At 35.2% G+C, this 57,671-nt stretch carries 58 protein-coding genes and 3 pseudogenes (1 of these 61 running past the window's edge); 14 read left to right on the top strand and 47 right to left on the bottom strand.

Features of this window, described 5'->3' with window-relative positions; genetic code table 11:
- The 3 genes from ACR65M_RS02745 to ACR65M_RS02735 all read right to left on the bottom strand — a co-directional run.
- Nucleotides 1–122 carry the start of a GyrI-like domain-containing protein gene (locus ACR65M_RS02745; protein ID WP_341331252.1) on the bottom strand. Its footprint begins 325 nt before the window's first position, so the window shows 122 of its 447 coding nt (coding positions 1–122); the start codon lies at nt 120–122; its stop codon lies beyond the left edge, outside the window.
- A gap of 440 nt (nt 123–562) precedes the next feature.
- Nucleotides 563–2,677 carry a glycoside hydrolase family 3 protein gene (locus ACR65M_RS02740; RefSeq protein WP_341331251.1) on the bottom strand — a complete coding sequence of 705 codons (2,115 nt, stop codon included), beginning with the start codon at nt 2,675–2,677 and terminating at the stop codon, nt 563–565.
- 37 nt (nt 2,678–2,714) lie between these two features.
- Complete coding sequence (locus ACR65M_RS02735) at nt 2,715–4,313, bottom strand: glucose PTS transporter subunit IIA (RefSeq protein WP_341331250.1); 1,599 nt, start codon at nt 4,311–4,313, stop codon at nt 2,715–2,717.
- Nucleotides 4,314–4,609: 296 nt separating this feature from the next.
- Between ACR65M_RS02735 and ACR65M_RS02730 the strand changes: the two genes are divergently transcribed.
- Nucleotides 4,610–5,518, top strand: coding sequence for a helix-turn-helix domain-containing protein (locus ACR65M_RS02730; RefSeq protein ID WP_440272489.1), 909 nt, complete (start codon nt 4,610–4,612; stop codon nt 5,516–5,518).
- A gap of 163 nt (nt 5,519–5,681) precedes the next feature.
- Entirely contained in the window at nt 5,682–5,852 is a 171-nt protein-coding gene (locus ACR65M_RS02725; RefSeq protein WP_341331248.1) for a hypothetical protein, read from the top strand.
- A gap of 611 nt (nt 5,853–6,463) precedes the next feature.
- Here ACR65M_RS02725 and ACR65M_RS02720 read toward each other — a convergent pair.
- Nucleotides 6,464–6,769: a DUF5634 family protein gene (locus ACR65M_RS02720; RefSeq protein WP_341331247.1), complete on the bottom strand. Its 306-nt coding sequence runs from the start codon at nt 6,767–6,769 to the stop codon at nt 6,464–6,466.
- 199 nt (nt 6,770–6,968) lie between these two features.
- Nucleotides 6,969–7,985 (bottom strand): DUF3231 family protein, encoded by a 1,017-nt coding sequence (locus ACR65M_RS02715; RefSeq protein ID WP_440272488.1) that lies wholly within the window; start codon nt 7,983–7,985, stop codon nt 6,969–6,971.
- A gap of 863 nt (nt 7,986–8,848) precedes the next feature.
- On the opposite strand from ACR65M_RS02715, the gene ACR65M_RS02710 reads away from it, so the two are divergent.
- Nucleotides 8,849–9,142, top strand: a complete 294-nt coding sequence (locus tag ACR65M_RS02710; protein ID WP_440272503.1) for an EthD family reductase — start codon at nt 8,849–8,851, stop codon at nt 9,140–9,142.
- Between the two features lie 224 nt (nt 9,143–9,366).
- Here the strand turns inward: ACR65M_RS02710 and ACR65M_RS02705 are convergent, their stop codons facing one another.
- Nucleotides 9,367–9,861 (bottom strand): GNAT family N-acetyltransferase, encoded by a 495-nt coding sequence (locus ACR65M_RS02705; protein ID WP_440272487.1) that lies wholly within the window; start codon nt 9,859–9,861, stop codon nt 9,367–9,369.
- Between the two features lie 178 nt (nt 9,862–10,039).
- Between ACR65M_RS02705 and ACR65M_RS02700 the strand changes: the two genes are divergently transcribed.
- The gene (locus tag ACR65M_RS02700; RefSeq protein ID WP_440272486.1) at nt 10,040–10,819 is read left to right on the top strand and encodes an SDR family NAD(P)-dependent oxidoreductase; all 780 of its coding nucleotides are present in this window, start codon (nt 10,040–10,042) and stop codon (nt 10,817–10,819) included.
- 61 nt (nt 10,820–10,880) lie between these two features.
- On the opposite strand, the gene ACR65M_RS02695 is transcribed toward ACR65M_RS02700, so the two are convergent.
- The 3 genes and pseudogenes from ACR65M_RS02695 to ACR65M_RS02685 all read right to left on the bottom strand — a co-directional run.
- Entirely contained in the window at nt 10,881–11,480 is a 600-nt protein-coding gene (locus tag ACR65M_RS02695; protein ID WP_440272485.1) for a CBO0543 family protein, read from the bottom strand.
- Between the two features lie 158 nt (nt 11,481–11,638).
- On the bottom strand, nt 11,639–12,235 hold the full coding sequence (locus tag ACR65M_RS02690) for a class I SAM-dependent methyltransferase (protein WP_440272484.1): 597 nt from the start codon (nt 12,233–12,235) through the stop codon (nt 11,639–11,641).
- 225 nt (nt 12,236–12,460) lie between these two features.
- Nucleotides 12,461–12,529 (bottom strand): annotated as a pseudogene (locus ACR65M_RS02685) (ABC transporter permease); the annotation flags it as partial.
- A 9-nt stretch (nt 12,530–12,538) separates the two neighbouring features.
- On the opposite strand from ACR65M_RS02685, the pseudogene ACR65M_RS02680 reads away from it, so the two are divergent.
- Nucleotides 12,539–12,801 (top strand): annotated as a pseudogene (locus tag ACR65M_RS02680) (ABC transporter permease); the annotation flags it as partial.
- A gap of 109 nt (nt 12,802–12,910) precedes the next feature.
- Here ACR65M_RS02680 and ACR65M_RS02675 read toward each other — a convergent pair.
- The 12 genes from ACR65M_RS02675 to ACR65M_RS02620 all read right to left on the bottom strand — a co-directional run bounded on the left by ACR65M_RS02675 (nt 12,911) and on the right by ACR65M_RS02620 (nt 20,396).
- Nucleotides 12,911–13,780: a putative RNA methyltransferase gene (locus ACR65M_RS02675; RefSeq protein ID WP_440272483.1), complete on the bottom strand. Its 870-nt coding sequence runs from the start codon at nt 13,778–13,780 to the stop codon at nt 12,911–12,913.
- Nucleotides 13,781–14,124: 344 nt separating this feature from the next.
- A complete protein-coding gene (locus ACR65M_RS02670; RefSeq protein ID WP_121448126.1) occupies nt 14,125–14,169 on the bottom strand; it encodes an erythromycin resistance leader peptide in 45 nt (14 codons plus the stop codon).
- Nucleotides 14,170–14,389: 220 nt separating this feature from the next.
- Nucleotides 14,390–14,662, bottom strand: coding sequence for a hypothetical protein (locus ACR65M_RS02665; protein WP_121448068.1), 273 nt, complete (start codon nt 14,660–14,662; stop codon nt 14,390–14,392).
- Between the two features lie 81 nt (nt 14,663–14,743).
- Nucleotides 14,744–15,154: an RND transporter gene (locus ACR65M_RS02660; protein ID WP_440272482.1), complete on the bottom strand. Its 411-nt coding sequence runs from the start codon at nt 15,152–15,154 to the stop codon at nt 14,744–14,746.
- Between the two features lie 640 nt (nt 15,155–15,794).
- A complete protein-coding gene (locus tag ACR65M_RS02655) occupies nt 15,795–16,271 on the bottom strand; it encodes a CarD family transcriptional regulator (RefSeq protein WP_341331239.1) in 477 nt (158 codons plus the stop codon).
- Between the two features lie 272 nt (nt 16,272–16,543).
- Nucleotides 16,544–16,900, bottom strand: coding sequence for a cupin domain-containing protein (locus ACR65M_RS02650; RefSeq protein ID WP_341331238.1), 357 nt, complete (start codon nt 16,898–16,900; stop codon nt 16,544–16,546).
- 106 nt (nt 16,901–17,006) lie between these two features.
- A complete protein-coding gene (locus ACR65M_RS02645) occupies nt 17,007–17,468 on the bottom strand; it encodes an NUDIX hydrolase (protein WP_440272481.1) in 462 nt (153 codons plus the stop codon).
- A gap of 28 nt (nt 17,469–17,496) precedes the next feature.
- Nucleotides 17,497–17,856, bottom strand: coding sequence for a VOC family protein (locus ACR65M_RS02640; RefSeq protein ID WP_341331236.1), 360 nt, complete (start codon nt 17,854–17,856; stop codon nt 17,497–17,499).
- 238 nt (nt 17,857–18,094) lie between these two features.
- Nucleotides 18,095–18,877, bottom strand: a complete 783-nt coding sequence (locus ACR65M_RS02635) for an alpha/beta fold hydrolase (RefSeq protein ID WP_440272480.1) — start codon at nt 18,875–18,877, stop codon at nt 18,095–18,097.
- Nucleotides 18,878–19,057: 180 nt separating this feature from the next.
- Nucleotides 19,058–19,240 (bottom strand): DUF2187 family protein, encoded by a 183-nt coding sequence (locus ACR65M_RS02630; protein WP_121448074.1) that lies wholly within the window; start codon nt 19,238–19,240, stop codon nt 19,058–19,060.
- A gap of 110 nt (nt 19,241–19,350) precedes the next feature.
- On the bottom strand, nt 19,351–19,674 hold the full coding sequence (locus tag ACR65M_RS02625; protein WP_121448075.1) for an AzlD domain-containing protein: 324 nt from the start codon (nt 19,672–19,674) through the stop codon (nt 19,351–19,353).
- Complete coding sequence (locus ACR65M_RS02620; RefSeq protein WP_121448076.1) at nt 19,671–20,396, bottom strand: AzlC family ABC transporter permease; 726 nt, start codon at nt 20,394–20,396, stop codon at nt 19,671–19,673. Before ACR65M_RS02620 ends, ACR65M_RS02625 begins: the two co-directional genes overlap by 4 nt.
- 98 nt (nt 20,397–20,494) lie before the next feature.
- Here ACR65M_RS02620 and ACR65M_RS02615 point away from each other — a divergent pair, with 98 nt between their 5' ends.
- A complete protein-coding gene (locus ACR65M_RS02615; protein WP_121448077.1) occupies nt 20,495–21,046 on the top strand; it encodes a helix-turn-helix domain-containing protein in 552 nt (183 codons plus the stop codon).
- Nucleotides 21,047–21,945: 899 nt separating this feature from the next.
- On the opposite strand, the pseudogene ACR65M_RS02610 reads toward ACR65M_RS02615, so the two are convergent.
- Both ACR65M_RS02610 and ACR65M_RS02605 read right to left on the bottom strand, forming a co-directional pair.
- Nucleotides 21,946–22,604 (bottom strand): annotated as a pseudogene (locus ACR65M_RS02610) (HAD family hydrolase).
- A 378-nt stretch (nt 22,605–22,982) separates the two neighbouring features.
- Nucleotides 22,983–24,668: an MFS transporter gene (locus ACR65M_RS02605; RefSeq protein ID WP_440272479.1), complete on the bottom strand. Its 1,686-nt coding sequence runs from the start codon at nt 24,666–24,668 to the stop codon at nt 22,983–22,985.
- A 617-nt stretch (nt 24,669–25,285) separates the two neighbouring features.
- Between ACR65M_RS02605 and ACR65M_RS02600 the strand changes: the two genes are divergently transcribed.
- The 3 genes from ACR65M_RS02600 (at nt 25,286) to ACR65M_RS02590 (ending at nt 26,373) form a co-directional block, all read left to right on the top strand.
- Nucleotides 25,286–25,480, top strand: a complete 195-nt coding sequence (locus tag ACR65M_RS02600; protein ID WP_440272478.1) for a hypothetical protein — start codon at nt 25,286–25,288, stop codon at nt 25,478–25,480.
- A gap of 87 nt (nt 25,481–25,567) precedes the next feature.
- Nucleotides 25,568–25,849: a hypothetical protein gene (locus ACR65M_RS02595; RefSeq protein WP_341331231.1), complete on the top strand. Its 282-nt coding sequence runs from the start codon at nt 25,568–25,570 to the stop codon at nt 25,847–25,849.
- Between the two features lie 11 nt (nt 25,850–25,860).
- Nucleotides 25,861–26,373 (top strand): DUF3189 family protein, encoded by a 513-nt coding sequence (locus tag ACR65M_RS02590; protein ID WP_341331230.1) that lies wholly within the window; start codon nt 25,861–25,863, stop codon nt 26,371–26,373.
- Between the two features lie 70 nt (nt 26,374–26,443).
- On the opposite strand, the gene ACR65M_RS02585 is transcribed toward ACR65M_RS02590, so the two are convergent.
- The 12 genes from ACR65M_RS02585 to ACR65M_RS02530 form a co-directional block, all read right to left on the bottom strand.
- Nucleotides 26,444–27,556, bottom strand: coding sequence for a diguanylate cyclase domain-containing protein (locus tag ACR65M_RS02585; RefSeq protein WP_440272477.1), 1,113 nt, complete (start codon nt 27,554–27,556; stop codon nt 26,444–26,446).
- 506 nt (nt 27,557–28,062) lie between these two features.
- Nucleotides 28,063–30,666: a phosphoenolpyruvate synthase gene (gene ppsA, locus ACR65M_RS02580; protein WP_440272476.1), complete on the bottom strand. Its 2,604-nt coding sequence runs from the start codon at nt 30,664–30,666 to the stop codon at nt 28,063–28,065.
- A 347-nt stretch (nt 30,667–31,013) separates the two neighbouring features.
- Entirely contained in the window at nt 31,014–31,295 is a 282-nt protein-coding gene (locus ACR65M_RS02575) for a toxin-antitoxin system YwqK family antitoxin (RefSeq protein ID WP_440272475.1), read from the bottom strand.
- Nucleotides 31,296–31,539: 244 nt separating this feature from the next.
- Nucleotides 31,540–31,950 carry a GNAT family N-acetyltransferase gene (locus tag ACR65M_RS02570; RefSeq protein ID WP_440272474.1) on the bottom strand — a complete coding sequence of 137 codons (411 nt, stop codon included), beginning with the start codon at nt 31,948–31,950 and terminating at the stop codon, nt 31,540–31,542.
- Between the two features lie 188 nt (nt 31,951–32,138).
- Nucleotides 32,139–32,537 (bottom strand): VOC family protein, encoded by a 399-nt coding sequence (locus ACR65M_RS02565; protein WP_440272473.1) that lies wholly within the window; start codon nt 32,535–32,537, stop codon nt 32,139–32,141.
- A gap of 33 nt (nt 32,538–32,570) precedes the next feature.
- Nucleotides 32,571–33,476: a hypothetical protein gene (locus ACR65M_RS02560; RefSeq protein WP_440272472.1), complete on the bottom strand. Its 906-nt coding sequence runs from the start codon at nt 33,474–33,476 to the stop codon at nt 32,571–32,573.
- 308 nt (nt 33,477–33,784) lie between these two features.
- Nucleotides 33,785–34,402: an alpha/beta hydrolase gene (locus ACR65M_RS02555; RefSeq protein ID WP_440272502.1), complete on the bottom strand. Its 618-nt coding sequence runs from the start codon at nt 34,400–34,402 to the stop codon at nt 33,785–33,787.
- A gap of 79 nt (nt 34,403–34,481) precedes the next feature.
- Nucleotides 34,482–35,000, bottom strand: coding sequence for a spermidine/spermine N(1)-acetyltransferase (gene paiA, locus ACR65M_RS02550; protein WP_440272471.1), 519 nt, complete (start codon nt 34,998–35,000; stop codon nt 34,482–34,484).
- 178 nt (nt 35,001–35,178) lie between these two features.
- Nucleotides 35,179–36,348 carry an MFS transporter gene (locus ACR65M_RS02545; RefSeq protein WP_440272470.1) on the bottom strand — a complete coding sequence of 390 codons (1,170 nt, stop codon included), beginning with the start codon at nt 36,346–36,348 and terminating at the stop codon, nt 35,179–35,181.
- 787 nt (nt 36,349–37,135) lie between these two features.
- A complete protein-coding gene (locus ACR65M_RS02540) occupies nt 37,136–38,572 on the bottom strand; it encodes a serine hydrolase domain-containing protein (protein WP_440272469.1) in 1,437 nt (478 codons plus the stop codon).
- A 219-nt stretch (nt 38,573–38,791) separates the two neighbouring features.
- Nucleotides 38,792–39,361: a dihydrofolate reductase family protein gene (locus ACR65M_RS02535; RefSeq protein WP_440272468.1), complete on the bottom strand. Its 570-nt coding sequence runs from the start codon at nt 39,359–39,361 to the stop codon at nt 38,792–38,794.
- A gap of 44 nt (nt 39,362–39,405) precedes the next feature.
- Nucleotides 39,406–40,494 carry a DUF3626 domain-containing protein gene (locus ACR65M_RS02530; protein ID WP_440272467.1) on the bottom strand — a complete coding sequence of 363 codons (1,089 nt, stop codon included), beginning with the start codon at nt 40,492–40,494 and terminating at the stop codon, nt 39,406–39,408.
- 155 nt (nt 40,495–40,649) lie between these two features.
- Here ACR65M_RS02530 and ACR65M_RS02525 point away from each other — a divergent pair, with 155 nt between their 5' ends.
- Together ACR65M_RS02525 and ACR65M_RS02520 are read left to right on the top strand one after the other, a co-directional pair.
- Entirely contained in the window at nt 40,650–41,075 is a 426-nt protein-coding gene (locus ACR65M_RS02525) for a hypothetical protein (RefSeq protein ID WP_440272466.1), read from the top strand.
- A 67-nt stretch (nt 41,076–41,142) separates the two neighbouring features.
- Nucleotides 41,143–42,147: a DUF3231 family protein gene (locus tag ACR65M_RS02520; RefSeq protein WP_440272465.1), complete on the top strand. Its 1,005-nt coding sequence runs from the start codon at nt 41,143–41,145 to the stop codon at nt 42,145–42,147.
- An 846-nt stretch (nt 42,148–42,993) separates the two neighbouring features.
- Here ACR65M_RS02520 and ACR65M_RS02515 read toward each other — a convergent pair.
- On the bottom strand, nt 42,994–43,809 hold the full coding sequence (locus ACR65M_RS02515) for an undecaprenyl-diphosphate phosphatase (RefSeq protein ID WP_440272464.1): 816 nt from the start codon (nt 43,807–43,809) through the stop codon (nt 42,994–42,996).
- A gap of 341 nt (nt 43,810–44,150) precedes the next feature.
- Here ACR65M_RS02515 and ACR65M_RS02510 point away from each other — a divergent pair, with 341 nt between their 5' ends.
- A complete protein-coding gene (locus tag ACR65M_RS02510) occupies nt 44,151–44,324 on the top strand; it encodes an aspartyl-phosphate phosphatase Spo0E family protein (protein ID WP_341331216.1) in 174 nt (57 codons plus the stop codon).
- A 248-nt stretch (nt 44,325–44,572) separates the two neighbouring features.
- Here the strand turns inward: ACR65M_RS02510 and ehuA are convergent, their stop codons facing one another.
- The 4 genes from ehuA to ehuB form a co-directional block, all read right to left on the bottom strand.
- Nucleotides 44,573–45,343 carry an ectoine/hydroxyectoine ABC transporter ATP-binding protein EhuA gene (ehuA, locus tag ACR65M_RS02505; protein ID WP_121448097.1) on the bottom strand — a complete coding sequence of 257 codons (771 nt, stop codon included), beginning with the start codon at nt 45,341–45,343 and terminating at the stop codon, nt 44,573–44,575.
- Nucleotides 45,336–46,040 (bottom strand): ectoine/hydroxyectoine ABC transporter permease subunit EhuD, encoded by a 705-nt coding sequence (gene ehuD, locus ACR65M_RS02500; RefSeq protein WP_440272463.1) that lies wholly within the window; start codon nt 46,038–46,040, stop codon nt 45,336–45,338. The genes ehuA and ehuD overlap by 8 nt, the downstream gene beginning before the upstream one ends.
- Nucleotides 46,041–46,054: 14 nt before the next feature.
- Nucleotides 46,055–46,717 carry an amino acid ABC transporter permease gene (locus ACR65M_RS02495; protein WP_440272501.1) on the bottom strand — a complete coding sequence of 221 codons (663 nt, stop codon included), beginning with the start codon at nt 46,715–46,717 and terminating at the stop codon, nt 46,055–46,057.
- Between the two features lie 222 nt (nt 46,718–46,939).
- On the bottom strand, nt 46,940–47,848 hold the full coding sequence (gene ehuB / locus ACR65M_RS02490; protein ID WP_341331213.1) for an ectoine/hydroxyectoine ABC transporter substrate-binding protein EhuB: 909 nt from the start codon (nt 47,846–47,848) through the stop codon (nt 46,940–46,942).
- Nucleotides 47,849–48,410: 562 nt separating this feature from the next.
- Here ehuB and ACR65M_RS02485 point away from each other — a divergent pair.
- Complete coding sequence (locus ACR65M_RS02485) at nt 48,411–49,481, top strand: metal ABC transporter solute-binding protein, Zn/Mn family (RefSeq protein WP_440272462.1); 1,071 nt, start codon at nt 48,411–48,413, stop codon at nt 49,479–49,481.
- 42 nt (nt 49,482–49,523) lie between these two features.
- Here ACR65M_RS02485 and ACR65M_RS02480 read toward each other — a convergent pair whose 3' ends face one another.
- From ACR65M_RS02480 to ACR65M_RS02450, 7 genes are all read right to left on the bottom strand, one after another.
- Entirely contained in the window at nt 49,524–49,991 is a 468-nt protein-coding gene (locus tag ACR65M_RS02480; protein WP_440272461.1) for a CBO0543 family protein, read from the bottom strand.
- 943 nt (nt 49,992–50,934) lie between these two features.
- Nucleotides 50,935–52,311 (bottom strand): D-serine ammonia-lyase, encoded by a 1,377-nt coding sequence (gene dsdA / locus ACR65M_RS02475; RefSeq protein WP_440272460.1) that lies wholly within the window; start codon nt 52,309–52,311, stop codon nt 50,935–50,937.
- A 151-nt stretch (nt 52,312–52,462) separates the two neighbouring features.
- A complete protein-coding gene (locus ACR65M_RS02470; RefSeq protein ID WP_440272459.1) occupies nt 52,463–53,329 on the bottom strand; it encodes an ABC transporter permease subunit in 867 nt (288 codons plus the stop codon).
- Nucleotides 53,313–54,248, bottom strand: a complete 936-nt coding sequence (locus ACR65M_RS02465; RefSeq protein WP_440272458.1) for an ABC transporter ATP-binding protein — start codon at nt 54,246–54,248, stop codon at nt 53,313–53,315. The genes ACR65M_RS02470 and ACR65M_RS02465 overlap by 17 nt, the downstream gene beginning before the upstream one ends.
- Nucleotides 54,249–54,318: 70 nt before the next feature.
- Complete coding sequence (locus tag ACR65M_RS02460) at nt 54,319–55,167, bottom strand: hypothetical protein (RefSeq protein ID WP_440272457.1); 849 nt, start codon at nt 55,165–55,167, stop codon at nt 54,319–54,321.
- Between the two features lie 201 nt (nt 55,168–55,368).
- Nucleotides 55,369–55,767, bottom strand: coding sequence for a methylglyoxalase (gene glxB / locus ACR65M_RS02455; RefSeq protein ID WP_440272456.1), 399 nt, complete (start codon nt 55,765–55,767; stop codon nt 55,369–55,371).
- Nucleotides 55,768–55,955: 188 nt separating this feature from the next.
- Entirely contained in the window at nt 55,956–57,110 is a 1,155-nt protein-coding gene (locus ACR65M_RS02450) for a sensor histidine kinase (RefSeq protein ID WP_440272455.1), read from the bottom strand.
- Nucleotides 57,111–57,256: 146 nt separating this feature from the next.
- Here ACR65M_RS02450 and ACR65M_RS02445 point away from each other — a divergent pair, with 146 nt between their 5' ends.
- Nucleotides 57,257–57,544 (top strand): transposase, encoded by a 288-nt coding sequence (locus ACR65M_RS02445; protein ID WP_440272454.1) that lies wholly within the window; start codon nt 57,257–57,259, stop codon nt 57,542–57,544.
- The last annotated feature ends 127 nt before the right edge of the window (nt 57,545–57,671 follow it).

The raw sequence follows: 57,671 nt of genomic DNA, 5'->3' as shown, positions 1-57,671 counted from the left end.
TCGTTTGAGCGATTTAATAGTTTTTTTGCAAGTAAAGGTACTTCGTTTCCAAAGTTAATAAACTCCCCACAACCTTTTAATCCAACAAGCTTAAATTCCTTCCTAACCATCGTAAACGACATTGTAATCTCTCCTATCCCTGGTTAAATTCCAGATTATCCTAATTTTACATATTCAATAAAAACTCCTTACTTCCTGCATTGAAGTAAGGAGTTTATACTGATTTATATCACTTGTCTGATTCTTGGAAGGTCGGGGATATTGCACGCGCTTTGGAATAACATCACTTGGCTGTTATTAGTTGGTTGGGGGTACTCCAGATGCTTTGGAATTACACCACTTTCTTGATATTAGGAGGTTGATAGTACTCCAGGCGCTTTGGAACATCTACACTTTCCTGTTTTCAGGAGATTGTTGATACTCCAGGCTATTCCTCGTACTTTGAAAAATCAACACTAACCAGTAACTGTGCTTTTCACGTTTTCATTGTAACCATCACTCTAATCCACTCAACAAAAAAAATCACAGGCTTCCATCTCACCTGTGATGTTCAATCTAAAAATTAATACTTCAACCCATGCCCTAGCTTGTAAACATTACCGTCACTGTCTTTATATGCGTAAGTCATTCCGGCTGGCATGTATTTGTCTTTGTCATATCCTGGTACGTCATTAGGGGAAACACATTCGCCATTTTGGTAAACAGCAATGACTTCCTCACTTGCCGGTAACGTTAATGGTAAGATACCAGATGGCTTATGATTGCCTGCAATCACTTCAAGTTGTGCATTGTAGAATGTATCGTATCCAGCAACTAGTGCGTCTGCCATTGGTTCTACATTTCCTAAAATCCAAGGAAGAATAATATTTACGCTCATCACTACTTTACCGCCGCGGCGATGCACACTGTCAACTACTTCTTTTAGATGGTCTAATCCACTTAAAGTAGTTTCCTGATATAATGTACCATCAATCGCAGAGTTTACTTTATCCTCACATATCTCAAGCTCTAGTAAGCCAGGTGTTGCATTAAAATAGGAACCGGATTTTGGTTGTAAGAACAGAATGGCTGTGTCAGCTTCTTCATAGCTGTTTGTTAGCGTAAATAGTCCAAAATCATTCGCTTCTTTTCTCGCTTTTTCGGTATAAGAAGTTGCTCTTTCTTGCTCTTTATGGAACACTTCAATATACACTTTTTTACCTTCCAGCTTGTCCGTTGTGAGTGGCAAGGTTTCGTTAGAATTTTTCAGTACGGTTACTGATTTTTTATGCGCTTCGTATGCAGTATCCCAATGTGCTTTTGTGCTGACAACCTTAGTTGCAATTGCTGGGTCATTGTATGTGCGGTCATCAAATAGACCTAAAGCAAACATTTCTGTTAAGAGACGTTCATTTGACTCATTGATTCGTTTTTCACTGATCCAACCCTTACTAATCGCTAATTTCAGATTTTCAATATCGTTCGTATCAGCAATCAAATCGGTACCTGCATTGATCGCTTTAGCAAAGCGCTCTCCTTCACTGCTCTTTTCCATTCCCCAACTCATGTTATTAATAATTCCACTATCACTATTCACATAGCCCTTAAATCCAAGCTTTCCACGAAGGATATGGTCAATGAAATAACGATTAAACGTAAATCCAACTTCTTCGAATGGGATTTCCTCCCCTTCAAACTCCTGAACCACACTCTTCTTTATACTCGGAATCGAGTAATACGGCATAATGGATGATGTTCCATGTTCTGCTGCTGCTCTAAATGGCGGAAGATGGTATTTTTCTAAACTGCCCGGAGTTGGGTATAGATTCCATTTCCCTTCCTCATAGTGAGGGTCAAAGCCATTTTCTCTCGCTCCCCCGCCAGGGAAATGCTTAGTTGTCATTGCTATACTATCTTTTCCTAACGTTTCTCCTTGGAACTCGTCAAGGATACGCCCAATTACATCAGCAATAAACTCTGGATCTTCTCCAAACGTTCCATACGTACGTTGCCATCTCGGATCGGTCACCACATCTGCCATATACATATAGCCTTTTCTTAAGCCAGTGGCATTCCATTCTTTTCGGGCTATACTCGCAAATTCACTAATAAGGGAAGCATCTCCACCATTTTCAATATCGCCCTTTGCGGCTGCTGCCAATCCTAATGTTCCGGGCCATGTAGAAAAGATACCAATCGCATCATTCATACCGAAGACGGCTTCACCATTCTCATTTCTTGAGTTCGATGCAACAAGTACAGGAATCCCTAAGCGTGTTCCTTCTGCTACTTCATTCATCGAGTTAACCCATTCTGCCATTTCTGCTGGACTGAAGTTATCTCTTAAAATGAAATGTCTTAGATGTCTGTTTTCGATCGTATGAGTCGTTCCGTATACCTTGCTCGTAGCGAAAATCGTTTCTCCTCTTTCGATAATACTTTCATCTAGAACGCCATCATGACTAGTCTTGCTTTTATCCTCCTGGGCAAGTCCCATTTTCCTAGAATTGATCAGCATCATACCGATTTTTTCATCGATGTTCATCAACGAAACAAGATTTTCCGCACGCTCTTTAGGGGTTAAACGCCAATCTTCATATGGATCAAGCTTGCCATTATTATTTAAATCTTTAAATTTCAAACCCTCATGTTCAATTAGTTTCTTCGTTCTAACTTGTAATTCAGGTTGTTTTTGCATGTAAATTCCTCCTCATAGGGGTCAATCGATTTTTTTGCTATGCATCTAGTTTCATAACAGCATCATCATTTGCCTCAACATTCCCCGTTTTGATTGGTTTCACTTCTACATACTCCTGTGTGTTGGTAATCACGATAGGTGTTTTCAAATCATATCCAGCTGCTTTGATCTGTTCGATGTCAAATTCAATAAGTATGTCTCCTTTTTTCACTTCATCCCACTGCTTTACATGGGAAGTAAAATACTTGCCTTTCAGCTGGACCGTATTTACACCAATATAGATTAAGATCTCAGCCCCATCATTCGATGTAATTCCAATCGCATGTTTGCTTGCGAATAATGTGGTTACAACTCCATCCACTGGAGAAATGATTGCCCCTTTTGTTGGTTCAATGGCAATCCCTTTTCCTACAACTTCTGTTGAAAAAAGTGGATCCGCTAATTGATTTAATGGAACGATTCTACCTGTTAATGGACTTGCAATGATTTCTTTTTTTACATCGCTTAGTCCAAATACTTTATTTGTCTTTTCAGCAACTGCTAAGTCATGCTTGCCTTCATAACCAAATACAAGAGTTAGCATCATTGCGATCAATAAGGAAGCGAACACACCTATTGTGAAAATCCCGATTGGCGAAAATACAGGAATGGATAAAAAACTTGGGAGTGCAAATGCCGTTGCAGATACGCCTAGTGCTCCGTTGATTGCCCCACCAACTGCCCCAGCTATCCCAACGTATAACATGGTTCGTTTATAACGGACGAGAATGCCATATGTGATAATTTCTGTTGTCCCTGCTAAAGCACTTGGCAAAAGCCCTGACCCAGCAAGTGTTTTCAATTTTTTATCTTTCGTTTTAAAGAATACGCCAAGCCCCATACCGATTTGGGCAAATGGTGCCGCTGCTGCCATCGCGATAATTGGATCAAGACCTGATGCACCAAGATTAGCAATGGCAATTGGAATCACTGCCCAATGAAGCCCCAATATCGTAAGGAAAGACCATGCTGCTCCTAACACAGCTCCTGTAACTAATCCACTTTGACCACTTAAAAATTGAATAATGAATGCTAAGCCCTGACCAACATATGTCCCAAATGGACCAAAAATAAGGATCGTTAATGGTACGATAATCAGTAAAGAAATCATCGGATTGATAAACATCTGTAAGTCTTTATAAATCACTTCTTTCAAAAGCTTATCTAAAAACGCATATATCGATGCAGCGATTAAAATGGGAAACACGGTTGAAGAATAACTGGCCAATAAAACCGGAATCCCTAAAAATGAAACATCCTGTGCCTGTGAAGTGACTAAACTCACATAATTGGGTTCCAATAATGCTGCCCCAATTGCTGCTCCCACAAATCCATTCGCCCCGAGTTTGTTTGCCATTGTAAATCCGAGGAATATAGGAAAAAAGTAAAAAACAGCATGTCCAGCAGCAGAAAGAATTGCGTAGGTACCGCTTTCAGCGGAAACCCAACCTAATGACTTTAAAATAGACAATAAAGCCGAGATTAAACCCGAACCGGCTAGCACACCTAAAATGGGTGCAAAACTTCCACTTATTGCCCCTAATAGTTTATTCACAACTGTTTCCTTACTCTCTGCAGTAGTATCATTGTTTTTCAAGGTTATGTCCTCCTAGTGTGATTTCATTACTGGGTAGTACTTTGATTTAAAATTCATCATAGAGGAAAAAAAGACGTAGATTCAGACTAACTTCATAAGATGTCAAATACCCCTATTAAAATCTCCAAAGACAGGGCTTTCATTTACAAAAATTTTGTGCTTAGATAAGGCTTTCATTTCCTCTAAGACTTCTTGTTTCTTAGATTATAGTGATATAATATCAAGGAATTATATGAAATAAATTGGTTATTTTGCTGATAATATTGTATATCTTGCTGTTATAAAAGGAGCAAATTATGAGAGAATCGACATTTATGCCAGTATTGAATGAGAATTTTGAGGTTTATTATTGGAGTAAAAAATATAAATCCCATGATTGGGGGAGAAAGCCTGATAAGTCATTAGAGAATTATTCTGAAATAGAACCTTTATTCCGCTTGCATAGTCATGACTCCATGGAGATTCTTGTTTTCTTAGGTGGTGAATGTAAATTTTTTTGTGAAGGACAAACTTATTCACTAACCAAAGGGGATGTTGTCATCATTCCCCCTTACGCTGTGCATAAAGCAGAAGTAAGTGATTTCGACAACTATGAAAGAATTGTATCGACCATCAGCAAATCATTATTGGCTGATTTCTTATCGGTTTCTCCTTTCATGAGTGATAGCATTATCCATCATAAAACGCAGGGTTCTTATGTTGTCCATTTCCACACCAAAAGTTTGAAGGAAATACTCTCGCTTTTCCAAGAGATTAGTGATCGTATAAAACACAATCGTGAATCTTATTCATTTGCATCACATTATTTATTATTCCGAGCGATGGAAATTATCTTAAATCCAGCTAGTAGTAAGCCTACGAATAGTTTAGACGGTGGTGAGGATCAACGTATAACCTCCATAATTAAATACATAGAGGAACATTTGACGGATACAGAACTGAATTTAGACAACGTCTCAAGTCATTTTCATTTAAACAAGTATTATTTTTCCCATTATTTTAAAGAAAACATGAAAGTACCGTTTTATCGTTATGTATTATTGAAACGACTTGCTACCGCTGTTGCCTTAATTAAACAAAATGAGCTCTCAATCGAAGAAATTGCTACCAAATGCGGTTTTCAAGACTACTCTAGCTTTTATCGACTTTTTAAAAAGGAATATAATGTATCACCAAAAAACTTACAAAAGGAGTTTAGGAAGTAGTTGTATTTCACTTTAGGTTTGAACGCTATTTAGGAAATGAGAAACCCTCAAAAGTCTGAGCATTTTTTGCAGAGGCTTAATTTAATGAGTTTCTTACCGATTATTACATGAAAAATAAAAAGCTTGGCATGATAATAATGCATTTGAAATGGAGGTGTAAATGATGACAAAGCGTGTTAATAAAGGTAGTCAAAATCAAAATTCACCGAGAAACGGTGGGAATTTAGACACAGAATTTGGTCAAGATATGGCTAGCGGAGACAATAATAAAGGAACTGAATATAACTCCAAACGTGGAAGTAAATCTCAACTTAAAAACCCAAATAATCATTAAATTTTAAAGGAACCACGCTGGTTCCTTTTTTCTCCTTTTTAGTCTTTTACCTTGGTTGTTTTCGCAAACTTTGTTGTTTTTTATATCGTTGACTTCCGCTTCAGGTGGACGCTTTCCGCGGGCCTGGCTTGAGCCTCCTCAACGAAATGTGGAGGCGGCTTGCACAGAAACGAGAAAATTTGGCCACTCCGACAAAGAGGCGTAATTTGCCTCTGAAGGAGGAGTTGAAATTTCTCGAGTTTCTAGCCGCTGAAACTGGAAAAGTCGCTGCCGCTCCTGCGGGGTCTCAAGTCTCACGCTTTTCCCGCTGGACATTGAATTTGCTTTATTGAAATAACCCACGCACGAAGAAAATGTGAATACATTTTCGAGGAGTCGCCACCTTACTCTCCAATCAACTAGTTTTGCCTTTATTATCAGAAAGCGACAATCTTTTAGAAAAGAGGCTTTACCTTTGAAGGCTTATTAGTTTTAAATATGGACCACATCTTGAAAAAAAAGCGTCCTTCAATTTTGAAGAAACGCTTGCTTAGCTGGAATATTTACGAATCAGCTAATCCTAGAGTCACTTTATTATTCTCAAATTTTCTAGATTGAGAAATCAGTTTTCGTTAATAAAGTTCACTGAATACATGATCAAGATTGTTAAATTCTTTAAGATCTGATTCTTGTGGATTGTCTGATTCTACCGTCCACTTATTATCTACTGGAGCTAACTCACCCTCATTATTTTTTTGAAAAGGCAGGTGAACATGATAGGTTTTACCAGCTTTTCGAGTTGTATATCCAAGATAGTAGCGATTATCTTGTCCTTCTTCTTCGAAAATACCTATATTTTCAATTTCATACTTATCTAAATATGGTTGGAAGGATTGCTGTAATTCGTTTATTATTTTTTCACGAGATAGATAATCCACTTAATTTCTCCCTTTCAACTGTTTTTTCCGTAATGTCACACACTTTCTCTCATGTAATTGCTCTATGACTTATTCTTTTTTGATAAATGAAGTGATTTTGTATTTTTCACCTATGCTTTCATAGTTAACACATGGACCAACTAATTCAATGATATAAAAAATGTCCTTATGCCTCTTGGGACTTTAAATGTTTTTATCATTATTTCTTTCTTCTTATTAATTCATCTCTATCTGAAGCCATTGGGGGCTGTTCTAACCATCCATTTTTAATCATGATATTAGCTCCATCCTCAGCATATAATTGAACTTCTAAGGAAAGCCTGTTATACATGGTGCTAAGATCACCTCTAGGGCTTTGACTTATAGCTGTACCGTAATAGCCTACACTCAAAGTAATTAATCCGGATGTTAAAAACATCATTAATTTATCAGAAAATGTATGTGCAGTACTATTTGTTATTTCTGAATCCCATCCCATTGGTGCAGGAAGCTTACTTTCCTCTAACTTACTTCTAAATAATTTAATATGTTTATTCCCAATTTCTAATCCTTTTAGGAAGAATTGTTTGACGTCCTTATTTTCTGCAACCTGACTAAATCCAGTAAGTGTCGCAACTCCCAAAGCGTTTCTTTGGAGATTTGAGAATAAATTGGCTACTTCAGCAGCGGTTAATGGTCTTTTTTCGCCAACCACATCTAACATAAACCATTGCTTTTTCACAAATTCAACCTTCTCTAAATTAGGCAAACTCGGAGGCCTGACCAACAAACCTTTTGACAATAATAAATCGGTTGACAATTTATATAATTGCATCGTTTCACTCAGGCATTCCATGTAATAGGCTTTAATGTCATCTCTTACAGATGCTGCCAAACTACCAGCATAGGATGTAAGTCCAACCTTAGACATTTGGTTTATAAAATTAAGTACAAAACTGTCTGAATAAAGTCTAGGAGCACTTACATCTACATCTTCTTTTAAACTAAAACCACATGGAACAACATTTTTTTCCTCTGATAATATGGCGGTGATTTTTTGAATATGTGCTTGTGATAACTCTAAAGAAAATTTAATGATTGGTCTAATCTCATCATCTTCCGCTTTTTCTAAAAAATGCGAAAGGACACACACGCTTGCGCTATCATTTAAATACTGAATCCAAAGTTGAGCAATTTCACCTGCTGTTAGCCTGATCTGACTTCCCTTTCCCTCCATAAGTAACCTCCAAAAAAGTTATACTAAACACTAACTTCCCCATAAATTACTAGTCGTATGTATACATCCTACATATAAAAAAAACACTGGATGATTGATTTTAACCATTAGTCCAGTGTTTTTTCTAAACGCTATAAATAATATCCTACAACACTAAATACATTCAGTTTTCCATTGTAATCTATTATTTAACCGATACATTTTCTAATTTACAAATTAACTTATAATATCCCAATAAAACAAGGATTAGTATAGGAACAACAATGGAATCATACCACAACTTCCACCATCCAAGATGGAAATATCCCCAAGGTTCCGGAAGTAGTGTAAGTCCTTCGTAAATGAGAACACCTATTGTCCAACAAGTTATATAAATAACCTTTTTGAAAAGATTAGAGTTAAATGGAAACCAACTTAGAAGCAATATGTTTATTGGAGGAATTAATACAATATGAGGAAGAACTCCTAACCAATCTACACCTTTATCAAAATACCAGTACCCTTAGTACTTAAATTCAATAATCACATCAAAGGTAACCTGAAAGGCAATTGTAAATGACCATATACTAATACTTCGGTGCAACGGAATTTTATTTTTTTTATAGGCAACATAATTAAAGGTGAGAATCGAAATAAAAAGTAAAAACATACATTTTTTCCTTTTTTATTTTTTATTAGATTATCCAGTACAAACTTATATATACATATCCGACTCCTACTCAACTATTTTCCTATTATCCAATGAAATGCCTACAAATGATTGTGTTGGATACTGTAATTAATCACTTTAGGTCGTATGGTATATAAGAATGTAAAAATGAATATAGTCTACTAGAATGGAGGAGTGATGAATTGTGGCAAAGATGATCATTATGTATGAGGAACCAAAGGATAAAGAGAAATTTGATAAGCATTATTTTGATGTTCATGTTCCATTAGGCAGGAAAATACCAAATATCATTAAAGATTCCGTGCATCGTGTAATGAATTCACAAGGAAGTGATTTAAATCTCTATCTGGTTACCATACTAGAATTCGAAAACATGGAAAAATTAATGGAAGCCTTTAACAGCCCAGAAGCAAAAAAAGCCGAACAAGACGGTGCAAACTTCTTCCAATACCTACACAAACCACCCATCATCACTATCGTGGAATAGGGTCGCAGGGACAGATCCCTCGTCCCAGTCCGACGGTCAATCGATGGTAGAGGTTCATTATTTTTAATACAAATTTGAGCCCACCGTAGGAAAAATTCAATCTGTGGGCTCAACATTGATTGTTTTTTCATTTCTTAAATCATTTCATACCAATATAATACCTTGTCCTTGGTTCCTCCTAAATGTTCAAGAATATTTTTCTAACATGAGACCTAGTACAAGTTCTAAGCGTCCTTGCTTAATTTCAACATGTTATACCAGTTCACTCCACCATGTTTTGATTCGGACAAGCCATGGTTAACAAGTCCTAGTTTTTCATAAAACGAAACTAATTCCTGTTTACAGGTCAAAGTAATACCTTCTCTTTCGTTCTTTTTTACTAACTCTTGCATTTTTTCTAGTAAACTCTTTGCAATTCCTTGATTTCTATTCTTTCTGGATACTGCTAATCCGAGAACACTCTGATATCCTCCACTTTCTGGGTTCGGCCTGATTTCGGTAAAAAGATCATCAGTTATATACGGTTGGTCAATAACAGGTCCATTAATATAGCCAAGTATCTCTCCTTCCTGTTCTGCCACAATAAAGCTATCCGCTATCAACCGAATTCTCTCTATAAATGCTTCTCTTGTTGCTGCCTCCTCAACCGAAAAGCCTTCATTCTCAATATGTAACAACTGTTCTAAATCTGTAGCCTGCACATTTCTCATAGTAAACATCTTGTTTGTTTCCCCTCTCCTCCATTGAAGATTCTTACATTTATTGTATACCATTCTTGAAATTTTTCATTAACCACCCAAGTAAACTATCCAAATTATTATTGTTTCACTTTGTCATTAAGAATTGCAATCTACATATGATATGGAGTGTTTATTTTTATACGAAGGGGGTTTTTAGATGAAAGTATCTGATAAGGTCATTGTTGTTACAGGTGCAGGGGGTGGGATTGGACGTGAGCTTGTTCGCCAGCTGTTAGAAAAAGGCGCAAATATCGCAGCAATCATCCACAGAAATGGGCTCGAGAAAATGCAGGCATATAAGGATATGTATGGAGACAGAATTTCAATTCACACAGCAAATATCGCAAACAGAGAGGATGTACAAAAGCTTCTCGATGAAGTCATTGCAAGTCACGGTTGCGTAGACGCGATAATTAATAATGCAGGCATCATTCAACCATTCATGAGTGTGCATGATCTTGAGTATGAACAAATCCAATGGGTAATGGATGTCAATTTTTATGGAACGCTCTATATGTGTAAATCGTTTTTACCACATCTGTTAACTAGGCCCGAAGCCCATATTGCAAATGTAGCGAGTATGGGTGGATCCCTACCGATTCCGCAACAAACAATCTATTGCGCTTCAAAAGCAGCTGTTAAGATGTTAACCGAATCCCTTCACTCGGAGCTTCGTAAAACCAATGTTGGTGTGACCCTTGTGATTCCTGGCGCGGTTGATACAGACCTCGTGGAAAAAGCCAAAGTGGAAAAAGAAGGTGCCGAAAGTTCTACCTATAAACTACTAAGCCCCATCGTCGCAGCTGCCGTCATTATTGAAGGAATGGAAACTAGAAAATACCGTGTTTTAGCCGGAAACGATTCGAAAATCATGGACATTTTATACCGCCTTAATCCGAAAAAAGCAACTGAATTGATTGCTAAAAAGATTTTATAACATAACTTCACACTAGTGTTAGTTAGCATAAGCCACTTCAACTTACTCTAAAATTTTTTTGTTACATCCTTGTTTTTCTATGCAAGAGGCTCCATTTATTTGATTTACTTAAAAATAAAAATACATCTGTTATCCATTTTGAGATAAGCCCAACGGCTATATATAGAATAAATAATAGGAAAAAATTCTCCTTTCCACCAAAACGAAACAAACCAATCCCCTGTAAGATAGGTTTTATGAAAAATCCAAATACAAGACAAAGAAGAAGTAGCCAAATATAATAATTTTTATTTTTATTAAGCGTATATTGGTACAGTAGGATATACGATACTGGTACGAAAGATGCATCTAGAGCAAAGTTTGCCGGAAGCCCAGGTAATAATTTATATGGGTAGATCCACCACCCTCTTGATACTCCAATTACATCCGTGAATGCAAAAAAGATATGTACCCCATATCCGTAAAAACCTAGTTGAAAGATTTTTCTTCGGTCTATAAAAAGAAGTAAAGCAATGAGTGGAATAATTAACATTGCCAAAACAACCCAAAACTGCCAAGTATGAAAATTGGAGTAATCGTTCCAATAATTGACCCATCTTTCACTTTGTTGAACTTCTGCTTTTCTTATTTTCTCTATCAATTCAAATTGGTTTTTGTTCACAAAAAGGCCTCCTGTTTTTGATAGTATTTTTCTATTTATATTCGTTTATTCCACCTCTAATTTAATATATTGGTGCATTTTTTCAAAGAACATACAAAACACCCGTCATCCTCTACAAGAAATGACGGGTGTAAATATTGTATTCAGATCTGTGACCCTTACTTTATACTACTAGTAATAAACATTGAGGCGTCTTGCCTCATAAAAATACGATGTCCGTGATAGAATGTCTTCATTTCGGTTGAAGTAAATCCAACTTCGGATAATAATCTTTTCAGTTCATCATGCAAAAAGCCGTTATGTACTTTTGGGTGAGATATCTGATCGTTTTTGTCAAAATCGATGATAATGAGCTTGCCGCCCTTGTTTAAAATAGTGAACAATTCTTGTAAGATTTTTTTCGTATCAGGAATATGAAGAAGAACTAGTGACATCAACACGATGTCCGCCTTAAGTTCAGGCGTTTCTTGAGTTAAATCCGCATACAATACTTTTGCATTCGATAGACCACGCTTAGCTATTTTAACTTCAGCCACGTCCAACATTTGTTTTGATGAATCTACCAACAATATCGATTCCACTAATTCTGATAGTTCTAAGCTAACTAGCCCCGTCCCGCTTCCATAGTCAATTAGTGATTTATCTTGAGCACCTAGTAATTGCGGTATTACTTCCTTCACAATTACTTTCGCTAATTCCATTCTTTCCTCTGTATCATATCTTTTTGCCATTTCTTCAAAAACGTTATTTTCCATATTCGACTCCTCTATTATAAAGTGCTAGCTACTTAGTGGCATTATAGCAAAATCAACAACTAAAGGCTCGTTTCCAACTTCGCTCGTTCAAAAAGGAACTGCTGTAGTAGTTCTTCCGTTTGTCCAAACTCATCCCCAATTCATTCAACACCCTTTACTTGTCCATTTTGAATATAAATAGAATTTTTGTTTGTCTTCCTCTAAATCCGCATAAAGTCTGAATTAGAGGAAACTTCCAGCCGAAATAAAGAACACAATCCCAATAAACGATCCTACAAACAAGATGAGCCCAGATTATTTATTAAATTCAAATCGATTGCAAAAATAGGCTTAACCGTGAAAGATTTGAAAGAGGTACTAACGAGACAAACTGCCCTTCTATTCTTCACACCGATTTTTGTGGCACTTATTCACGGAGCCGTAGCTCTAACCGCATTGTCTCACCTTTTCTTTTATGACTTAACCATCGTATCCCTAACGGTATTGGTGTATTTTTATTCATCCAATTCCTGTACTTTTCAATCGTCCGCTTTTTCTACGCAAAGCAGATCAAAACTGTTCTTTAAGCTAAACATTATAGTTGATTACACGAATTAAGTCCCCACAACCTTTGGTGAGGACTCTTTCATTTTCCTAAATAAAATAGGGTCCTATTAGATATGAATTAACTTTTGATTATTTTTTAAATCCCACTAGTATATCTAAATCAACCGTAATCTCTGAAATGCTATTTATAGATGCCCCAACATCTGTTTTTTTCGAATTCCATGAAAGTGGTGTCATATGCATTACATTATTTACTTCTTTTTGGTCCAACGTTTGTTGATAACTTAGATTAATAACTTCTTTTAAATAAAAGTGTTTCTTAAATAGCTCGACTATCTCTACATTTTTATTAGAATTATTTTCTGTGTCACCGTAAAGTGCTTTCCTTAGTTCTTTTAGATAATTTGGACGAGGGACCACTTTAATGACAAGACCGTCAGGAACCAATATTCTTTTAAACTCTTTATAATTTGAAGGGGATAAGATATTAAGAACTACATGAAAAGTTTGAGCTGCTATTGGTGAATTTGCTAAATCACCAACAATCCAACTTTGTTCTTTATATTTCTTAGCGGCCATTATTATTCCTTCCTTTGAAATATCCAGACCCACCCCTTTTAAAGCTGAAATATTACATTCATTTATAATCTTTTGTAAATGAGATCCTTCACCACATCCGGCATCAAAAAGTAATAATGGATAAATTGTAGAATTCATGTATGTGTTTATCACTTTTGAGATTTCTTTATGAATTGGTGTGTACAACTCACTTTTCATAATGATGTTCTGCCTTGCTTCAAATAAACTCTGATCATAATGACTATTTGTGGAACGCGTCATAAAGTTAACATATCCTTGTTTAGCAAAGTCGAAAGTATGCTTATTTGCACATTTTAGGCTTTTTTCATCAACCACTTTTAACGAACCTTTACAATGCGGGCATCTAAATACTTCAATCTTATCACGAAACCGGTTTACTCTTTTTGTTTTGTTATTCATGTTACTCTTCCTTTCAAAAATAAAAATCACAGGCAATCTGCCTGTGATTCAGAGTAAACGGAAGAAACCGATCCTTATTTGTCTTAGGTCAATAAGAAGTCGTCGCTAAATAAACCTCTTTAATCCTAAAGAAGATAGATAATTAGACATAAATAAAGAAAGGCAGAACAATCCGCCTTTCTCCATTACATAATATCTATTCCAGCCCTACATAGGCTAGAGTAGGAGTAAATACATCGATATCAGCAAAACATGTATTTACCTATAAAATGAAGATTATTAAAAAAGGACAGACTTATCCCGTGTACTCTGGTTTCACAAACAGAGCCTTTGAACGTATTAAATTACTGGTTCAAAGATGGGAATCGAAGTCTCATATAATGTGTCATTTTTTAATAATCCTCCTAAACTTTAAATTACATTACTAATTATAGATAATTAGTACATAGAAGTCAAAAATATGATAGTTTAATAACTTCTAAAAACAAGGGATAATCAATCCCTTCTTGCTTGTTTCGGCGTGTTAAAAATATAACGACATAACAGTAGAGATGTTGAAAGTAATATAAAAACCACCTTAATTACTTAAAGGTGGCTAATACTCTTAATCTATTTACCGCTATTTTTTATTGGAGACTCGACTTTCTCCCAATTTGTAGGACCTTCACCACTTGGTAAATATTTTTTCCAATATTCACCAGTCTTCTTATCGAAAATGATGATATTATTCTCGTTTGCAGGCACAAGTTCATATCTATATTCATTGTTAGTACTATCTACATTTGAAGTTTCCTTACCAAATGCAGACATAAAAAATAAGCCTAATATTGTGAAACCTACTATAATTGCTAAACCAATAATTATGGATGAACTATTTTTCATCTTCTACCTCCATTTCCAGTTTATATGATTGATAATATACCTTTTAGAAACAACAAACTTTGCGAAAACAGCCTTTATTTATTACCTTCGTCGTTCAATCCGATTAAAAATCGAATAAGAAATACCTAAAATCATACCTATTAGGAAAGCGATAAAGAAACCAAATATGCCTTGAAAACCAACCCAACCAGTTGTAAATGTCAGAAAAAATAATACATAACAAAAACCTAGCAGGATGATGGCAATAGGAAAGTTAAATGGAAACAAACGCTTCCACCCTTTTGCTAATAATACAGAACTGATTAGTAAAGCAATTACGGTGAACATTTGTATGGATCCCCATCGGAATTCTACACGAGACTGCGCCTCCTCACCAAATGCAGGTATATTTAGAAGCTTATACATTGAGAAAGATGCAGTAATAATTCCTGTCAAAACTACAAGTATGAAAATCGTCCAGTTTATTGCTTTAAGGTAATTATTGCTGTTCATTTAATCCCTCCTTATTTATTTTATTAGACATTGCATGAAAAAATATCGGTTCTTTTACTAATAATTGATGAATGCTCTAATCGTTATTTGAAATATCTGTAATTGTTTGATAACTTCTATAACAAAGCCCTTAATCCTTTTTAAATCAATACTCTTTAAATATAATTAAAAATCTTTATAATGAATGATTTGGGAGAGAAAATACCTAATTCCTTTTGTGATGTAAAATAAATAAAAAAATGATTTCCAAACTAGGAAACCATTTTTGTAGTTGACCATATTGTGTTACCAAATCGTTTTTCTCTTTTATGAAAAGAAGAGAAGCAATATTATTTGCTTACCTAAAACAATGAAAGCCCTACCTCTCTTTCATCCTTACGGCTCCTTGTCCGTGCCAGTGTGAATCAGGATCGCAAAAAAATCGAGTGCAGTATTATCGAGTTATTTGTAGCATTATAGTTCGTAAAAGTAATTTAAATAATAAAAATGGATTAAATTGCAGAAATAAAAAAAGAGGTTAATGCTCTAAAGGTGAGTTGGAGAAGTTGAATGTCTTTGAAAGATTTACTTTCAAAAGGAAACATATTCCCAAAAAAACAGGATATTTTCGGGAGTTGTAATACATTATTTTAATTAAACATTAACAGAAACTTTTTATTTGTTTTTCAGTAATTCCTTTAATTAATTCCAATTCGTTCATCAAAAATTCACGTGCGTTTAGTAACATCTTTTTTTCACTTGCATTTAGTTCTTTTTCTTTCTTCATACGCATTAAATCACGTACGACTTCAGCACATTCTTCTATTTTACCCGTTTTTATTTTGTCCGTGTTCACTTTATACCTTTGCTTCCACATTTGAAATCTGTCTGTTTCTCCATGCTGAAAAATGTGTATGATGTGTGTTAATGCATTTATGTCAGTAACATGGCGTATTTTTAAATTCAAGGTCTTACCTGTTGGAATCATGACTTGCATATTACCTATTAACATTTTTATAACATAATACTGTTGTTTTTCCCCTGAGATTTCCTTATCTTCTATGGCTTTAATTATACCTACTCCGTGCATTGGATAAACTATTTTATCGCCAATTTGAAACAAATAACCCACCTCCATATATGGTAACCTTCTTAACCTTAACACACATAGATTTTTTAATCAAATTTTTAATAATATCATAATTTTATTTTACCTGTCAACTGATTCTCCTTAAAAAAATCACAAAAAAAGACACAATACGATCGTGTCGAATTACCAATTGAGGGAAGGTTAATTTTCTCGCATTTATTCTGAAACTCTATTAACCCAAATATTCTTAATCTATAAAAACCTTACTGCGCAAGTAACAGAAAAAGCGACTGCCTAATTCAGTAATGGCAACCATTAGTTTATTTTTTAAATGGCATAAATAATGAAGGATTTAATTCTTCACTTTCAATAGCAATAGCGGTTAATCCTGTATCCGTTTTGGTTTCATGCCATTCATCTTTCTCCCAAAAAACAGCGTCTCCCGCTTGAACTTTGATATATTCTTCTTTTTCACCACGTACATCCCCTTCCCCATTTAAGATTAAAAGAAGTTGTGGTACTACTGCTTGATGATAGCCTATAATTCCGTTTTCTTCTAAGTACATGTAACCTACATGAGTTGCTTTTTCAGTTTGAATAATACGGGACATCACAAAATCCGAATTGAACTTTGATATTTTCATACCACTATCTTTACTAAACTTAAAAATTTCCATTATGTACCTCCAGAATTTATTTTCCCATTCAATAAATGTTACATATAGTAAGTACTGTTATATTAACCTCAAAATAAGCAATAATCCTTTAGTATGATCACTATGTTTACTTAAAATCTACCTTTACACAATTTATGTATTGCTCAATATATCCTCTATACTCAACTGTTAATCTACTTGGTAGATTATTAAGTGAAAAATATTGCATTTCTTCAGATTCGCTATAATCTATCTTCAATTCTCCACTGCTATCTTTCGTATAATAAACAGCTGTTACTGAATATAATTCATCCCCATTTGACACTTTAAAATAATGGTCAGAACCAGAGAAAACATTAAGTAATTTTAGGTTTTCAACTACTAAGCCTGTTTCTTCGAAAACCTCTCTTTTTGCCACTTCTTCAAAACTTTCACCTAAATCCATTAGGCCTCCTGGTAATCCCCAATATCCATCTTTTCTTTTTTGCAATAACACTTCATTCTGTTGATTTATAATGATAACAACCGAACCAGGTAAAATAATAGGTTTATGGCCTACATACAGTCTCAGATATTTATAATATTCCATATCATAATCCTCCAAAAGACTGGTTGAATTAATCAAATTGCAGATACTCTAATACATTACCAAATGGGTCTCTGAAACTAATATATTTTCCCGGAGGACATTTTGTTGGTTCTTCAACAATGAAATCAACTTTATGTTCTTTTAACAGATCAACTGTATGATGAATGTCTTCCGTTTTTAATCCTAAAACTACTCCTGAAGGTTTAGGATTATTAATATATGATGCCTCTTCTGATTCTTCTAATACGATGGGTAGATCTCCTTGAACGAGTGTTACAATTTTAGGACCATATTTTTTATTAACTTCAAAGCCTAAAACTATGGTGTAAAAGTCAATTGCCTCCTGAATATTAGGAACATAAATCCCAATAACACAAACCTGACTCATCATTACTCCTCCATTTATTCTCGATTTATTTATTCATTAACAATAATTCCACCTAGTACCATAATTCACCTGCTATATTACTAATTTTTCTTTTTTCAACTAAACTCACCCCATTTATTAAAAAAGAACGACAAAAATTTCAAAAAAATAGTGCCTTAATCCTTCTCGGATTAACGCACCTATTCGTTTAAAATTCGACTTCAAGTAAACTTACATTTGTAAGTTAAATAAGGATGAATCAACCAATAAATTGCCTTAATAGCTGGTTAAACTTTTCACGTTCTTCCCAGAAAGCACCATGACCACTGTAATGAAACGGAACAAGCTGTGCGTTTTTTATTTTTTGACTTAGTTCCTGAGCTTGTGCAAATGGAATCACTTTGTCATGAACACCATGAACAATTAAAGTAGGGACAAATATTTTTTTTAAGTCTGCATAAAGCGTTTCATCTCTTAATGTAATAATGATCGCTGCTGTTGACCAGCCTGCTGCTTCTAAGCCCATTTGAAAAAACCACTCAGAGAATGGACTTGTTATATATTGAAAGAAAAAGCTTTCTGTCACTTCTCTCATCATCTTAGGACGGTCATTTAGCCCTTGAGTAAGGAATTTTGTCGCAGTTTCTGTGGTAAAGCCTACAGGAGCTGCAGCATCAACTAGGACAAGCTTAGATACCCCGTTACCATTATGTCGGGATATATACCGAATCGCAATTGCTCCGCCCGTAGAATGACCAACAAGAGTAAAATTGTCTAATTGAAGGACATCAACTACTGTACGTATGTCATCGGCCAAACGGTCAAAATTGTATCCACTTATTGGCTTATCCGACTTTCCGAAACCTCTCCAGTCAATTCCGATACAGCGGTAACCCATGAAAGGCAGAACATCAAATTGATACTCAAACTGTCTATGGCTTAACGGCCAACCATGCAGAAATACGATTGTCTTGCTGCCTTCAGGATTAATATCTTCAATATATAATTTTACACCTGATTCCACAGTAACGTAATAACCCACACTTGATTCCCCCTAAAAAAGCTATACGAATAAGATATTCATCTGGGTAAACATAGGTGAATACCTACCTATTCGCTATTCGCTTGTCAATCGTCGGAGATAAATGAAGAGTATAATTGAAAAAAAATAAGCGATAATCCTTTTGGACTATCGCTACCCGTTACTCTATACAATTGTTTACTACGTTGCCTTCGTAATTTTATAATTTTTATGATTGACTATAGTTGAAATTGGTTCGTCTTTTTCTTCATTGTAACCATACTCAACAATAACAGAATTTTCTCGTACAACCGTAACTGTTCCTTTATAACTTTGCCCATCACGATTAAATGAAATATTGTCCCCGATTTTAGCAGTTGCCATATTAACACCTCCGAACTTATTATTTTCAGTAAGGATAAAAAAATGCAGCAACAATTAAGAATAAGTTTTATCAATTATAGCAATACCCTGATTCAAAAAACTCAGCTTCATTAAAACACAAATCTTATTGTAGCCATACAGACAACTCCTACAATAACTGTAACTGATAAGCTCTTTGTCCATATAGCTACAATGAGAGTTGGTATAATTGCTGCAAGAACTCTCCAGTCAATTGAAAGTAATGATTCATCTTCAATAATAAAGCTATCAACGATCAGTGCGGTAAAAATACAAATAGGGATAAATGAAAGCCATTTGATTACAACTTTGGGAAGTCCTATTTTCCTTATAACAATGAATGGAACAACTCTCGGAATAAAAGTGACAATCGCACTACCTAATATGATTAATAATATCGATACATTCAAACTCATTTGTCCTTCACCACCCCAATCGTCGCAACAATTATGGTCGATAATAGAATCGCAATGTAGGAAGGCATAAACATACAGAGTACCAACATCGAGAGTACAACATAGGTAATAAGCAATAGATAAAACTTCAATTTACTATGTTCCATACTCTCTAATTGTAAAACAAGTAATGCTAGAAACATCGCCGTTAATGAAAAATCCAATCCTAAAACTTCCGGATTTGAAATCCATTTTCCGAAAACAGCACCTAATGTACATGACAAAATCCAGAAAAAATAAGCTGTTAGATTCAATCCATTCATCCAACTTGCATTAATCATTTCTCTTTTTGCAATCTTATTGGCCGCAACTCCGAATGATTCATCTGTTAAAAGGGTTCCAATCCCAATATTTTTTAAAAGAGAATAATTTTTAAAGCTCGGTGCTATCGTCATACTTAATAAAAAATGACGTAAATTCACAATAAAAGTTGTAAATACAATGACTGAAAAAGGGCTTCCTGATACAAGTAGAGCACAAATGATAAATTGTGCTGCACCAGCGTAGACTAAGATCGATAATAAAGCAACTTCTAATATACTTAGATTGGACGCTGCCCCAACTATGCCCATCGCAATTCCTATACTGATGTACCCAATTAAAGTTGGAACGCAGTCTTTTACTCCTTGAGAAAATGATGGGAGATTTTTTTCAAACGTTATTTCATTTGCTAATTGGTTCAACGTTACACCACCTTATGTATGCTATAGTAAACACGTGTCTGTTATGATGTTTAAATGTATGTTATAATGAATAGAAAAAAGAGTCAAGGAGTTTTTTAATGGAATTCATTCAAGAGGTTATTGCGAATAATCTTGCCAATTTGAGAAAAAAGCGAGGACTGAGCTTAGATAACGTGTCAGAACTAACTGGGGTTAGCAAAGCAATGTTAGCCCAAATTGAAAATGGAAAATCAAATCCAACTGTCACCACTCTTTGGAAAATTGCAAACGGATTGCAAGTTTCTTTTTCAGGATTTTTAAAGGAAAATGAAAAACCACAAATTGAAAAAATAAAATTGAATGAACTTAATCCAGTCATTGATGATGATGGAAATTATTTCGTGTATTCAATCTTCCCTTTTCATCCAGAAAAAAAGTTTGAAATATTCGCTGTAGACTTAAAACCTGGTTTTAAACATGTAGCTGAAAAGCATACAGGTGAGGAGTATGTACTATTACAACGTGGAACGCTTACTCTGGAAATTCATGGGGAGAAGTTTGAGTTAAATCCTGACGAAACAATTAAATTTAATGCGAATACTGAACACATTTATATTAATTCTTCAGAAGAACTGGTCCGATTCTATACAATTATCTATTATCCCGACTGACTTGGATGTAATTCTGGTTAAAATTGATAAAAGTTGCGTATCGTCTACGCAACTCTATTTCAACTGGTGCTTCGATAGTTTAAAAATTCAACAAAAAAGGCACTTTTCCTTTTGAAGGATCCGTACCCGCTAGTTAAAATGTGCTGTTACAAAAAAGCAAAACCATCGCACAATTAGAATAGTTTTTTCTTTGTCAATAAACCCTGTAAAGTTGTATGGTAAAATAGATCAACTAATGGTTCAAAGAAACTTGAGAGGTGTTTCATTTTTAAAGGAACTTTGAATTTAATAATAAAAAAAATAGTTGAAAACAAAGATAGGAATAACGTAAATAAAGGGCGTGTCGTAAATAAATGACTGTACAAATACATCTTAACGTACAAGAATCCTGACCAAAAAACATTCCAGCCGTGTCCATAAAGAATTAGGTGTTTTTTCTGAATACAGTATTCAACCGCAAAGCTTACTGTAATCCATCGTAAATAGTAGATTAATTGCTCAAACCGCCCACTAGGCATCTTGCTCAAAAATACAAGTACTACTAACGGAGTTACAATAATTATATGTACCATTCTTATTAAGAACCAGTTTATGCCGTTAGGAATAAATTCCCAAACAAGATGTCTTCTACATAGAAAATAATATAGTGCATTAAGTGAACTAACATATACCATATTTTTATAGTACTTTGGAATATCACGCCAAGATTTACTAAAGATAGTTAACAATATTATGCTAAACACCAAAATGACGTGCATATTTGTATTTTTTCGTTTCTTTCGCATTTTACCCCTCACTCAATGATTAATCTCAGTAAGAGTTTATCCCAAAATTTTACATTTTATTTGTTATTTCTTTAAATCCAGAGTTGCTAAGTCCTTGATTACCATAACAATCCATTAAAATAAACCTTTAACAAAATAATTTAATAATCTATCAAGAGAAGTAATTTCGGCAAATGGTTCTATTTCAGTTTCATTTTTAGCCATTAAAGGATTAAACCATATTCCCTTTAAATGAGCATTTTGACACCCACCAATATCTTTTTTTATATCATCACCATGCGGCTTCTGGAGGCACATTAAGCTTATTTAATGCTAACTCAAATATGCGCTTGTCTGGTTTACTCAATCCCACTTCTTCAGAAATAATGATCATATCAAAACAACTATTTAAATGAGTGTTCATTATTTTAGCTTTTTGTCTCTGAGTTGAGCCGTTAGTTATAATTCCAACGTTAACATAATCTTTTATACGTTATGATATTTATCGTATTTTGATTTAAAGTAAAACATTGAGGAAAATGATGATTCCAAAAATCTTGAATTTCGTTACGTGGTAATCTATATTTTGGTGTAAATTCATCAAAAAATGATTCAAAAACAATAGTTTTATCACCATAGCCATAACTTCTTTTATCATATTCTTTAAATTTTGTTAACATTTCGTTTCGGGCAATATTTTTAACATCCTCATAATACTTTTCTAAGATCAGTAAAAACATGTTATCTACAGCTTTATCCCTATTAAGTAAGGTATCATCTAAATCAAAAAGCATTGCCTGATAACGTGTCAAACCTATTTACATCTTCCCCTTTATATATAAATAAGACAACTACAACAAACTTTTAAACCTTTAATTTTGGCATCTATAGCTATTTGTTTAGCTAAACTTCATATCTTTCGTCTTATATTTTGAATCAATAGATAACCTCATTATGTAAAACACTATAAAGTAAGACAAAAGTTCACAGAAACTAGGTTTCGTTTATGTGCCTCAATTCTATTAATATCAAATTTTAAATAGTGCTCACCTTTTTAAGTCATATTGCTCCGTTCTTTTTATAATTTCAACAAAAAATGCATTAATCCTTCTAGAAGCACAAACAACAAAAAGCGCCGGCCATCAATGACCGACACTATTTTCACATCAATATTAATTTAATCCTTGTATCACAAGAGTTTTTGCTGGTAAAAAGTCTTCACCTGTATCAAGGTATGTCACATTCACGGTATCATCTGCCTGTAAATAGATCGCCTTTGGGCTATTTTCAGATGAGATCACGTAACTTTTGTTATTATCTAATAAAAAGTAAACAATCGTAGCATTTTCTCCCTTTTCCTTATAAACCCGGACAACTTTCCCGCTCACTTGTTTTTCTGCTGCTTCCGATGTTCCGTCAACCGTTCCTCCGCCACGTTGTAAGGCTGTTTTATACAGCTTTAACGCTTCATTTGGCGTATTACCGTACACGGAAATTTCCGGATTAGCAGCTGAAACGATAAAATAGTTCTGTAAAAATCCATTCGCATCCAGTACTGGAGTTAACCAGCTTGCCTCTCCATAAAAGTTATAGAGAATAGGCATTTCACCGTCCCATTTCTTTTCTATGAATTTCTTTTCAATAATTTGAAGAGCACCTTGTGAATCCATATATGATTCTTGTAAGTTACCCGTATAATAAGTGGCCTCTCCCGTTCTTGAATTCGTGAGGGAGTAACCAAGCATCGAGTCAACGCCTTCTTTCGGACTAGTAAAATCAGTGAAATAATACATATCCCCATTTTCATCAAAAATCGGACTTACATTTGCTTCCGTCCCCTCATCTGATGGAAGTTTTACGTCAGATTTTCCAAACTTGCTGTTCCAAAAACCATTCACATAATTTCCATAATAGCTATTTTGCAAGCTAACCACTTCTGGAGATACAGCTCCATCAATAAATGAAGGAACATCAGCTAAAGCATACATGTCTGTTTTACCTGAAGCTGGGTCTACGAGGACGATTCCTTCTACTTCAAAACCATTTCGTGCCGAAATAAATTCCCCATATGAGCGAATATAAAAGGGCTTCCCTTCCTCGTCGATTTCCAATTGAGGTTCCCCATAAAAGATCATATTTGGATATTTCATTCGCATATGGCGTTCAAGATTTTTATGAAAATAAGAAGATGGCGTATAAGACATTTCTGTCTTCACAAACTTTGGATTATCAGTAGAATCCGTAGCACTAATCGTGAAGTATCCAGGTGTCGTATCCCCTTTCCACCACTTGAAAAAGCCCGAAAATTCGATAGGCGCTATATACACATACTTGTTGTTTACCTTTTGGATTTGCAAGTTTCCTAACTCATAATAACTTGTATCTGGAACTTGACCAAAGGCCTTTTTCATTTTATTTCGCGCAAACTGTGGTGGCACACTTGCCGGTGTTTTTGTTTCATCAAACACTTCAATCTCCGTTTCCTGCGCCATGCTGGCAATTTCATATTTCTCATCCGCATTAATGAGGAAAGCCGTTCCTAAATAAATACAAAAGAGAAGACTGCCTACAAATAATGCTCCCTTTACAACTCTTTCAATCCCGGTTGCAAAGAATGCGCCAGCAGCGGTAACAAGAAGGGCTAATAGCCAAACTGAAGGAAAATTACGATCAAGATTCGTCAAATAGAAATAAAGAAATATAAGAGTGGTAAATAAAACCGAGCTTAACACGAGAAGGCCAGTTTGGGGTTTAGCCTTTTTCTCCTTTTCCTTCGTGTTCGTATTTCTTAAAAATGGAAAGAGGATAAGTGTTGAAGCCAATCCTATAATAACTGAAAATAATAATATTGATTCCATATAGACTCCTTTCAAATATTCATTACTATCTATACGAATAACTAAATAAAAAGTTTCTTTTTTCCACTCACTTAAAATGGTTTACGTATGCTTTTAGATAGATGCGCAGTATGATGTCTTTCACAAAATATTAAAAGAGACCAAAAGTGTTATTAATATCTATTTGCATATGGTTTATTAATAAAAGTTCGACAAAAACATACGCAAAATAGAATTGCGTATGCTTTTTCATAGATTGGCAATATGATTCCATTCATGACATCCAAAAAAAGGTAAAAATGATATTAAAAGAGGCCAAAAATGTAATTAGTATCCATTTATGTATTTTTTTTTATTAAAAATGCGATAAAGACATACGTAAAAATGAAATGCGTATGCTTTTTCATAGATTGTCAGTATGAAACAATTCGCAAACTCCAAAAAAAGGAAACGCAATCTATATTTCCTTAATACAATACGGTGGTTAACCGACCTCCCTCTTTCATAAACGTTAAAGAATTCAACTTATTTTTCTTCACACCTGATTTTTTCATACTGAAGTTTATTTATTCTTCTTTTGGATACTGTATTTAATAGGATTTGATTAAACCTATTTAATATCCTCTGGGGGAATTATCATGAAAAAGAAATTTTTACTTTTTATTAATGTGATTATTACAGTTCTATTGCTTATTGGATGTGCTCCGCCCAAAGAAGAATCCGATAATAAATCAAAGATTCACACTCAAAATGATAAAAACAGTGAAAAGAATATCAAATTAAAAGTGGGTGATGAAGAAGACGATAAGAAAGAAAAGGAAAAAAATAAGTAGACTAGGCTAGGGGAATTTTCCCCTCATTTTTTCAACGCTATCAATAGTATCAAGAAATGTTCATTATAAAAGAGGTGCAATTAGATATTGGAGAACTTTCCTACTATCCATACAAACGTTTGGGATGCTCTTATTTCAGTACCATTAGTCGTTATCTTGACTCAAATTTGTAAGTGGCTTCTACCAATTCGTAAGGCTTTTATTCCTACTGTTGCAAATGTGATCGGCTTAATTATTTCGATTTTTTTCGCTCATCGCCATCACCTTTTGGAGGGAATATTTATGGGCTTTTTCTATGGTAATGCAGCTGTCGGGGTTTATGCCTCTTTAAAAACCCAAATAAAAGCTTACAGACAAACAGAAAAATAGGGTGATATTATATGCTATTTATTTATCATGATTTCGGTGGTACCCATTCCACATCGCTAGCAGCTGCTTATCATCTTAAAATCTTCAATGACCCTACGAGGATTTTAGAAAAAGATGAGATATTAGCAGTCCCTTATTTTAACAAACTTAAGAAAAAAGATGCAGGAAAATTCATTTTCCATGGTGAAGATGATGAGGGGAATCGTGTGTATACACTTGGAAGACGTTCATCAAAACTCGTCCTCCCTTCTCTTTATCACTTCAGTGAGATCATCGTAAATCGCTATAATACTAATGAGGAAATTATTTTTTCGAATACTTCACCCGTTGTCCCTTTTGCGATGACAATGGGCGGTTTTTTCTCGAGAGGACTAGGAATTAACTCGATAGGTGTTCCACTCCTAGTCAAAGGGGCGCAACAAAGTTGTCTTCATATTTCACAACTAGTTGAAGAAACAAAAGAAATCGCAAAACATGCAAACGAACAAATTATTTCAATTGACAACAAAAAGTTTCAGGCGTAAGAAACACCTCTTTTTCTTCGGAAATATACATTATTAAAACCATACGCTGATGTAGCGTATGGTTTGTTTTTCAATACAAATCAATCTCATTTAAACTATATGGATTATATAGTTGATATTTATTTTTCCCTTGTTGTTTTGCCTGGTACATAGCCATATCAGCACGGTTAATTAATTCGGTAGCATTTAGACCGTGTTGTGGATATAGGGCTATTCCTATACTTGATGTGACTCTAACTCTTTTTCCAAGTATAATGATTGGAGAATTGAAACTCTCAATGATACGATTTGCAACCAATGTACTCTCTTCTTGATTTGCACTATCCAGCAAGACCATAAACTCGTCTCCAGCTAACCTTGCCACAATACCTTTATCTGCTACACATTTCTTAAAATAATCACTAACTTGTTTTAAAAGGATATCCCCTCCATCGTGACCAAGGGTGTCATTCACTTGCTTAAAGCCATCCAAGTCAATAAACATTACCCCAAACATTTTATTCTCTTTTTCAGAAGACTTTAACAATCGGGTGAGTTGATCCATGAAGGCTCTTCGATTAGGTAAACCCGTTAATGCATCTTCATATGCTAATCGCGTTACATTTTCAATTTCGCTCTTCTGTATCGTTATATCTCTTGCTATTAGTTCTCGTGCCAAATGTCCTTTAAAATCAATCATAGTCGATTTAAATTCTAAATCCACTACGGCCCCATCCACTCTCTTTATTTTCACTTGCTCATTAAATTCACTATTGGGGAATTGATCTAAGTGCTTTTTTAGATTTATTATGAGTTCTTTTGAATCCTGATGAACAAACTCACTTATGTCCCGATTGATTAGTTCATTTGTTGAATTCGAACCAAGTAAGTTTGCACCACTTTCATTAATAAAGAGGATTTCCCCTTTATCATGAATTATGATAGCTTCAGGAGATAATTGGACTAAACGTTTATACTGTTCTTCTTCCTCTTGTGTTTTACTAATAATTTTCTTACCTGTTAACAAAGCCCAAAACATTAACGAAACTTCTAATATAGGGCTGAAAAAATCCACCATTAATTCAAATATTCCCTCATCTTCAAGATGTAATATACTTATGATTGTATTATCCAAAAAATCAAATATTGAAATTAACATAATTAATATTGAGATTATAATGATCCTTTTAGCAAACAGTTCCATTTATTAACTCCCTTCGATTGTCGGGCCAATAGAAAAAACACCATTCATTAATCAGCATTTTTCCATTGAAGTCTTATGTGAAGTACTAACATTATAACCTCAGTAATAAAAACGAGTCGACTACCAATGATTCCTATATTTATTCCTAATTTCATATTTAAACTAGGAATAGCTTCCTACTTTTTCGATGAACTGTTCCTTTTATAATTTAGCTTTAACAAAATGATAATCCTACATAATAATAGAGAAGGAATGTTATATACTTTAACTTTTTATACCTAAATGAGGATGGATAACTTTTCTAATTATTCTACGGAAAGTCATTCTAGTACTGCGATACGTTTCCTATTTCTCTAGGAAACAGGTGTTAGGGTAAGGGTTGGTCTAACAATGGATTAGAAAAAAATTTGTGAAAACATAGTCAAAAAAAACCGATTTCCACATTGGAAAATCGGCCGTTTGATTGTATAAAGTTGTATGTGTGCTGCAAAATTCAACTAAAACGATTATAGTATTTCGATATATCCCTCTGTTCCATGCACGCGAATTCGTTGCCCATCTTTAATTCTATTAGTAGCATTCTCAACTCCTACCACTGCTGGTAATCCGTATTCTCGTGCAATAACGGCTCCATGTGTCATCAACCCACCGACTTCAGTTACTAGGCCTTTGATGGATACAAACAAAGGTGTCCAGCTAGGGTCCGTAAAAGCTGTGACTAATATATCTCCATCTTCTAAATTGGCATCTTCCATATTAAGAATGACACGAGCGCGACCTTCTATTACACCTGCAGATACTGGTAAACCGATAATTGCCTTAGCTGGCAGATTCTCTCGTTTGTACTTCCCTGCTATGATTTCACCATCAGATGTAATAACACGAGGTGGTGTTAGCTTTTCATATAATTTGTACTCACCCTTTCGCTTGCTGATGATTTGGTAATCTAGTGTATTCGTGCGTACAACCTCTTGTAGTTCTTCAAAACTGAGGTAGTAGATATCTTCTTCTTCATAAATGACACCCTTTTGCACAAGTTGTTTTGCTTCTTTCATTAGAGCTTGCTTATATATGAAATAACGATTTACCATAAAATATTTTGGATATTCCCGATAACCAATAAAATTACGAATTAGGTCGATCATTCGTTTTGTTTCTTTAACCTTTTGTTCACCATCCGGTAATTGCTTCAATCGTTCTACTAATTCTTGTTCTTTTTTTAGGGCTTCCTGTTGCCCTTTTTCAAATCTCCGCTTGCCAGCTTTAGCTTCAAAGTTTTTGATATTACTTAGAATCATAGGGACTATTGTAAGTGGCTTTTCAGTCCACCTTGTCTTCGTAATATCAATTTCTCCGGCACATCGCATACCGTATTTGTTGAGAAAAGCATAGATAGCTTCTCTAGCTTTCTGTCCACCATCAAACCTTTCCAGTTCATCCATAAAGTGATTATCTTTTACATGTTGTAAATATTCAACTACTTCTGGATAAGGGCGAATCACATCTGCAACATCCATTAATGCCAAACCCATTTCCGAAGTAATGTTGTTTTGTACCGATCGAGAAAGTGTGTCTGCTACGTTTTTTTCACCTAACCACTCGTTCATTTTAGCATTGATCCATGATGATGCATGTATAGCAGTCATAAATACAGATGAACTTTGTGGGTCGAATAAAAGTTTCTTTAATACATCAATATCACTTAAAATAAAATCAAATAAATCTGATCCTGATTTCGTTTGGATGTTTTGTTTTAACTCTTCTATGGATGTTTGTCTGCGCATAATCAAATCAGAAACGATGGAAGGATTGTTTCCAACTTGTGCGTGCCTATCTGATTTGCCTTTAGTGGGACTCGGTGCATGATTATCATCTGGCAACGTTTTGATAAAATCGCCACGCTCAATAATGGTCATAATTGCGTCTTTCATGAGCGGATCGTGTTGACCCATCGCATTTAATAAATTGTTTCTACTTACAGGAGTTGCAAGTTGATGTGTGATATCAACAAACAATCTTCCACCAGCTACACGCATTGGGGCAAAAGTCGTTAATAGAAAAAAAGACAATCCCAATGGTTTAATCGGGTCGGTCATCATTTGTTGATGACCAACAGATATATAGACATGATTTTCCTCATCATTTGAACTAGGGATCGGATATAAAGTAGTGATTGGACGACTTTGCAAGATATAAAAGGTATTCTCAACTATACACCACTCAATATCTTGTGGACTTCCAAAATAAGCTTCAATCCTTCGTCCAATGCGCGCTAGTTGTAAAATCTGTTGATCAGTAAGTGTTTGTGCTTTTTGCTTTTCTGGATCGATTTGCTGAATCTCTGTTCCGCCTCCGTTTAAGACATTGCAGGACACTTTCTTCGTTGCAATCATCTTATCAACGATTTTTTCATCCTTTACTTTATAACAATCCGCAGAAACCAATCCTGAAACCAGAGCATCTCCAAGGCCAAAACTGGCATCAATTGAAAGTATCTTACGGTTAAAAGTTATGGGGTCAGCGGTAAATAATATTCCGGATGCTTGAGGGAAAACCATTCGTTGTATGATCACTGCTAGTCTCACCTGGCTGTGGTCAAATCCGTTTTGCATTCGGTAGATAACTGCACGAGTGGTAAATAAAGAGGCCCAACACTTGCTGATATAATGCAGGATTGCATCTTTGCCAATGACATTTAAATAAGTGTCTTGTTGACCTGCAAAAGAGGCATGTGGTAAATCTTCAGCAGTCGCACTAGAACGTACTGCATAAGCATGTTCATCTCCATGCTTAGAGAGGAGATAATGAGTAACATCTTCTACAAGATTGAGTGGAATCTCGACTTCCATGATAACTTGGCGAATTTTCCTGCTAACTTCAGCAATTTGATCTCGATCATCAATTTCAAGTTTTGCAAGTTTCTCTAACAAAACCCGGTATTTATTGTTTTGCTCAATGATCTGTTGATATGCCACAGTGGAGACACAAAACCCTTCTGGCACTTGTATTCCTTCCATTTTTGATAATTCACCTAAATTAAAACCTTTTCCACCAACGAGCATAAACTGTGTTTTATTCATTTCCTGAAAATCGAGAACCAATGAACTCATACAACATCTCTCCTTACTTTTCATGTCTATTGATTGTAGCAGTAGTATATGTAAAGAAAAAGTCTATAATAAAGGTTTTATAAATGTTATAATTAAAGTAGGGAGAGTACATAAAAATGCAATTAACCCTTCATTGTTGGTAAACAATCTAAAAAACGTTGCACCATTTTATGATGCAACGCTAACTATCTTTAATAATCCCCTAATTCATCTTAGCAAATGCAACCAAAAAACCCTTATCGCAAGATTAGTTGTGATATCTTCTTAAAGAAACCTACCCTTTAACTGTTTTAGGCTATTCAAATTAACAGCAAGATAACTATGAAAAAAGAACATAATTTACTTTTTTATTTTTTATTACGATTGGTGGTTTTGTATTTTTCACCTTTGCTATCATAGGTGACCCATTCACCAACTGGATCACCTTTTTCAAAATACCCTGAACGCTTTATTGTTCCATCTGAACGATACCATTCCCAATAGCCTTCAGGCGTATCTTCATTCATTTTACCCTTTGACCATATTGTTTTTCCGTTTGCATGATACTTTATTGTGTATCCATCAATTACTTCCAGTTTCTTTTCCTTTACACCATTTGGTTTTTTTAAATCACAATCTTCATTTTTCATGTCTTTCCTCCAATCATATAAAAGGCTTTTTTCTAAAAAAATGATGTAAAATCATTTAAACAGTAGCCTTTTTTCTTCTATAGTTATCCTTCCCCCACAAATACTTGATATAAATAAAAGTGAGTATTTTTTTATATTAAAAGCACCTCCTTCTGAAAGGAAAAAACGCTGCACCAAAATATGATGCAACGTTTAATTGTATTTTATTTGTATACAAGATTATACAAATCTCTGAATTAATCACCTAATTTAACTTAGCAAATGCCACTAAAGATCCCTTATCGCAAGATTGGAAACCATTTTTCTCATAAAAATGTCTTACATCTGGAGCTTCTTCAGTTAATAATACTTTTTGACGAACACTTTTATATTTCTCCAGAATCTGTTGTACCAATTGAGTAGCTATTCCTCGATTTTGATAAGCATTTAACACCAGAATATCTTGAATGTAGATAATTGTTAATCCATCCCCAATTATACGAATTAATCCAACTAAATCTTCGCCATCCCAAGCAGATACTACTTCTAACGATTGTTCAATTGCCTGTTGAAGAACATCTAAATCTTGTGTATAAGCATACCATTCTACATCATTATATAAACGTTCAACTTGTTCTCTATTTATATTTTTATTATTCTTAAAAATTATCGTCATTCATTTTTCCTCCTCAAAAATTTATTATTTTGAAGAGTTGATCCATAATTTATCCACTGTCTTATGCCTCCTTATGGAATGTTACCGGATGTTGTCATATTACTACTTCGACATTGCTTACACTATTCCTGCTTACTATTCCATTTTTAGAGTATATCCTCTTGAAACAATACACCTTGTTTAAATCACTATCTTGGAGCCACAAGTTCTACCTTAATTCGGTCAGGATCTTCAAAATAAACAGCATAGTGATCCTTTCCTCCAGCTAAAGGGTGATTTTCAGGATAAAGAATAGTTATTCCTTTTTCTTTTAATTTGTTTGTCATTTCATCTATGTGCTCCCGTGAACTTGCATGAAATGCCAGATGATTAAGTCCTACTCGGCATCGATGATACGGAATATCTAAAAATCTGTCCTCAGCTTGGACAAAAACTATGTATGTCTCATCCATTTTCCAGCTTCGTCCATTTTCCCAGTCTTGAAAAGATGAGTATCCTAATTCTTCTAGAAACCATCCCCAAAAGTCTACTGTCCTACTTAAATCTGAAACATATATTTCAATATGATGAAGTAACCCCTTTGCCATATATAGCTCCCCTTATGCGTCTTCTAGTTTTTATCATTCCTCACGAAACTTTACATCAAATAGATAATCAGATGAGATGGTACCTTCGAAACTTTCTTCTCTTAGATTTCCTTGATCATCTCTTTTTTCTCCCGTTTTCTTCATTGCAAATGTTGAGATATAATAGGCTTCAACTGGTAACCTTTCATCATCTAATACTTGTATTTCTCCATTTAATAAGAAATAATGAGTGCCGTTTTCTACTGCAAAATTCGTTCGTTCTCCTGTACTTCGGATCACATAGGAGGAAAAGTCACCCTTTAAATGAGTAATATCTTTAATATCAAGAACATCCAAATTTTCAAAGAAATGTTCAGCATCAATCAATCGATTGTATTGGAGCCAGGTATCAAGCTTACTATTCGTAACTTGATACCTACTCTTATTAATATCGTATCGAATTTGATAAAGGACAAAACTATTGCCATTTTGTCTGGGTAGCTGCCAGCTTAAGTCTGTGATCCTACCATCTTTAAGATACTCTACTCTAAAATCCTCAAGCCTGAAATTTTGGTTCTCTAGCTTTAATTTTTGCTTAATAAGTTCATATTCATTTTTAAAGTTCATCGTATACACTGAACCAAGTTTATGTTCGATAAATAGTGGGCGGCTTTGCCATTCTTGATTGGCAATTGGCAATATCCAATGGACCAGGATAAATGAGAGTACACCGAATATAGCTGCCAATCGTTTTATATCTATGTTTAACGAAGGTCGAAAAAATATCAGGTACACGATAAACCCTAGAGGAAGTGGAATTTGATTGAAATTAAAAGCAAATGAACCTAATATAAAGTATCCAATTATTTTCAACGGAAAATAGGATTCTGCTTCACTCTTTTTCAGTACTAAAAATATAAAACTAACAACTAATAGAACTGAGTATACAATAGATGCCATTTTGCCCCCCTCTCTAGTAGGAAAACTCTTTGATCGAAATCCGATCTGTAAAACTATTTTTTATCTCGGTGTATTAAGTTTTATTGAAAAAAACCGCACTTAATAATTATACTATCATTCCTAACATTACAGCATAGCCTGAAAATACTTCATTCCCGTCAAAACTACTACAAATTGCTATGCCAGCAATTCCACCCACAACCAGCTTATCGTTTTAATCTTTTTGTAGTTTGATTAATATATTTCAAGACATTTTAATTACTTCTTCGTTTATCCACCCACATTACTCGCAAAGATGAGGTAATTTTTTAAAAATCATTTATTGTGGAAATGATATTTTTTAATATTTCTATAGATTTAATTGGTTCGTTATCAAGCTCTAAACTGTGATTTCCACCTTCCACTACATTTAATATAAGATTTTGGTTGTTTTTCAATTTTTTAAAGCGTTCTTCAATGTAACAACTATCCTTATCTCCAATCATACACAGTCCTTTATTTTCACTTCTAACCATTGCATTAAATACGTCGCTTCTTTGTAGTAATGGCGTCAACCACACTAGTTTTGCTTCTTTTAACGTTGGATGATCCTGCAAATTGCTCAACGCAATCGTACCTATTGATTTTGCCACAACATAATATTTACTGTATTTTTTGCCCTTGGTTGCGTTTTCAATTGTTTGTTGTACATCATTTGCGAAATCCTTTTCATTTAGAGCAGCCATTTCTTGCCTGCTAAATTGATAGTTAATGTGTAATACATCAAAGCCTTTCGAGTAAAATACCCCTGTTGTAAAGTGTAACAATGGAGCTTGTGTTGTGTAACCAGCCCCTGGTAAGACAATAACTAAACGATCTGTTTCATCACTTTGTTCTATTAATCTATAAGGAATATTTTTAGAACCACTTATTTTATTAGTCATCATTTCCACACTCCCAAAGTTTTTTATATACTCATTGCCCAATTTTTCTTTTTATGTATCTCATCTCACTTCGCTGACCCCACTACATGAGTGTTTTTGTCATAATATAGTCCGTTTGTTCCTCATCACCCATGTAAAAAGAGTGAGCGCCAGTTTGAACAAACCCTAATTTCTTATAAAAAGCAATCGCATTTTCATTCTTTTCCCAAACGCCTAGCCATATTTTCTTTTTATTCGTTTCCTGCGTAATTTCAATCGCTTTACTATATAGATATTTACCCAGACCGTGTTTTTGAAATTTGTTCTTTATATAAATCCGCTCGATTTCAAGTGAGTCATTCCCCATTTCTTCCGACTGAGCATCATTAGTATTGACCTTCAAGTATCCAGCGAGTTCATTTTGAAAATAGACAAAATAGAATTGCGATGACATGTTGGATAATTCTTGTTCCAATTGTTTTAGGTTAAAGGCCTTTTCCAAATAAGCATTCATATTTTCGGGTGAATTTTGATCCTTAAACGTCTCATTAAATGTTTCACAACTAATTTCTTGAAGTGTCTGTAAGTCTTCTAGGTTACATTGTTTAATATGAATTGACATTAAGTTATTTCTCCCCTTTTAAAAAATCAATCACTCTTCCATACTAACATAATATTCCAAAAATACGATTGAAAATTCCCATGTAAAAAGACGACCAGATAGATCGTCTTGTTTACCTCTTTCCTATTTAGTTTGAGACATCCAATACACAAACAGGATAGTTTCAAAATCCTTAAATCTAATATTCTCTCTCAGTGCTCCTTTTTTCTATAACAATGGTTGCTCCAACAAGAATCAGAGTAAATACGATTAGAAATATAGGAAATACATTCATACTGTACCCTTGAAAAATTGTTCCTAATAAAGGTGGTAATACAGTGATTCCAACATAACCTGCAGCTACTTGATATCCTATAATTGCACTCGAATGACCTTCACCAAATCTTCTTGGTGTTTCGTGAATCATTGTTGGAAAAATAGCAGCACACCCAAGACCAATAAGGATAAAACCGCAGTATAATACTATATCAGTACCAAAAGCAACAATAAGAATTCCAATAAGTAGAGATATTTCGCTTAACAACAACAGCTTTTGATTGGATAACCAAAAAGTTATGAATCCTGAAATTATTCTTCCCACTGTTACGCTTGCAAAAAACATTGATATGATGAAACTTGCATTCACTACCGATAACGATTTCACGTCGATCAAGTAACTACTCCCCCATAAAAAAATAGTTCCTTCTAGTCCAACATAAAATACGAAAGATAATAAAGATAAGATTACTCCCGTCTGTTTTAAAACATTTCGAGAAGAACTAGTACTTTTTTCAGTTTCTTTGGATACCTTTTTTTCATTTTGCTTCCAAAGAGGAAGTGACAGGAAGAGAATGATGGCTAGTAGCAATTGAATGCCACCAATAACCAAGTACCCGCTTCTCCACGAAAATTCATTATTTAACATTACACCCATAATAATTGGGCCCGACGTTGCACCTACTCCCCAAAAAGCATGCAACCAGTTCATATGATGTGCCTTGAAGTTAACAGCCACATAATCATTTACAGATGCATCAATCGCTCCAGCTCCAAAACCTAAAGGTAATGCTGCAAGTATTACCAAATAAAAATTATGTGAAAACCCAAAACCAATCAAACCTATTACACTAAGCAATACACTTGCTAATACTAGTTTACCGGTTCCAATTTTTGTCGTAAATCGAACTGCTTGTAAACTAGAAATAACCGTACAAATGGCCATCATCATTGAGATGACACCAGCTGCACTATATGTAACTCGAAAATCTTCCACCATTTCAGGCCAGGTTACTCCTAAAAGTGAATCCGGTAAGCCTAAACTGATATAGGTAGAATAGATGATAAAAATAAAAAATATTTTTTTACGCACGTAATTGCCTCCATATTTCCTTATGCCCAACCTTCAGACGATTAACATCTAACAATCTATTTTTCGTTTGCATCCAAAGTATAACAAAAATGCGAGATTAACACCTTTCATTTTATGAATATATTAAAGAATAGCTTAATCATTTTTATAATAAAGGCTTTTTTCTAAAAGATTGTTGCTTTTAGATGTAGGTGATTTCCGCTCCTGGCACTCGCTTTCCGCGGGCGATCCACAAGCCTCCTCAACGAAATGTGAAGGCGGCTTGCACAGAAACGAGAAAATTGGCCGACTAAAGCGCCACGTCCTGTGGCGAAGTCGGCACTAGCACGTCCTGTGCGTCGGAGACTCCGACAAAGAGGCGTATTTTGCCTCTGAAGGAGGAGTTGAAATTTCTCGAGTTTCTAGCCGCTGCAACTGGACAAGTCGCTATGTCACTGCGGGGTCTCGCTTGGCTCGCTATACCCGCAGGACGTTGAATTACTTCCTCGAAGCTACACCGCACGAAGAAAATGCTTGCACTTTCGAGGATCTCGTACCATCCACTGAAATCACTAAGATGGACATTAATATATCCTTTACACAATCGGATCAAAGTGCAACAAAGTTTACGAAAACAGCCATAATAAAAAAGCCTTACCCCATTGGGCAAAGCAATCATTTATTTAACCCGTTTGCAGTTATTTAGTAACGTTAGTCCTTATCTTTGAGTTTAAATTTTGGATGTATTTATCTAGTTTACCATTAGAAACATACTCTTGTTTTACATGGGTTGGCAATATACCTTTGATTAATCAATTACCTTAAATCGATAGTAAATTCTCAAAATTGTGAGTACCAATCCAATGATAAAAGTGATTACCAAAAAAATCATCCCTGAAGGAAACAGACCAAACGCATCAATAATCGTGGAACTGTTATTCTTTAAAGTCGGGACAATAAATAATAACCAGCCAATTCCCACAACAGGTATCAATTGAGGAATCAATCGGAAATAGAATCGCCATGCTCCATTTTTTTTACGTTTTTCTGACCATTTTTTACTTCTTAGAATTCCTCTGATTCCTAAAAACAAATAAACCAGTGTCAACACACCAAGTGAATAATCAATGATTTTAGGTGTTGGGGCTTTTAATTCCGGAGCATATCCTTCCGTCAATTGTATGATACCAGAACTTATCTCATACGAGTGTTCGAAAGTAGTTGTGAAACTATTAAGTAATACAGCAACTGCGTAACCACTACTCGGCACGATATCTTGTTGAGATTGGAAGGTAGATATGGATCCACTATGTGATATACGTGCTGGTTTAATATTGGGTGAGCTAATCGACCAACCAAGCCCATATTTTTCACTTCCAGGTTGTGGTGAATACGATGCTTTTAGTAACTTTTGCGATAATAATGGTTCCCCATTCTCATTTTTCCCTTCACTCGTATGCATTGAGAGCCATTTCCCCATATCACTAGCTGTTGTAAAGATGCTTCCCGAACCACTAAACATTTTTTCGAGCTCCGTCCAAGGTATTGCATTGCCATATAAGGTGACAAATCCACGAGATATTCCATATTCTTCGATGTCTTCTGAATTTACTAATGAGATTGAATCGTTCATTCCGATCGGTAAGAATACATTTTGATTTAAATAATCATTAAATGTCATGCCGCTTATTTTTTCTACTAAAAATGCCAGGGTCCAGTAGTTTGCATTACTGTATGCATATTGCTTTCCTGGATCCGATTGTAGCTTCCAATCATGGAAACGTTCTACTCCCTCTTTTAATGTATTCGCCTGGGCTACAATGGTCGGGTTCGGCACCCCAGAGGTGTGACTTAATAATTGTCGTACTGTTATCTGCTTCCATCTTTCGTCATCAAATGTAAGCTCTGGTAGGTATTGTACGATTGGGTCGTCCAGCTTTATTTTCCCTTCATCAACCAATTGTAAAACAGCAAATGCAGTAAATGGCTTAGTACCAGAAGCAATCCCCATTTTTGACTTTGCTGTCAATGGGTTGCCTTCAGAATCATGCCCATATCCTTTTTCGTATATCACTTTCCCATCCTTAACGATTACGATGGCTGCACCAGGCAGTCCATTTTTTTCTATATAATTTGAAACGTATTCGTCAACATCGGCTGTATCAAGTGATGGAGCTGCCTGAGTTGATACAGGTACGAAAAGAAAATTCATGATTACAAGAATCAATCCTATTTTTTTACACATAATCATCCTCCAAATTATTGAATTCGTTATGGTTGAATTGGTCGAGTTACATTCATTCATAATTACTACATAGTATCCAATGTCCAAAAATAAAAAGACCATCCGTTCGATGATCCTCCCTTGTAGCAGTGTGTTAAATTGGCTCTCTTTATACTTTTTCCCTAAATTTCTTCCTAATCATATCTATTTTTCATTTCTTACATTCTAAAGTAAGAGATATTATGATTCTCCATTCAAATGATAGATTATTTGCACAACGCCAGATGAAAACGATCTTGTATGATCCATTTTTAAATTTACCCTATGTTTTAGATCAGTAAACAAAGGTTTTCCTTCTCCCAATACAACTGGGTGAATCGATAACCTAAATTCATCAACAAGTCCTAAATTAATAAATGTTGTAATGAGACTTGCTCCACCATATAACCAGATGTCTTTACCAGGTTTTTTCTTCAATTCATTTATTTCTTCAACGATCTTTTCATTTATAAATTTCACTTGATCATCCGTCTTTTTTGTTCGGGAAAACACGTATTTCTCTTTACTATGAACCAATTTCCAAATTTCCTTTTCAGAATCAGACTCTCCATTTTGCGGAGTATACTGCCCCCATAAATCATAGCTTTTTCTACCATATAAAATAGTATCAATTTGATTTAAGAAATCAGTAAATTTCATATCAGGGTCCATAATGCACCAATCTATTTCTCCGTTTTTCCCCTCAATAAAGCCATCTAATGTAACTGCTAAATCTAGAATAATTCGTCTCTGTTTAGTGTGATTCGTCATAGTTCTCGATCCTTTCTTCTCAAATAGACACTTTCCCTTATATTCTACATATCATATGGCTTTCCATATCTAACTAGCACATGCCACAAAAGTTTTAATTCCTGAAGTACCTCCCTGAAACTACCACGGTCGATCCAATTTTGAGGATTACGGTAAAGGTCCATGACGGCACAACCAATTATAGCCGCATTGATACAATTATTTTGTGCAATCCGGGCTGCTAGTGAAGGCATGGCTGAGCCTCTGAAGTTAGAAGGAACTTCAACTGCCTGAAGTACAAATCCTCTATGCCACAATAATTCAATCGAATATTTAAGACATAGTTCTTCTAAGGTGGTTCCGATATTTGTCTCTTTAAAAGAAGGGTCCGCAACAAGAACTTCCACGTCTTCCTTAAGTGAAATATCTCCATGGACTTGGGCTTCTATGTAATGATTAAGGTTACGTTTTGGTTCCTTTTTTTCGTCGGTTATTACGCCTTTTTGAAGATTCACCAATAAATGATCGATTAATTTTGTTGGTGTTAGCTCTCTTTCTCCGATTGCAAATTCCCTAGAGAATGTCTCCTCTAAGAGTGCTGCAAGAATCATATTAAACTCTTCATAAGTCCCCTTCTCCTTAGGTTCTTGGTGAGAATCTAAGTACGTAAACGTAGAACGAGTTGATACTTTGGGGTATAGAAGAAAGTAGCATGAGCCAAAACGTGGAGCTGGCCCGTCTGAATGTAACATTATATTCAATGCACCATATTTTGGACGTTGATGACTGGTGGTACCCTCTGTTTGATAGGCTCCTCCAAACATTCGCTTTTCCCAAAGATCACGTTCGCCACCTGGAAGAGCTGATACACTCCCATTTGATATTAGAGTTTCGAATTGGCTTTTATATATTCCCTGTTCTAGAAGTGCTTCAGCAACATTCTTCATCGTTGAATCTGGCCGATCGGGATGAAAATGGATTCCAATTCGTGCATAATTTTTCAAATTTAGGACTGCTGTTCTGAAAACAGTGCTTGGGATATTCGACATTTTTAGTATATGGTTTATTAATTCATTAGCTTCACGATTATGGTTCTTTGCATAATTAGTAATATAGTCCAAAGCTAGCTGCTGAACCCTCGTTAGTTTCCCCACGTGAAGTTCCTCCTTCCATTATAGAGATTCACTTATATGCAATTTAATTCCAAAAAAGAACCTCTCCCCATCCTACTGTACATACTATTAACTGTTCTCGAAAATTTAGTTGTTTACCTTCTTTTTTGGGGAACAATACATTAGAGGTGGTTAAATTGATAAAAAAGGTACTCGTTTTTCTCTTTATTTTTCAATTACTATCAACAAGTGGTATTGCTCAAACAAATCAGCAAATACAAATATTAGATATAGATCAAGACAAAGTTATAAAAACTGTACAACTAACCAACGCAGATGTACAGCAAGAAGTAGAGAAATTTCTTAAGGGAATAACAGGCGTTTATGCGAAATATAATCCTATTCCCTCTAACGGATACATGGTAAGAATTCCATTAGAACCAACTATTATGATAAGAAATAAATGGTTTGATGACCTTGTCGATGAAGTAACCATTATTCTACCTAGTCAAGAGGATCCATATTTAATGCTGTTTAATGACGAGAACCAACCATTTTTCTTAACCTTCGAAGGTAACACAGAAAAACTCTTGGAAATATTGGACTTTAATCCAGAACAGTAATTCCGCTTTAATCATGTACATTATAAAAACATCTTACTCAGGGAAAGATTAGCAAGAGGTGATTGGAATGGATAAAGAAGAATTAAAACTCACGTCGGCTGAAATAGGAACGCTATGGGGAGAATATGTAGACGGAACCGCTGTTGATACTGTAAATAAATATATGTTATCCATTATTGAAGATGAGAAAATTAAAGAGGTATTTGAAGATGCCATTAAGATTTTCGCATCACAAAAAAGTCAAATAAAAACATTCATTGAAAATCAAGAATTTCCTGTTCCGATAGGATTTACTGATTCTGACCTTAATAAGACGACCAAAAGATTATTCTCTGACATCTTCTGTTTGCACTATCTACATATAATGACCCTTCATGGTATATTAGGTCATTCTACTGCCCTTAGTTCTTCCGTAAGAAAAGACCTAAGACACTTTTATCAATCATGTTGTAATGATGGAATGAATATGTACAATAGAACAATTGAATTACTATTGGAAAAGGGACATTTTCAAAGAGACCCCTATTTTTATCCGGCAAAAGGACCGGAATATGTTTCAGGTCAAAAATTCTTAGGTGATTTTTTCGGAGATCAACGGCCATTAGCTGCTACAGAAATAATTGCTTTATCTCTTAATATAAAAAAGAAAATACTGGAAAAGTCACTATCTATTGGATTTAGCCAAGTAACCCAATCACTGGAAGTTAGAAAATTTTTGGAGAAAGCAGAAAGGGCATCAGATCAACAAATTCAAGCACTGAGTAAATTACTTAAAGATGATAATTTGCCTGTTCCCATGTCCTGGGAAACAGAGGTCACGAACTCTCAAGATTCACCTTTTTCCGATAAGTTAATGATGTTTCATATAGGTTTCTTACTGCAATCAGCACAATCTTATCACGGTGCAGGTCTAGCTTCTGCCATGAGATTTGACCTCGCAGCAACTTATGAAAAAATCATATTAAAAAATCTAATGATAACCAAAGAGTGGTTTAATATCATGTCTAAAAATAAATGGATTGAACAACCACCACTTGCTCCAAATCGAAAAGATATTGCAAAAAATAAGTAAAGATGTCCTTGAACTGGGGCATCTTATTTTCTTTGGATCATTGTTATGTACTCAAAATAGTATGTAATATCCTTTCAATGATAACCAAACGACCAGATAATAAGCACGATACTCGCTATCCCCCAAGCTGTTGTTCCACCTACAACCAAATCTAAGATTGAGTAGAAGCGCGTTTCCTCATTTCTATATTTCTTTTAATTATTGCCAAGACAACAAATCCGATTATTATAATACAAATCGTTATCCCAAGAAATACATCCACTTCAACCCCTCTTTCTTTAGAACTTTATGGTTCTTCCAATAATATGTAACAAATAGATCATTAGTGAATATATCACTATCCCGAATGTGAAATTTATGGGGTGAGTTTGCAAATTAATTCCGTGTATTTCGTTATACAATTCATTTTGTTGTTGAGACCATAAAGTGATAAATATAGTAATCACCATTAATATTAATGCTAAAATTGCTTTTTTATGAAAGGTTACGTTAACAAAACTGTGTTTTAACGCATTTGCCAACTTTCCTTTTCTATGAGCTACTGTTTCCGATTTTCTTTGGATGGGAGCTAAAAATTAAAATAATAAACCTCCCCATACAATAGCCATCACGACCAAACTTGTATAATCCATGTAAAGTGAAACCCCTTCCTACAAATTGACTCAGAAATTCCCCTTTTAGTCTTTAATGATTTATGCTTTACTAATTCTACTTATTTTAGCGAATTTCCTTTTTTTTAAGATGAATAAGAAAACTGTTTGCATCAATCCAAACGGTCTCCTTGTAACAAAAAAAGCGATAACCCTTCAATGGATTATCGCACCTTTCGTTCAAATAAGATAAACGTTAGAAGAAAATGAGAAGTAATGCCCCTACTAAGAAACAATAATATGTAAAATAAGATAGTTTCCCACTTTTCATGATTCCCATAAACCACTTCAACGCAATATAGGTCATTAACAGTGTTGCGATAAATGCAGCTAAATACGGAATGGCTAAGTCCGCTTTATTTGGTTCGTTTAAAAAATCAGAAATGCCAAGAATAACTCCCCCGAGGCTCACGGGAATATACAACATAAATGAAAATCGAAGAGCCGTATCTGATTTCATTCCAACAGCAACGGCAGAAATAATGGTTGCACCTGAACGACTGATACCTGGTGTTAATGCGACAGCCTGCCCCAGTCCAACAATTAATGCATCCTTCATTGTTAAATCACTCTCGCCTTTATTCCCTTTCATATTGCGTATTAACCACAAGGCAATCCCTGTGATGAAAAGCATCAGTGCAATCGTCGTCATACTAACATTTTCTGCTATAAAGTCACTTAATAATATCCCAAGAACACCTGCCGGGATAGTGCCTATTACAATAAAGAAAACAAACCGAAAGTCACTCTTATAACGAAAATCTTTCGTTTTTACATAAAGAATTGAATTTACTGCAAGTCTTGCGATATCTTTTCGATAAATAAAAAGTATCGCAAATAGTGAAGCTGTATTTGTTAAGATAGCAAAAGTAAATCCTTGTTCACCAAGCCCCAAAATTTCACTAGCAATCATGACTTGCCCACTTGATGACACCGGAATTGGTTCTGTAAAGCCTTGTACTAACCCAACAATAATCATTTTGATTATTAATATGATATCCAGATCCCCCATTGTTACCTCCTCATAAAACAAATAATAGGTCGACGCAATCGGACCTATTCTTAAATATAATATACTTAAATGAGAATAACCATCGATTAATCTTACAATTAAGCGGACTAATCTAACATTATTGTCACGAAAGTTAATGAATTAAAATGAACTCCCTTCACAACTCTATCAACCTGAAAAAATTCATTATGTAAAGTGGAGTTTTTCACATTTTTGTCACATACTGTTTTATCTTCTTTTGACTTATTTTGTCGAAGGGCTTTTCATTATGTAAAAAAATTTGCATAATAGTGTTTGTATTTGTTTTTTTGAAGCGTTAAATAAATAAAGAGGTGTAGAAATTGTTACAGGAAAATACGCAGTTTAATAGGGAATCTATTATTATATCAATCGTTCGAAAAAGAGATGAAATGATCCGCCTTGCTAGTTCAAATGGACTTTTAAATACAGAGACAATTAAATGCAGTCAAGAACTTGATAAACTATTAAATGTTTTTAATAACTATAAAAATTAATATCCGCATGGTGTCCAACTTCAACTACCAAATGTCATTCAATCGTGACACCAATTTATTTTTCCCAACTAATTCTATTAGCTAAAGTCTTCTATTATAAAACTTCAATTCACCTTCTGCGATAATTACTCAAATAAGAAAAAGAGTTGCCTATCATCTCGGATCTACAACTCTAACTCTTTTCCTATTATTTTTAATAGATTGGTCCTATATGGTTTGGGACGAGGGACCTGTCCCCGTGACCCATTTCAAGATCGGAAGCGACTTAGGAATTGTTGAAGGCGTTCGCTTTCGGTATTTTCTAGGACTTCTTCGGGTGTTCCTTGTTCGGCGATTACGCCGTTTTCTAAGAAAATAATTCGGTCTGCGACGTCACGTGCGAAATCCATTTCATGGGTGACCAAGACCATTGCCATTTCTCCTTCTTTGGCGATTTCACGGATCACTTCCAGTACTTCACCTACTAACTCTGGGTCAAGGGCTGAGGTTACTTCATCAAAAAGCATCACTTTTGGGCGCATGACGAGTGCGCGTGCCATCGCTACCCGTTGTTTTTGACCACCTGATAGCTGATTCGGATAGTTTTCCAATTTATCACCTAGACCAACTTTTTCTAACATTTCGATTGAATTCTTCTTCGCCTCTTCCTTGGATTCTCCCTTCACATTAATAGGACCCGTCATACAATTTTCTAAGATTGTCATATGCGGAAACAAATTAAAGTGCTGGAATACCATTCCGATATCTCCTCTAATCTGCCTTAAGTGCTTTTCATTAGCTCTAACTAATTCACCTTTTTTCTCCATCTGCCAGAGGTTTTGGCCATTTACCTCAATGACCCCTGAAGTTGGTTCTTCCAATGTCATCAATAACCGAATAATCGTCGTTTTACCAGACCCGCTCGGTCCGATCAGTGCAATCTTTTCAGCAGGTGCGATATCTAAGTTAATTCCTTTTAAGACATCGACCTCATCGAAAGATTTCGTCACATTTTTATAGGTTACAATCGGCTCAGCCATCGATAGCCACTCCCTTTTTTACATTTTTAGCTCCTGTTGGATCTTTCTTATCAAATCGTCGGTTCATCTTGTTTTCTAATTTTTTGATTAAGATTGCTGATGGATAACTTAATAGCAGGAAGAAAATAGCCACGAATGTATATGGTTCTAAATACGCCCAATTCCTTGCACCAAATTTATCCGCCATAAGCAACATGCCTGCAACCCCAACTGTCGATGTCAATGGGACCTCCTTGAACATGATGATTAAATAATTCCCCAGCATTGGGATGATCGGAGGAATGGCTTGTGGAAGGATGACCTTTGTCCATCTATCCCTCACAGACATATTTAAAGCAATTGAGGCTTCCCATTGCCCTTTATCAACAGATTGAATACCAGAACGATAGATTTCAGAGATGTATGTACTGTAGTGAACCCCTAGTCCTAACACCGCAACAGTAAATGGACTTAAACTCACGCCTACATATGGAACCATCGGTAACCCAAAAAACAAGAAAAACAATTGCACAAGTGGCGGTGTCGAACGAATAAACTCAAGCACAAATGACACAACCCACTGAAAGGGTTTAAACGGGATTCGTTTAAGAGTAACCCAAACAAAACCAAACACCATCGCAAAAAGATAACAGGCAATTGTTACCCCAAGGGTCACCCACAACCCTTTAAAAATCATCGGAAGTGATCCAAAAAACATATTCCAATCCCACATTATTCACTAGCCACTCCCTTCGATGATTGTTTTTCCGCCCACTTCGTTAAACCAATTAAAGGTAAGGCGATAATAAAATAGAATACTAGAATTAGTAAGTAGACAGTAGGCGTAGAAGAAAGATTGGTATTTGTATAAAGTTGGCCTTTATACACAATATCAGCCAAGCCTACGAGTGATATGAGAGAGGTTGCCTTTAACATTTGTATCAAATAATTGCCGAATTCCGGAAGCATCATCCGTACCGCTTGCGGCAAAATGACAATTCTCATCCTCTGAAAGCGTGACATATTCAGAGCAATCGCTGCCTCTGTTTGTCCGTGTGCAACGGATAGAATGGAACCACGAACGGTTTCTGACATATAGGCACCATAATTCATTGAAATGGCAATCACACAAGCCCAAAATTCAGAACCTAAATCAATCCCAAACAAAATTGGCAATGCATAGAAAAACCAAAACAATTGAATGATTAAAGAAGTGCCACGGAAAATTTCGACGAAAAAACCTGAAAATTTTCGGATAAAGATATTCTTCGATAATCGACCAAACCCTGCTAAAAAAGCAACTAGAAAGGAGAAGAATGCAGATGTAACTAATATCGTAATCGTAATATTCAAACCTTGAAGTAAAATTGAAAAGATCTCACCTATTTGACTAATTGGAATCACCTCGTTTTTGATTAAACCTGTGGAATTGCGTTTTATTTCATGGAATTGCGCGTTAATCTTCGGAATTACGTTTTGTGCATCGGAAATGTTTTTTATTTCACGGAATTGAATTTTATATCGCACAATCCTGCTATAACTATCCAAATCTTGATTCAAACCAAACCCACTAAAAAACAGATCCCCCATTGGGAGACCTGTCGACTTTTCCCCGTGTTATTTTAAACTTTCAATCACTTGTTCCGTTGTTAAATCGTTTGGAACAAGGTTGCCTTCACCAAAACCAGATGGGGTAATGAGATCAAGAATCTCTCCACTTTCTTTAAGCTTCTTCAGTTCTGCATTGTATGCCTCTACGAGTTCATCGTTACCTTTTGCAAAGCCAGCTGCACCATAACTTGGTACACCCTTGATATCAGGTTGCTCAAAATCTTCCACAAATTCTAATGCATCTTGATCAGAAGATTCTAAGGCCATTTTCACCGTCATTTCTGTCCCTGTTGTCGCTTGAGCACGACCTGATTGCACAGCTGAGAATGTAGCTGGAATGTCAGCAACCTCAAGAATCTGGTCTTCACTAACACCCATTTCAGTTAAAAACTCTATTTCAGTTGTCCCAGACATGACCGCCACAACTACATCAGGATTATTAGCAATATCCGTGTAACTATGAAGATCTAATGGATTTCCTTTTTCAACAATTAAACCTTCGCCATATTGAATTTCCGGTTCACCAAATTGCACTTGTTCTGCACGTTCTGGCAAAATTGCCATTCCTGCTGTGATGACATCAAATTTGCCAGCCTTTACTCCTGGAATGAGTTGATTCCACTCTGCAATTTGACCTTCTACATTTTCAATTCCCATATTGTGAAAAACCTTTGTAGCAATCTCAACGGCTGCTCCTTTTAATTCTCCTGTTTTAGCATCTTGATAAGCATATGGCGGTTCATTTGAAAAACCAATTCTAACGGTTCCTTTTTCTTTCAGCTCTTCTAGTAAACTTGAAGAATCACTACTAGACTTTCCTCCCTCAGTTGATCCACCTGCTTCCTGACCGGTTCCACAAGCTGTCATCATTCCCATGATAAATACTAAAAATAAAATTGATAATGTTTTTTTCATGTACCTATATACCCCCTGAGTTTTTTATTCTAGAAAAGATTCTGATTGGCAATACTTGTTCAAATTGATTTTTGAAACGAAAGTACCACGAACAATGACGTCATATAAAATTGTATATCTTTTTTGAATACTTGCTCAAATGCCATATTATTGGATAATTCGGGATATATTGGGATTATTCATGTTATGGACTGCTGACTAGGGGATTATGTAAACATGCTCCTTTAGATTCATAAATGGTAACAAATGCTTCAAAATTGAAAGCACCTGCTACAAGCCATGGCCACCAGTCTCTATAAATAATAGAAAAGTAAGAATCTCCTATTCTTGAAAAAATAATAAATCATTTCCACTTCAAAATTTTACTTGAAAGTTTTTAAATTCTATCGTAATATTATTTAAGTAAATCGAAATCATTACGATTTGTTGAAATCAAAGAGCCTAATAAATGCACCAAGTAAAATGAACATTCATTTTTTTTAGTTTATTAATCGTAATGATTACGATATACATTTTACATATACCGAGTAAATCGGAATGATTATGATTGAGAGGGAAATTGATGAAAATTAAGCACGGTATTGCATTTTTCGTTTTATTAGCAACCACATTTTTGTTTGGGTGTGTCCAAGAAAACAAAACGGGTATAATTGAAGCAAAAAACACTCCTACACCATCTGAACGTCTTAAAATCTACACCACAGTCTTTCCATTACAGGATTTTACAGAAAAAATTGGTGGTGAACATGTAGAGGTTTTAAGTGTGTTCCCTACAGGTGCTGACGCTCACACATTCGAACCCACTCCAAAAACAATGGTAAGGATTGCGGAAGCGGATGCTCTTATTTATGTTGGTGCAGGTGTAGAAGGCTTCATTGATGCAGCCATTAAAACATTCGAAAATGAAAAGGTGCAATTGGTTAAGGCTACGCAAAATATGGAACTTTCGAAAGCACAAGAAGAATACGAATTACTTAATGATGAGGAGATAACTGAAACTGAACACGACCACCACCAATTTGATTCAAATATTGAAAAAAGCAACAGCCATGATGAACACGAGGTACAAGTTGACAGTGATACTGGTACGGAAGATCTCCATCATCATGGAAATGTTGATCCACATGTTTGGTTAGATCCTCTTTTAGCTCGAGAGTTGGCTGAAAATATTCTTCATATACTTGAGGAATTAAAACCAGAGGCTAAAAAAGACTTTGAAAAACATTTTGATGGACTAGTAAAAAACTTGCATTTATTAGACCAAGAATTCATGGAAGTTGTGAACGAGTCTTCTAGGAAAGAAATAGTAGTATCCCATGCAGCTTACGGTTATTGGGAATCAAGGTATGGTATAAAGCAAATTAGTGTTTCCGGATTATCTCCCACAAATGAGCCTACCCAAAAGGATTTAACACGCATTATTAACCTAGCAAAAGAACATAACATCAAGTTTGTGATATTTGAGCAAAATCTTACTTCAAAAGTTTCTGAAATGGTAAAAAACGAAATCAACGCAGAAGCTCTAACTCTCCATAACCTGGAATCAGCTACAGAAGAGGATATTAAAAACAATGCTGATTATTTTAGCATTATGAGACAAAATCTAGAAACATTGAAAACAGCTTTGCATTAATCAAAAATAGCATAGGTCCTTTGGGACTTATGCTATGTAAATCTACTTGTCAGCGCTTTTTTTGTTAAACCATTTCCATATCCCCAACGAAATATATAATGTAATAAACATGGAAATCGAGCTCCAATACCATCTCCAATTTATATATTCAATTGTATCTGTATATCTTTCAAGTATCACTTCTATACCTGTTAATAAAGAAACTATTATACTTGTAAATAAAAGTCCTCTTAACTTTGATTTTCGTGGATAATATAAATTATATAATGCACTAACGATTGGGAACGCAAAGTATTCAAATGTAAAACTAGTTCGAGCTGCATCATCAAAGAGACGAACTGGATAACTGATCAAATTAAACTCGGATACAAGAAAGCCTAATGGCCATGTGATTGTTTGCATAATAAGAAAGCCAATAATGGCTAAGCGAAGTTTCGAAACTGGTACTAAAAAACAGAATAATAAGATTCCTATTATCCATGAAGATAAAAGGATTATTATTTCTATCAATATATACCTCACCCTTTTCCAGAGCAAGATCATTATAGGTGGGTGTTCTAGGTGTTGTTACTCAAATAATCTCAATCTTCTTTATATTCCATATTTTATATTAGCTATACTTTTTGTGCTTGTCTATAGAAATTAGGCAAAATTACTATATAAAATATAACTTTTTTACTATATTCATATAAAAAGGTAATATATGGGACTTTATTACTATTTTATGTAAAAAAAGAAAGCATTACTTTTTTTGTAATGCTCTTTAATAATTAGAATTTGTTTACTGATTGCTTGAGAAATTTGAATATATTCAAACCTAAAAATTCGTATTTAGGATTTACAAACTTTAGCATTTTCTGATCCTCTTTTTCATTTTAGGCTACTTATATTCCACAATAAAACCCACTAATATTCACTTATCTATGCCTTTGTATCAGGCTCTTTTCTAAAAGATTATTTCTTTTAAATGTAGAGTGATTTCCGCTCCTGGTACTCGCTTTCCGCGGGCGATCCGCAAGCCTCCTCAACGAAATGTGAAGGCGGCTTGCACAGAAACGAGAAAATTGGCCGACTAAAGCGCCACGTCCTGTGGCGAAGTCGGCACTAGCACGTCCTGTGCGTCGGAGACTCCGACAAAGAGGCGTATTTTGCCTCTGAAGGAGGAGTTGAAATTTCTCGAGTTTCTAGCCGCTGCAACTGGACAAGTCGTTATGTCACTGCGGGGTCTCTTCTTGCACGCTATTCCCGCGGGACGTTGAATTTGCTTCCTTGAACATACACCGCACGAAGAAAATGCCAGCATTTTCGAGGATCTCGTACCATCCACTGAAATCACTGGATGGACAATAATATATCCTCTGCACAAATCGGATAAAGGAGCAACAAAGTTTACGAAAAAAGCCTTGTAATAGGCTGTATTAAGGGACGTTAAAAAATGCTTATAAGAAATATTTTATTTATTTCTTTGACGTTTCGAATTTAGTACCTTTATCCCTCGTTCTACATAGGGATCCATGATTTCTTTTGGAACCATGCTGCCTCCCGTTGCCCATGATATATGAACAGCATCCTTTATTTTTTCTGTTAAATTATTTTTCATGATATAAAGTCTTCCTTCTGGTTCAGCAAACAATCGAGCTGGGCCAGCTATTCCCGCTAATGCAGAGGGTTCCAAGTAGATATTTTCTGTTTGAGACAACATACTGAGATAAGCAAATAACTGATCGTCTTCCACCGTATAGACCCCACTAATTAACTGCTCCAATGTTTTGCCAACAAAGCCCGAAGGCCTGCCAACAGCTAAGCCATCAGCAGCCGTTTTGTTATCGATGCCAAAATCTTGGACTGAAATCTTATCATGTTGCTCGGTTAATAAGCCTAATAACATACAAGGTGAATGCGTCGGTTCGGCAAAAAAACAGTGGACATGATTTTTGAAAAGTAGCTTTAGACCAAAAGCCACACCACCTGGCCCGCCACCAACTCCACAAGGAAGGTACACAAACAATGGACGATTTTCATCAATGGTAATATTCATCGTTTCCAATTGTTTTTTAAGTCTTGATGCTGCAACGGCATATCCTAAGAATAAATTGGTCGAATTTTCATCATCAATAAAATAACTATTAGGATCTTCCTCAGACTGTTTTCTCCCCTGTTCAACTGCAACACTATAGTCTAATTCATGTTCGACTACTGTTACACCCTTACTCCGGAGCAGAGCTTTTTTCCATTGTTTTGCATCGACTGACATATGAACCGTTACGTTAAAACCTAGCTTTGCACTTATAATTCCAATACTTAATCCTAAATTCCCAGTAGAACCCACAACGATAGAATACTTGGAGAAGAACTGTGTAAAGGTATCACTGTCCAGTTTGCTATAATCATCATCAGTAGATAGAAGATTATTATCTAAGGCTAAATCTTCTGCATGCTTCAAAACCTCATAAATACCGCCCCTTGCTTTAATTGAGCCAGAAATCGGTAGGTGACTATCACATTTTAAGAGCAGTTTTCCTTCTATTTTTTCAGTAAACAAACTCTCAAGGGAACGCTGCATCACAGGAATTTCTTTTAAAGGCGATTCGATAATTCCATTCATTTCCCTCGTTTCTGGAAAAGCACTTGCAAGATATGATGAAAATCTCTTTAACCTCTCTTCCGCATCACGGACATCCTCGATTCCTAAAGAAACATGTTGAATCGCTCTTTCAAAATCTATGTACTTTGGATTGTTCCAAAACACTTCCTCTGTTAGCAGGAGTTTTTCTAATAATGGATAAGTTTGTATCCATTCGTCTATTGTTTTTCCTAATATCGTATCCATCTCAACACCCCTTTGAAATTGGTAGCTATATATGTATAGAGTAACAGAATGTATTTACTTTAATTTAGAAGAGGTTGAACAAATCGTCAATAAATAAAACCGATTTCCCGTTTGGAAAATCGGTTTTATATCAATTGTAGTTTATCATTGACTATACATCCCGCTTTTTAAAACTATAAATTGAAAGTACCACAATAAGTACTCCATATAACAATGCATACCAAATCATCACATTACTAGGATTTGAGATACTCGTGAACATCCCACCTTGTGCCATAGACAATGGGTTATCCGTCGTATCAAATAATAAGATTGTCATTTTACGATAGATTGAATCGATTGGAAATACGAGACTCATCACGATCCCGATATTTACAAGTGTCATTTTTTCGATTAGTGCACCAAATTGTTCAATAAAACCTCCTATAAACGCCGCGCCATATAAGATTATGGAAACAATGCCTGCATTCAAGGTAGTCATTCGTGTACTTAAAAATAATCCAAATGCAATCAAGACAAATGGCTGAATCGCAAATACACTCACAGCTTTCAGTATCTGCATTGGCATAAAGTCTAAATCCATCCACTCCGTTCCAATTCCTTGGTGAATGAGGATAATACTAAAAAATAATCCGATAGCGTAAGAGATTAAGAGTAAACCTAATCCTATAAATTTGCCCAAAACAAATCTAGCTCTAGATATTGGGCGCATTAACCAAGTATCAATTTGGTGACTTGCTACTTCGCCTGAAATAGCACTAACACTAGACAATATTGTAAGAAGAGCAATGATAAATGATGAGAAATAAAGTCCGACACCCAAAAATTGTGAAGCTACGAACTGCTGCATTAAGAAGGCTTGTGTTCCAGCGTTATTCCCCGCTCCCGGTGTTTCCTTACCAATAAAATAAATAGCCGTACCGTAAAGAGCCAGAAATATGAGCGTCATAATAATCGTAATTAAAAAGATTCGCTTTGATACCATTTCTTTAAAGGTTAATTTACTGATTGTCCACATAAGCGTTCTCCTTTTTCTGGTTCACCCAATACATGAAAACATCCTCTAAATGAGGGATTATGGGTTTCACTTCAAAGATTGAAACTTGGTTTGAAGCTAAGAATTGAATGAGTCTTGGTATATCGGATTCAAGCTCAAGTTGCAAACCCCATCTTGTTCGACCCTCTTCAACTTTTATTTTCTGATAACGTGTCACAAATGACGGCATTGAGGCATTTATTGGTTTATCCGTTACAACCTCCACTTTTGCTTCCGTCATCATTAACTCTCTCCATGGTCCCTGTACAACCATCTCACCTTGATGAACAATCGAAACATGATCACACACTGACTCTACTTCATACAACAAATGACTATTTAAGAACACTGTTTTACCTTGGTCTCGCAGATATACCATAAGGTCTCTGACATCTTTGCGTCCTATTGGGTCAAGTGCAGATGTTGGTTCATCAAGAAAGACTACCTTCGGATCATTTAATATAGCACAAGCAAGGCCAATCCGTTGAGACATTCCCTTTGAAAATCCACTAATCTTACCATTCTCTCTTCCTGTCATTCCAACTAACTCGATGACTTCATCAATTCGTTTGTTTCGCTCACGAACTGGTATCCTACATAATTCAGCATGACTTTGTAACAATTGTCTACCAGTTAACCAATCTGGGTAACGAAATAACTCTGGCAGATATCCTACTTGTTCCCGTGATTTTGTCGTTCCAATCGGTTCTCCAAGAATATAACCTTCACCACTTGTAGGGCGTAGTAACCCAAGAAGTGTACGAACGAACGTGCTTTTCCCAGAACCATTCGGTCCTAAAAAACCGTATACCATTCCTTCCCCTACCGACAAAGTTACATCAGATATTCCACCTTTTCCATTGTACGTTTTCGTTAAAGAACTCGTTTGGATAACGTTCATTCTCTTCCTCCTTGTTGTTTATTAAGAAAAGTTCAGAGTAACCTAAATCACTCTGAACTCTTCAAATCATTTACTTCATTTTTTTAATTAATTCCATTAGTTCCTCTGCACCCATTTTACTTTGAGTATAGATAACATGGATATTGCTATTTTCCTGCCATACCATATAGGAGTCCTCTTTACTTTCTACTACAAATCCAGGAGCATTTCCTACACGAACTTCAGTCATGGTAGAACCTTCTCTTTCTACATGAGGAATAGGCAATGTCGTCTCAATATGATCGATGTCTGCGAGCTGTGTCTTCACATTTTCAGGTAAAAATGGTAGAGATAGCAGTGTAGCTTTTAACTCATCTACCGAAACTCCTTCAGGAACTTGGATTTCTGGAGATTTTGTACGCATATATCTGATATGTTGCTCGTTCTGCGTGTAATCCGTTTCTATTGCATCAAAGGTTGAAACAGAAAACGATTGTTTATCTAAAACTGCTTCGAATTGTTGTTCTGAACCTAATTGAGATAATAGTTGATTTGCTTTTTCGACGTTTAAAGTAAAGGTAATAGTTGTTGCTGGAGTCACACTTACTGCTTCAACCTCATATTCTCCTAATTCAGGCACAGAGTAGCCAGCTTCTACAGCTGATTGATACGTATCAAAGAACTTCGGCTCCCCTGCTATCTCAGACATTTCGAGTTTTCCAATTCCCGCCAAGTCTAACGAACCTTCTTTATTTTCACGAACCCAATTCTCAATTTCACTAATATCACTTTGCGTCAACTTCACCATCTCAAGTTGATTCACACGAAATAATGATAAAAATTCATTAGCTTCTACTCGAACTTGAGGAATTGCAAATGAGCTAAAAATAGCGGCTGCTGTAACCCCACTAATAAGTAAACGTTTTGTTTTAGTTTTCAATGTACTCCATTCCTTTCAAACTTTGTTTATTCGTTAGATTGATTATAAGATATTATTTATTGTTTTTCAATAAATATTTAATTATCATTAATATATTATTATCGATTCACCAAATAAATTTCAAAAAAAAAGACTAGGAATTTATCTTTTCCTAGTCTTTAGCTATATCTAAAATATACTTCATTGTTCAAATGGTGCTTTTTAGTTATTCAGGTTGTTCTGCTGAGCGATTTGAATAAGGTTTCCGCAAGTGTCATCGAAGACAGCTATTGTTACTGGACCAGCATTTGTCGGTTCCTTTGTAAACTTCACACCAAGCTCCTTTAATCGTTCGTATTCAGTTTGAATATTTTCTACTCCAAACATAGTAGCTGGGATGCCTTCAGCATATAACTTTTGTTGATACTCTTTGGCAGTGGGATTGTTATTTGGTTCGAGCACAAGCTCAGTACCTTGCTGATCTTCGGGAGATACAACTGTGATCCATCTAAATTCTCCCACGGGAACGTCATGCTTTTTTACAAACCCCAGAGTCTCAGAATAGAACTTCAGTGCCTTATCTTGATCCTCTACAAATAAACTAGTCACTATGATTTTCATCCTGTTTACCTCCATCGATATTTCCTATGAAAAAATCTTGGTTATTGTCAACAATCAAAGAATCCTGTTGCCAATATATCATAACATTTTTATCAGAATGGTTGAAATGAGGTCTATCTTCAATATGATGCACACTTTGTAATAGAATCAACCCATAAATAAATTTGTCTATTGTTTGTAACTACCGTTTATTCATTAGGCTCAAATTTAGGTAAATTGATTATCGCCTTAAATAAATCTCCATCAACGTGTATGGTAAATCTGCCTTTTTGAAGTTCAATAAGATTTCTCGCAATCGAGAGTCCTAATCCGCTACCTTGACTGTTTCTGGATTCATCGCCTCTTTTGAAACGCTCCATTAATTCGTCTGCAGTGATATTTAACTCATAGGCTGAGATGTTTTTAAAGCTGATTCGGATATCATTGTCCATGTCCTCAATATCTATATCTACCCTTGATCGTTCAAGTGCATATTTAAAAATATTCGATAAGATGTTCTCGATGGACCTCCATAATAATTTCCCATCAGCAGTAACATATACTTTATAGTCTGGATGATTCAGCTTAATATTTAAGTCCATTGCTTCTATCTTATCATTCACTTCCCCAAGACCTTGGGTAATTAATGACACAATATCAATTTTATCTAGTTGTACTGGAATATTTCCACTAGATGCTTTCGATGCTTCAAATAAATCATCTGTTAGCAGTTTTAACCTTTGTGCTTTCTGATCAAGTACTTCTAAATATTCACTTGCTTTTACTTGATCTTTTTCATGTTTTAATAAATCTACGTACGTGATTATCGAAGTTAACGGATTTCTAATATCATGTGAGACATTGGTAATAAGCTCTGTTTTTAATCGTTCACTTTTCAACTCACTATCTACCGCTTTTTTCAACCCATCCGTAATGCTGTTGACATTTGATGAAAGTTTTGCAAATTCTCCATTTCCGACAACCTCGATTCGATGATGAAGATTACCATCCTTGACAATCTCGATTCCTTTTTGAATGTTTTGGAAGGCCTTGACCTTTTTATAAGCAAACCAAGCGACAAGCCCAATTGTAATTGGAAACATGAAAAAAGTAATAGCGATCAATAGTGGATAGCCAATTACAACTAATACGGTTTTTACAGCAATGCTTCCGCTTTTATAGACATCACCAAAAAATTTCACAAGTTTGTAGATGATTGTATAGATCAATGTGTGCTTAAGAAGTGTTTTATTTTTTACATGCTTCACAAGGAGCAGTAGCAATATTAATTCCAAAATCGCAAATGGAATGGTGATGATGGTGAACATATTCGTCATATTTTCAAACACGTCATCCACTAACATTATCCATAGTGGAATGAGAAGAATACACATCACAATACTTATGTCATTGTATAGTCTTTCTACCGGACGGAAGGTTATGATGCTAGACTAAAAAGTAGACACAGATTGTTATAATAAATATATCAACTATAACGAGGTGTGTCTGTATGGCAAGAGGTAAACGATACGATGAAGCTTTTAAAATTGAAACAGTAAAGTATATCAGTGAAAACAATAAAGCTGTAGCTCAGGTAGCTAGAGAAATTGGTGTCAACGAGAATACTGTACATGGCTGGGTGAAAAGGTATGGTCAGCAACCAGAAATTAAGGCTGTAAAATCTTTTTCATCAGAAGAGGCTGAATTAAAGGCCCTTCAGAAGGAAATACGCGATCTAAAGGAGGAAAATGAAATCTTAAAAAAGGCGATGCACTACTTCGCGAAAAGCCCTCGGTAAAATATGAATTTATTCATGAAAACCGCTCCCACTTCCGAGTGGAGAAGATGTGCAGCGTTCTGGGAGTTTCCAAAAGTGGATACTTTAAATGGCTAAAACGACCTAAAAGTGATAGGCAGAAAAAACA

Source organism: Ferdinandcohnia sp. SAFN-114 (assembly GCF_059415045.1).
This window is presented reverse-complemented; position numbering and strand designations above follow the sequence as displayed.

Coding starts and splice junctions, on each gene's coding strand:
- ACR65M_RS02740 (WP_341331251.1), bottom strand. CDS start 2,677: ATGCAAAAACAACCTGAATTACAAGTTAGAACGAAGAAACTAATTGAA.
- ACR65M_RS02730 (WP_440272489.1), top strand. CDS start 4,610: ATGAGAGAATCGACATTTATGCCAGTATTGAATGAGAATTTTGAGGTT.
- ACR65M_RS02725 (WP_341331248.1), top strand. CDS start 5,682: ATGACAAAGCGTGTTAATAAAGGTAGTCAAAATCAAAATTCACCGAGA.
- ACR65M_RS02715 (WP_440272488.1), bottom strand. CDS start 7,985: ATGGAGGGAAAGGGAAGTCAGATCAGGCTAACAGCAGGTGAAATTGCT.
- ACR65M_RS02710 (WP_440272503.1), top strand. CDS start 8,849: ATGATCATTATGTATGAGGAACCAAAGGATAAAGAGAAATTTGATAAG.
- ACR65M_RS02705 (WP_440272487.1), bottom strand. CDS start 9,861: ATGTTTACTATGAGAAATGTGCAGGCTACAGATTTAGAACAGTTGTTA.
- ACR65M_RS02700 (WP_440272486.1), top strand. CDS start 10,040: ATGAAAGTATCTGATAAGGTCATTGTTGTTACAGGTGCAGGGGGTGGG.
- ACR65M_RS02690 (WP_440272484.1), bottom strand. CDS start 12,235: ATGGAAAATAACGTTTTTGAAGAAATGGCAAAAAGATATGATACAGAG.
- ACR65M_RS02675 (WP_440272483.1), bottom strand. CDS start 13,780: ATGAATAACAAAACAAAAAGAGTAAACCGGTTTCGTGATAAGATTGAA.
- ACR65M_RS02665 (WP_121448068.1), bottom strand. CDS start 14,662: ATGAAAAATAGTTCATCCATAATTATTGGTTTAGCAATTATAGTAGGT.
- ACR65M_RS02660 (WP_440272482.1), bottom strand. CDS start 15,154: ATGAACAGCAATAATTACCTTAAAGCAATAAACTGGACGATTTTCATA.
- ACR65M_RS02655 (WP_341331239.1), bottom strand. CDS start 16,271: ATGGAGGTGGGTTATTTGTTTCAAATTGGCGATAAAATAGTTTATCCA.
- ACR65M_RS02650 (WP_341331238.1), bottom strand. CDS start 16,900: ATGGAAATTTTTAAGTTTAGTAAAGATAGTGGTATGAAAATATCAAAG.
- ACR65M_RS02645 (WP_440272481.1), bottom strand. CDS start 17,468: ATGGAATATTATAAATATCTGAGACTGTATGTAGGCCATAAACCTATT.
- ACR65M_RS02640 (WP_341331236.1), bottom strand. CDS start 17,856: ATGAGTCAGGTTTGTGTTATTGGGATTTATGTTCCTAATATTCAGGAG.
- ACR65M_RS02630 (WP_121448074.1), bottom strand. CDS start 19,240: ATGGCAACTGCTAAAATCGGGGACAATATTTCATTTAATCGTGATGGG.
- ACR65M_RS02625 (WP_121448075.1), bottom strand. CDS start 19,674: ATGAGTTTGAATGTATCGATATTATTAATCATATTAGGTAGTGCGATT.
- ACR65M_RS02615 (WP_121448077.1), top strand. CDS start 20,495: ATGGAATTCATTCAAGAGGTTATTGCGAATAATCTTGCCAATTTGAGA.
- ACR65M_RS02605 (WP_440272479.1), bottom strand. CDS start 24,668: ATGGAATCAATATTATTATTTTCAGTTATTATAGGATTGGCTTCAACA.
- ACR65M_RS02600 (WP_440272478.1), top strand. CDS start 25,286: ATGAAAAAGAAATTTTTACTTTTTATTAATGTGATTATTACAGTTCTA.
- ACR65M_RS02590 (WP_341331230.1), top strand. CDS start 25,861: ATGCTATTTATTTATCATGATTTCGGTGGTACCCATTCCACATCGCTA.
- ACR65M_RS02585 (WP_440272477.1), bottom strand. CDS start 27,556: ATGGAACTGTTTGCTAAAAGGATCATTATAATCTCAATATTAATTATG.
- ppsA (WP_440272476.1), bottom strand. CDS start 30,666: ATGAGTTCATTGGTTCTCGATTTTCAGGAAATGAATAAAACACAGTTT.
- ACR65M_RS02575 (WP_440272475.1), bottom strand. CDS start 31,295: ATGAAAAATGAAGATTGTGATTTAAAAAAACCAAATGGTGTAAAGGAA.
- ACR65M_RS02570 (WP_440272474.1), bottom strand. CDS start 31,950: ATGACGATAATTTTTAAGAATAATAAAAATATAAATAGAGAACAAGTT.
- ACR65M_RS02565 (WP_440272473.1), bottom strand. CDS start 32,537: ATGGCAAAGGGGTTACTTCATCATATTGAAATATATGTTTCAGATTTA.
- ACR65M_RS02560 (WP_440272472.1), bottom strand. CDS start 33,476: ATGGCATCTATTGTATACTCAGTTCTATTAGTTGTTAGTTTTATATTT.
- ACR65M_RS02555 (WP_440272502.1), bottom strand. CDS start 34,402: ATGATGACTAATAAAATAAGTGGTTCTAAAAATATTCCTTATAGATTA.
- paiA (WP_440272471.1), bottom strand. CDS start 35,000: ATGTCAATTCATATTAAACAATGTAACCTAGAAGACTTACAGACACTT.
- ACR65M_RS02540 (WP_440272469.1), bottom strand. CDS start 38,572: ATGTGTAAAAAAATAGGATTGATTCTTGTAATCATGAATTTTCTTTTC.
- ACR65M_RS02535 (WP_440272468.1), bottom strand. CDS start 39,361: ATGACGAATCACACTAAACAGAGACGAATTATTCTAGATTTAGCAGTT.
- ACR65M_RS02520 (WP_440272465.1), top strand. CDS start 41,143: ATGGATAAAGAAGAATTAAAACTCACGTCGGCTGAAATAGGAACGCTA.
- ACR65M_RS02515 (WP_440272464.1), bottom strand. CDS start 43,809: ATGGGGGATCTGGATATCATATTAATAATCAAAATGATTATTGTTGGG.
- ehuA (WP_121448097.1), bottom strand. CDS start 45,343: ATGGCTGAGCCGATTGTAACCTATAAAAATGTGACGAAATCTTTCGAT.
- ehuD (WP_440272463.1), bottom strand. CDS start 46,040: ATGTTTTTTGGATCACTTCCGATGATTTTTAAAGGGTTGTGGGTGACC.
- ehuB (WP_341331213.1), bottom strand. CDS start 47,848: ATGAAAAAAACATTATCAATTTTATTTTTAGTATTTATCATGGGAATG.
- ACR65M_RS02485 (WP_440272462.1), top strand. CDS start 48,411: ATGAAAATTAAGCACGGTATTGCATTTTTCGTTTTATTAGCAACCACA.
- dsdA (WP_440272460.1), bottom strand. CDS start 52,311: ATGGATACGATATTAGGAAAAACAATAGACGAATGGATACAAACTTAT.
- ACR65M_RS02470 (WP_440272459.1), bottom strand. CDS start 53,329: ATGTGGACAATCAGTAAATTAACCTTTAAAGAAATGGTATCAAAGCGA.
- ACR65M_RS02465 (WP_440272458.1), bottom strand. CDS start 54,248: ATGAACGTTATCCAAACGAGTTCTTTAACGAAAACGTACAATGGAAAA.
- glxB (WP_440272456.1), bottom strand. CDS start 55,767: ATGAAAATCATAGTGACTAGTTTATTTGTAGAGGATCAAGATAAGGCA.
- ACR65M_RS02450 (WP_440272455.1), bottom strand. CDS start 57,110: ATGTTAGTGGATGACGTGTTTGAAAATATGACGAATATGTTCACCATC.
- ACR65M_RS02445 (WP_440272454.1), top strand. CDS start 57,257: ATGGCAAGAGGTAAACGATACGATGAAGCTTTTAAAATTGAAACAGTA.